The organism is Agrobacterium larrymoorei (assembly GCF_013322225.1).
Lineage (GTDB): Bacteria > Pseudomonadota > Alphaproteobacteria > Rhizobiales > Rhizobiaceae > Agrobacterium > Agrobacterium larrymoorei_A.
In genome coordinates this window covers 1-57,449 of sequence record NZ_JAAMFB010000019.1, presented here as the reverse complement: position 1 = coordinate 57,449, position 57,449 = coordinate 1, and the positions used below count along the sequence as shown (strand labels likewise).

54 protein-coding genes and 1 pseudogene (1 of these 55 running past the window's edge) are annotated in these 57,449 nt (G+C 57.4%); 39 read left to right on the top strand and 16 right to left on the bottom strand.

Annotated elements, in window-relative coordinates; translation table 11 throughout:
* Positions 1–214, top strand: the 3' end of a protein-coding gene (locus tag G6L28_RS11950; RefSeq protein WP_174064002.1) for an ABC transporter permease. It extends 668 nt beyond the left edge of the window; 214 of the gene's 882 nt are visible here — the last part of the coding sequence; the start codon falls outside the window, past its left edge; its stop codon occupies positions 212–214.
* Positions 211–1,005, top strand: coding sequence for an ABC transporter ATP-binding protein (locus G6L28_RS11945; protein WP_174064001.1), 795 nt, complete (start codon positions 211–213; stop codon positions 1,003–1,005). The genes G6L28_RS11950 and G6L28_RS11945 overlap by 4 nt, the downstream gene beginning before the upstream one ends.
* A 29-nt stretch (positions 1,006–1,034) precedes the next feature.
* On the opposite strand, the gene G6L28_RS11940 is transcribed toward G6L28_RS11945, so the two are convergent.
* Together G6L28_RS11940 and G6L28_RS11935 are read right to left on the bottom strand one after the other, a co-directional pair.
* A complete protein-coding gene (locus G6L28_RS11940; RefSeq protein WP_174064000.1) occupies positions 1,035–1,682 on the bottom strand; it encodes a LysE family transporter in 648 nt (215 codons plus the stop codon).
* Positions 1,683–1,772: 90 nt separating this feature from the next.
* Positions 1,773–2,627 carry an SDR family NAD(P)-dependent oxidoreductase gene (locus tag G6L28_RS11935; protein ID WP_174063999.1) on the bottom strand — a complete coding sequence of 285 codons (855 nt, stop codon included), beginning with the start codon at positions 2,625–2,627 and terminating at the stop codon, positions 1,773–1,775.
* Between the two features lie 241 nt (positions 2,628–2,868).
* On the opposite strand from G6L28_RS11935, the gene G6L28_RS11930 reads away from it, so the two are divergent.
* Positions 2,869–4,092: an argininosuccinate synthase gene (locus G6L28_RS11930; RefSeq protein ID WP_174063998.1), complete on the top strand. Its 1,224-nt coding sequence runs from the start codon at positions 2,869–2,871 to the stop codon at positions 4,090–4,092.
* Between the two features lie 45 nt (positions 4,093–4,137).
* Here the strand turns inward: G6L28_RS11930 and G6L28_RS11925 are convergent, their stop codons facing one another.
* Both G6L28_RS11925 and G6L28_RS11920 read right to left on the bottom strand, forming a co-directional pair.
* Positions 4,138–5,316 carry a multidrug effflux MFS transporter gene (locus G6L28_RS11925; RefSeq protein WP_174064238.1) on the bottom strand — a complete coding sequence of 393 codons (1,179 nt, stop codon included), beginning with the start codon at positions 5,314–5,316 and terminating at the stop codon, positions 4,138–4,140.
* Positions 5,317–5,333: 17 nt separating this feature from the next.
* Positions 5,334–5,804, bottom strand: coding sequence for a MarR family winged helix-turn-helix transcriptional regulator (locus G6L28_RS11920; RefSeq protein WP_174063997.1), 471 nt, complete (start codon positions 5,802–5,804; stop codon positions 5,334–5,336).
* A 187-nt stretch (positions 5,805–5,991) separates the two neighbouring features.
* Here G6L28_RS11920 and G6L28_RS11915 point away from each other — a divergent pair, with 187 nt between their 5' ends.
* The 4 genes from G6L28_RS11915 to ppa all read left to right on the top strand — a co-directional run bounded on the left by G6L28_RS11915 (position 5,992) and on the right by ppa (position 11,534).
* Positions 5,992–8,058, top strand: coding sequence for a M3 family metallopeptidase (locus G6L28_RS11915; protein WP_174063996.1), 2,067 nt, complete (start codon positions 5,992–5,994; stop codon positions 8,056–8,058).
* 165 nt (positions 8,059–8,223) lie between these two features.
* Positions 8,224–10,044, top strand: a complete 1,821-nt coding sequence (gene typA, locus G6L28_RS11910) for a translational GTPase TypA (RefSeq protein ID WP_174063995.1) — start codon at positions 8,224–8,226, stop codon at positions 10,042–10,044.
* Positions 10,045–10,244: 200 nt separating this feature from the next.
* Positions 10,245–10,751 carry a GNAT family N-acetyltransferase gene (locus G6L28_RS11905; protein WP_174063994.1) on the top strand — a complete coding sequence of 169 codons (507 nt, stop codon included), beginning with the start codon at positions 10,245–10,247 and terminating at the stop codon, positions 10,749–10,751.
* A gap of 249 nt (positions 10,752–11,000) precedes the next feature.
* The gene (ppa, locus tag G6L28_RS11900) at positions 11,001–11,534 is read left to right on the top strand and encodes an inorganic diphosphatase (RefSeq protein ID WP_174063993.1); all 534 of its coding nucleotides are present in this window, start codon (positions 11,001–11,003) and stop codon (positions 11,532–11,534) included.
* Between the two features lie 73 nt (positions 11,535–11,607).
* On the opposite strand, the gene G6L28_RS11895 is transcribed toward ppa, so the two are convergent.
* Positions 11,608–11,898, bottom strand: a complete 291-nt coding sequence (locus G6L28_RS11895; protein ID WP_234902545.1) for a YggT family protein — start codon at positions 11,896–11,898, stop codon at positions 11,608–11,610.
* 368 nt (positions 11,899–12,266) lie between these two features.
* On the opposite strand from G6L28_RS11895, the gene G6L28_RS11890 reads away from it, so the two are divergent.
* Positions 12,267–12,695 (top strand): FliM/FliN family flagellar motor switch protein, encoded by a 429-nt coding sequence (locus G6L28_RS11890; RefSeq protein WP_174063991.1) that lies wholly within the window; start codon positions 12,267–12,269, stop codon positions 12,693–12,695.
* Here G6L28_RS11890 and G6L28_RS11885 read toward each other — a convergent pair.
* The 6 genes from G6L28_RS11885 to hemC all read right to left on the bottom strand — a co-directional run bounded on the left by G6L28_RS11885 (position 12,684) and on the right by hemC (position 18,764).
* Positions 12,684–13,448: a glutamine amidotransferase gene (locus G6L28_RS11885; protein WP_174063990.1), complete on the bottom strand. Its 765-nt coding sequence runs from the start codon at positions 13,446–13,448 to the stop codon at positions 12,684–12,686. The two genes, G6L28_RS11890 and G6L28_RS11885, sit on opposite strands and share 12 nt — an antisense overlap.
* The gene (locus tag G6L28_RS11880; RefSeq protein ID WP_174063989.1) at positions 13,438–13,929 is read right to left on the bottom strand and encodes a TerB family tellurite resistance protein; all 492 of its coding nucleotides are present in this window, start codon (positions 13,927–13,929) and stop codon (positions 13,438–13,440) included. The genes G6L28_RS11885 and G6L28_RS11880 overlap by 11 nt, the downstream gene beginning before the upstream one ends.
* Positions 13,930–13,946: 17 nt before the next feature.
* A complete protein-coding gene (locus tag G6L28_RS11875; protein WP_174063988.1) occupies positions 13,947–15,557 on the bottom strand; it encodes a heme biosynthesis protein HemY in 1,611 nt (536 codons plus the stop codon).
* A 3-nt stretch (positions 15,558–15,560) separates the two neighbouring features.
* A complete protein-coding gene (locus tag G6L28_RS11870) occupies positions 15,561–17,018 on the bottom strand; it encodes a COG4223 family protein (protein WP_174063987.1) in 1,458 nt (485 codons plus the stop codon).
* 73 nt (positions 17,019–17,091) lie between these two features.
* Entirely contained in the window at positions 17,092–17,832 is a 741-nt protein-coding gene (locus tag G6L28_RS11865) for a uroporphyrinogen-III synthase (RefSeq protein ID WP_174063986.1), read from the bottom strand.
* A gap of 2 nt (positions 17,833–17,834) precedes the next feature.
* Positions 17,835–18,764: a hydroxymethylbilane synthase gene (gene hemC / locus G6L28_RS11860; RefSeq protein ID WP_174063985.1), complete on the bottom strand. Its 930-nt coding sequence runs from the start codon at positions 18,762–18,764 to the stop codon at positions 17,835–17,837.
* A 72-nt stretch (positions 18,765–18,836) separates the two neighbouring features.
* Here hemC and tsaD point away from each other — a divergent pair, with 72 nt between their 5' ends.
* From tsaD to G6L28_RS11835, 5 genes are read left to right on the top strand one after another with little or no spacing between them, the layout of a single operon-like run.
* Complete coding sequence (gene tsaD / locus G6L28_RS11855; protein ID WP_174063984.1) at positions 18,837–19,934, top strand: tRNA (adenosine(37)-N6)-threonylcarbamoyltransferase complex transferase subunit TsaD; 1,098 nt, start codon at positions 18,837–18,839, stop codon at positions 19,932–19,934.
* Positions 19,931–20,920 carry an NAD(P)H-dependent glycerol-3-phosphate dehydrogenase gene (locus G6L28_RS11850; RefSeq protein ID WP_174063983.1) on the top strand — a complete coding sequence of 330 codons (990 nt, stop codon included), beginning with the start codon at positions 19,931–19,933 and terminating at the stop codon, positions 20,918–20,920. Before tsaD ends, G6L28_RS11850 begins: the two co-directional genes overlap by 4 nt.
* A 25-nt stretch (positions 20,921–20,945) precedes the next feature.
* Positions 20,946–21,239, top strand: coding sequence for a YciI-like protein (locus tag G6L28_RS11845; protein WP_174063982.1), 294 nt, complete (start codon positions 20,946–20,948; stop codon positions 21,237–21,239).
* A gap of 5 nt (positions 21,240–21,244) precedes the next feature.
* A complete protein-coding gene (locus tag G6L28_RS11840) occupies positions 21,245–21,688 on the top strand; it encodes an EVE domain-containing protein (protein ID WP_174063981.1) in 444 nt (147 codons plus the stop codon).
* Positions 21,689–21,695: 7 nt separating this feature from the next.
* A complete protein-coding gene (locus tag G6L28_RS11835) occupies positions 21,696–22,340 on the top strand; it encodes a class I SAM-dependent methyltransferase (RefSeq protein ID WP_174063980.1) in 645 nt (214 codons plus the stop codon).
* Between the two features lie 5 nt (positions 22,341–22,345).
* On the opposite strand, the gene G6L28_RS11830 is transcribed toward G6L28_RS11835, so the two are convergent.
* On the bottom strand, positions 22,346–22,714 hold the full coding sequence (locus G6L28_RS11830) for a hypothetical protein (protein ID WP_174063979.1): 369 nt from the start codon (positions 22,712–22,714) through the stop codon (positions 22,346–22,348).
* Positions 22,715–23,008: 294 nt separating this feature from the next.
* Between G6L28_RS11830 and sdhC the strand changes: the two genes are divergently transcribed.
* From sdhC to G6L28_RS11750, 16 genes are all read left to right on the top strand, one after another.
* Positions 23,009–23,401 (top strand): succinate dehydrogenase, cytochrome b556 subunit, encoded by a 393-nt coding sequence (gene sdhC / locus G6L28_RS11825; protein WP_174063978.1) that lies wholly within the window; start codon positions 23,009–23,011, stop codon positions 23,399–23,401.
* A gap of 12 nt (positions 23,402–23,413) precedes the next feature.
* On the top strand, positions 23,414–23,794 hold the full coding sequence (sdhD, locus tag G6L28_RS11820) for a succinate dehydrogenase, hydrophobic membrane anchor protein (RefSeq protein WP_174063977.1): 381 nt from the start codon (positions 23,414–23,416) through the stop codon (positions 23,792–23,794).
* A 6-nt stretch (positions 23,795–23,800) separates the two neighbouring features.
* Positions 23,801–25,645 (top strand): succinate dehydrogenase flavoprotein subunit, encoded by a 1,845-nt coding sequence (sdhA, locus tag G6L28_RS11815; RefSeq protein ID WP_174063976.1) that lies wholly within the window; start codon positions 23,801–23,803, stop codon positions 25,643–25,645.
* Positions 25,646–25,662: 17 nt separating this feature from the next.
* Positions 25,663–26,442: a succinate dehydrogenase iron-sulfur subunit gene (locus G6L28_RS11810; protein WP_174063975.1), complete on the top strand. Its 780-nt coding sequence runs from the start codon at positions 25,663–25,665 to the stop codon at positions 26,440–26,442.
* Positions 26,443–26,649: 207 nt separating this feature from the next.
* Positions 26,650–27,183, top strand: coding sequence for a protease inhibitor Inh/omp19 family protein (locus tag G6L28_RS11805; RefSeq protein WP_174063974.1), 534 nt, complete (start codon positions 26,650–26,652; stop codon positions 27,181–27,183).
* A gap of 48 nt (positions 27,184–27,231) precedes the next feature.
* Positions 27,232–28,395, top strand: coding sequence for a cell division protein ZapE (gene zapE / locus G6L28_RS11800; RefSeq protein WP_174063973.1), 1,164 nt, complete (start codon positions 27,232–27,234; stop codon positions 28,393–28,395).
* Positions 28,396–28,574: 179 nt separating this feature from the next.
* The gene (mdh, locus tag G6L28_RS11795; protein ID WP_174063972.1) at positions 28,575–29,537 is read left to right on the top strand and encodes a malate dehydrogenase; all 963 of its coding nucleotides are present in this window, start codon (positions 28,575–28,577) and stop codon (positions 29,535–29,537) included.
* 33 nt (positions 29,538–29,570) lie between these two features.
* On the top strand, positions 29,571–30,764 hold the full coding sequence (gene sucC / locus G6L28_RS11790) for an ADP-forming succinate--CoA ligase subunit beta (protein ID WP_137393317.1): 1,194 nt from the start codon (positions 29,571–29,573) through the stop codon (positions 30,762–30,764).
* 17 nt (positions 30,765–30,781) lie between these two features.
* Positions 30,782–31,684, top strand: a complete 903-nt coding sequence (sucD, locus tag G6L28_RS11785) for a succinate--CoA ligase subunit alpha (RefSeq protein WP_174063971.1) — start codon at positions 30,782–30,784, stop codon at positions 31,682–31,684.
* 160 nt (positions 31,685–31,844) lie between these two features.
* Complete coding sequence (locus tag G6L28_RS11780) at positions 31,845–34,841, top strand: 2-oxoglutarate dehydrogenase E1 component (protein ID WP_174063970.1); 2,997 nt, start codon at positions 31,845–31,847, stop codon at positions 34,839–34,841.
* A gap of 55 nt (positions 34,842–34,896) precedes the next feature.
* Positions 34,897–36,129 (top strand): 2-oxoglutarate dehydrogenase complex dihydrolipoyllysine-residue succinyltransferase, encoded by a 1,233-nt coding sequence (gene odhB, locus G6L28_RS11775; protein WP_174063969.1) that lies wholly within the window; start codon positions 34,897–34,899, stop codon positions 36,127–36,129.
* A gap of 67 nt (positions 36,130–36,196) precedes the next feature.
* Positions 36,197–36,610, top strand: a complete 414-nt coding sequence (locus G6L28_RS11770; protein WP_174063968.1) for an MAPEG family protein — start codon at positions 36,197–36,199, stop codon at positions 36,608–36,610.
* Positions 36,611–36,624: 14 nt separating this feature from the next.
* Entirely contained in the window at positions 36,625–37,263 is a 639-nt protein-coding gene (locus tag G6L28_RS11765) for a LysE family translocator (protein ID WP_174063967.1), read from the top strand.
* 33 nt (positions 37,264–37,296) lie between these two features.
* On the top strand, positions 37,297–38,049 hold the full coding sequence (locus tag G6L28_RS11760) for an SDR family oxidoreductase (protein ID WP_174063966.1): 753 nt from the start codon (positions 37,297–37,299) through the stop codon (positions 38,047–38,049).
* A 23-nt stretch (positions 38,050–38,072) separates the two neighbouring features.
* On the top strand, positions 38,073–39,479 hold the full coding sequence (gene lpdA / locus G6L28_RS11755) for a dihydrolipoyl dehydrogenase (protein ID WP_174063965.1): 1,407 nt from the start codon (positions 38,073–38,075) through the stop codon (positions 39,477–39,479).
* A gap of 124 nt (positions 39,480–39,603) precedes the next feature.
* Complete coding sequence (locus G6L28_RS11750; RefSeq protein WP_174063964.1) at positions 39,604–40,098, top strand: cytochrome b; 495 nt, start codon at positions 39,604–39,606, stop codon at positions 40,096–40,098.
* A 49-nt stretch (positions 40,099–40,147) separates the two neighbouring features.
* Here the strand turns inward: G6L28_RS11750 and G6L28_RS11745 are convergent, their stop codons facing one another.
* From G6L28_RS11745 to G6L28_RS11735, 3 genes are all read right to left on the bottom strand, one after another.
* Entirely contained in the window at positions 40,148–42,145 is a 1,998-nt protein-coding gene (locus tag G6L28_RS11745; RefSeq protein ID WP_174063963.1) for a BCCT family transporter, read from the bottom strand.
* A gap of 191 nt (positions 42,146–42,336) precedes the next feature.
* Positions 42,337–43,431: a TraB/GumN family protein gene (locus tag G6L28_RS11740; RefSeq protein WP_174063962.1), complete on the bottom strand. Its 1,095-nt coding sequence runs from the start codon at positions 43,429–43,431 to the stop codon at positions 42,337–42,339.
* Positions 43,432–43,520: 89 nt separating this feature from the next.
* Positions 43,521–44,456, bottom strand: a complete 936-nt coding sequence (locus tag G6L28_RS11735; protein ID WP_174063961.1) for a tyrosine recombinase XerC — start codon at positions 44,454–44,456, stop codon at positions 43,521–43,523.
* Between the two features lie 134 nt (positions 44,457–44,590).
* On the opposite strand from G6L28_RS11735, the gene G6L28_RS11730 reads away from it, so the two are divergent.
* From G6L28_RS11730 to G6L28_RS11685, 10 genes are all read left to right on the top strand, one after another.
* The gene (locus tag G6L28_RS11730) at positions 44,591–46,837 is read left to right on the top strand and encodes a primosomal protein N' (RefSeq protein ID WP_174063960.1); all 2,247 of its coding nucleotides are present in this window, start codon (positions 44,591–44,593) and stop codon (positions 46,835–46,837) included.
* 68 nt (positions 46,838–46,905) lie between these two features.
* Positions 46,906–47,292: a DUF4345 domain-containing protein gene (locus G6L28_RS11725; RefSeq protein ID WP_174063959.1), complete on the top strand. Its 387-nt coding sequence runs from the start codon at positions 46,906–46,908 to the stop codon at positions 47,290–47,292.
* A 261-nt stretch (positions 47,293–47,553) separates the two neighbouring features.
* Positions 47,554–48,120 (top strand): F0F1 ATP synthase subunit delta, encoded by a 567-nt coding sequence (locus G6L28_RS11720; RefSeq protein ID WP_174064237.1) that lies wholly within the window; start codon positions 47,554–47,556, stop codon positions 48,118–48,120.
* A complete protein-coding gene (gene atpA, locus G6L28_RS11715; protein WP_174063958.1) occupies positions 48,120–49,649 on the top strand; it encodes a F0F1 ATP synthase subunit alpha in 1,530 nt (509 codons plus the stop codon). Before G6L28_RS11720 ends, atpA begins: the two co-directional genes overlap by 1 nt.
* Positions 49,650–49,677: 28 nt before the next feature.
* Positions 49,678–50,556: a F0F1 ATP synthase subunit gamma gene (locus tag G6L28_RS11710; RefSeq protein ID WP_174063957.1), complete on the top strand. Its 879-nt coding sequence runs from the start codon at positions 49,678–49,680 to the stop codon at positions 50,554–50,556.
* 24 nt (positions 50,557–50,580) lie between these two features.
* Positions 50,581–52,038 carry a F0F1 ATP synthase subunit beta gene (gene atpD, locus G6L28_RS11705; protein ID WP_174063956.1) on the top strand — a complete coding sequence of 486 codons (1,458 nt, stop codon included), beginning with the start codon at positions 50,581–50,583 and terminating at the stop codon, positions 52,036–52,038.
* 86 nt (positions 52,039–52,124) lie between these two features.
* On the top strand, positions 52,125–52,535 hold the full coding sequence (locus tag G6L28_RS11700; RefSeq protein WP_174063955.1) for a F0F1 ATP synthase subunit epsilon: 411 nt from the start codon (positions 52,125–52,127) through the stop codon (positions 52,533–52,535).
* Positions 52,536–52,895: 360 nt separating this feature from the next.
* Positions 52,896–53,747: a formate dehydrogenase accessory sulfurtransferase FdhD gene (fdhD, locus tag G6L28_RS11695; protein ID WP_174063954.1), complete on the top strand. Its 852-nt coding sequence runs from the start codon at positions 52,896–52,898 to the stop codon at positions 53,745–53,747.
* Between the two features lie 202 nt (positions 53,748–53,949).
* Complete coding sequence (locus tag G6L28_RS11690) at positions 53,950–55,335, top strand: sigma-54-dependent transcriptional regulator (protein WP_174063953.1); 1,386 nt, start codon at positions 53,950–53,952, stop codon at positions 55,333–55,335.
* Complete coding sequence (locus G6L28_RS11685) at positions 55,328–57,349, top strand: sensor histidine kinase (protein WP_174063952.1); 2,022 nt, start codon at positions 55,328–55,330, stop codon at positions 57,347–57,349. Before G6L28_RS11690 ends, G6L28_RS11685 begins: the two co-directional genes overlap by 8 nt.
* On the opposite strand, the pseudogene G6L28_RS11680 reads toward G6L28_RS11685, so the two are convergent.
* Positions 57,346–57,449 (bottom strand): annotated as a pseudogene (locus G6L28_RS11680) (IS481 family transposase); the annotation flags it as partial. The gene G6L28_RS11685 and the pseudogene G6L28_RS11680 overlap by 4 nt on opposite strands.

Here is a 57,449-nt window from a genome sequence, read left to right as displayed (position 1 = left end):
CATCATCGGTGAAACGCTGTTCGGTTCCCGCGGCATCCTGATTGCGCTGATCGGCTGCGTCTTCGGGTCGATCGCCTATCGTCTGGCGATCCAGCTTGCGCTATCCAGCGATTCGCTGGGCCTGAAGGCTTCCGACCTCAATTTCGTTACCGCCGTGCTGGTTGCCGTTGCGCTTATCCTGCCGCGCCTGCGCCGTGGGGGAGCCGCATCATGATTTCGCTTTCCGATATTCAGGTCATTTTCGGCAAAGGCACGCCGCTGCAAAAGCAGGCGTTGGCGAAGATCGATCTCACCATCGAGGATGGCTCTTTCGTCACCGTTATCGGTTCCAATGGCGCGGGCAAATCGACACTACTCGGCGTATTGGCAGGTGATGTTCTGCCCACCGCTGGTAAGGTTACGATTGGCGGCGCGGACGTCACGCGCAAGCCGACTGCCAGCCGGGCAGGACAGGTGGCCCGCGTGTTTCAGGATCCGCTGGCGGGTAGCTGTGGCGCGCTGACAATCGAGGAAAACCTCGCGCTGGCGGCAGCCCGTGGTAAAATCCGTGGTCTGATGCCAGCGCTTGGCGGCGGTCGCCGCGAGTTCTTCAGGGAGCGGATCGCGTCATTGGGTCTTGGTTTGGAAAACCGCTTGAAGGACCGTATGGACCTCCTCTCCGGTGGTCAGCGTCAGGCAGTCTCGCTCGTCATGTCGACGCTTGCTGGTTCGGACGTTCTGCTGCTCGATGAACATACCGCAGCGCTTGATCCGGGCATGGCCGAATTCGTCATGGAGCTGACCCGCAAGGTGGTGGAAGAACGCAAGCTCACCACACTGATGGTCACGCATTCCATGCGTCAGGCGCTCGATTACGGCGACCGCACCATCATGCTCCATGCCGGTGAAATCGTACTGGATGTGTCGGGTGAAAGCCGCAAGGGTCTTCAGGTTGAAGACCTGATCGAAATGTTCCGCAAGATACGCGGACAGAAGCTCGATGATGACGAGTTGCTGATTGGATAAGGAAAAGGCGCCGGTAAGGCGCCTTTTTGTTACTTCGCTTGCGTCAGGAAAATCTTGACCGCGAACAGCGAAAAGACACCAGCGATCGTATAATCCAGCCCGCGCAGGACCTTGCGATTTCTTTGCAGCCAGCCGGACAACGAGTCGGCGGCGACCACGATGCCGATGCCGATGGGCAGGGCGACGATGATCGACCAGAGGCCGAGGAAGATCAGCTTGCCGGTGACATGAGGGTCCGTGGCGCTGACGAATTGCGGCAGGAAAGTCATGAAGAAGATGATGATCTTGGGGTTGAGCAGGTTGACCCAGAGCCCATTGAGCAATGCCGACATCAACGAAGCTTCAGTCTTTTGCTCCTTTGGACGCTCCATGACGAAATTGGAGCCTTTGCGGATCGCCTGGATTGCGAGCCACACGAGATAGGCGGCTCCGCCTGTCTTCAGCACGAGGAAGGCTGTGGGAGAGGCAACGATCAATGCCGCTACACCGAATGCAACAAGCATCGTATGCACTGTAATCCCTAGATTGGTACCCACCAGCGTCATGAAGCCGGATGTGCGACCTTCCCTAAGGGAGCGGCTGATCCAGAGCGTCATATCAGGGCCGGGCGTAACGGCCAGCAGCAAGATGGCGACGGTGAAGGCAATGAGAGTTGGCAGGCTCGGTATGAAGTCCACGGCGGCACCATTATCAAGGGTTCAAGCGTCTACTCATAACGCCGTTTTGAGAGCCTGCCAATTCCTCTTCACTCAAGATTACCCCGCATGTCAGACCTTCAGAAACGACCGGAAATCATCGGCATAATCCTTGTGCCAGCGTGACAGCGGCGGGCGGTTCTGGACGATATCATTTGCCGCCCACAGGATGCGCTTTTCGTCCAACTGTCGGTCCACTTCGCCGTCCGGGCAAAGAATGTAGAAATCGCCCTTGCCGATGCCTTCGACCATGAAATCCACTGTCTGCTCCGGCGTCCATGCGCCCGATGGCTTTTCGGTGCGGCCATTGGCGGTCAGGCCGGTGAAGACGAAGCCGGGGATAAGCAGGTGAGCGGAAATATTGCCATTCTGCATGTTGCGCAGCTCGTGCTGAAGCGCTTCGGTGAATGCCTTCACGCCTGCCTTTGACACGTTGTAGGCAGGGTCGCCGGGCGGCGTGGTGATGCCCTGTTTCGAGCCGGTGTTGATGATGAGGCCGGGTTCGCCGTGCGCGATCATGCCCATGCCGAAGACGCGGCTGCCATTGACCACGCCCATGAGATTGACGCCGAGAACCTTTTCCCAGTTTGGCTGCGGGCCGAAGATCGCGCTGCCGGGCTGGACGCCTGCATTGTTCATCAGAACATGGACGCGACCGAAACGCTGAATGACTGTTCTTTCGAGCGCCTCCAGCTCATCGAGCTTGGAAACGTCAGTGGGGATTGAAACGACCTGCGCTTCGCCATCCTTGGCTTCTGCTGAGATTTCGACTTGGGCGGCTCGCAGCTTTTCACCGTCGAGGTCGACCAGCGCGACGCTCATGCCGAGCTTCGCGAATTTCCGTGCGGCGGCCAGACCGATGCCGGAGGCGGCACCGGTGATGACGGCGACATTGTCGGGGCTCAATGCGGGGTGAATAGTCGTCATTGGTTTCTCCTTTCCGCGACCGTTTCTCAAAACGGCAGCGACGTCCCATGGAACCATGCGCTTTCAGACGCGCTCGAAACTTTAGCGTTTTTCAGCTTCCAAGTCACATGACAACGAAAGCGTTCCCTACGTCGGCGCGTTTTCATTTCTCTTGCGTGAGCCGATAAACTCGCTAAAAGTGCCGAAATCTCAAGGAAAGGCGAGCGTTTTTGATCGCCGGCACGTAACATGGATTTCTCTGATGGCACTCCCGAAAGACGTTAAGAAAGTCGTTCTCGCCTATTCCGGCGGTCTCGATACCTCGATCATCCTGAAGTGGCTCCAGACCGAGCTGAACGCAGAAGTCGTGACCTTCACCGCCGATCTCGGTCAGGGTGAAGAGCTTGAGCCTGCGCGCAAGAAGGCGGAGATGCTCGGCATCAAGGAAATCTTCATCGAGGATGTGCGCGAGGAATTCGTTCGCGATTTCGTCTTCCCGATGTTCCGCGCCAATGCCGTTTACGAAGGCGTTTACCTGCTCGGCACATCCATTGCCCGCCCGCTGATTTCCAAGCACTTGATCGAAATCGCAAAGAAGACCGGCGCCGATGCGATTGCTCACGGTGCGACCGGCAAGGGCAACGATCAGGTTCGCTTCGAGCTTTCCGCTTACGCCCTGAACCCAGACATCAAGATCATCGCGCCGTGGCGTGACTGGACTTTCAAGAGCCGCACCGATCTGCTGAACTTCGCTGAACAGCACCAGATTCCGGTTGCCAAGGACAAGAAGGGCGAAGCACCGTTCTCCGTCGATGCCAACCTGCTGCACTCCTCCTCCGAAGGCAAGGTTCTGGAAGATCCTGCGCTGGAAGCCCCGGAATATGTGCACATGCGCACCATTTCCCCGGAGGCGGCTCCCGATAAGGCAACCGTCATCAAGGTCGGCTTCCGCAAGGGTGATGCCGTCTCCATCAACGGCGTCGAAATGTCGCCTGCCACGATCCTTGCCACGTTGAACGATTATGGTCGTGATAACGGCATCGGTCGTCTCGATCTGGTCGAAAACCGGTTCGTCGGCATGAAGAGCCGCGGCGTCTATGAGACCCCCGGGGGCACGATCCTGCTTGCAGCCCACCGTGCGATCGAGTCCATCACGCTCGACCGCGGTGCGGCGCACCTCAAGGATGAGATCATGCCGCGTTACGCCGAGCTGATCTATTATGGCTTCTGGTTCTCGCCGGAGCGTGAAATGCTGCAGGCTCTGATCGACAAGAGCCAGGAGTATGTCGAAGGCGAAGTGACGCTGAAGCTCTACAAGGGCAATGTGATGGTGACAGGCCGTGAAAGCGAAAAGTCGCTCTATTCCGACAAGTTGGTGACATTCGAAGACGATCAGGGCGCTTACGACCAGAAGGATGCGGCTGGCTTCATCAAGCTCAACGCTCTGCGTCTGCGCACGCTCGCCAAGCGCAATCTCGGCAAGTAAGCTTCTCTGAGATAAGATTTTAAAGCCCCGCTTGTCGGGGCTTTTTTACGTCTGCCTGCGCGAGAGCATGGCGAGAATGAAGTAGCTGAGCACAGCAGCAAGCTCCATTGCCGGAATGACGATGCCGAAACCCGTCAATGGCGAGCCAATGAGCGATGCGGCGACACCGCCTGCGAAACCCGCGCTCATCTGAATGAAGCCCATCATGGCCGATGCCGAGCCTGCAATATGCGGGAAGGGCGCCATGCCAATGGTGATGATGTATGGCGTGATCAGTGCCAGTCCGAAAGTTGCCACCGCGACAGGACCCATTATCGACAGGAATGTGGGCGCGACGACGTGGACCGAAAGGAAGATCAAAATGGCACCGGCGGCGCAGAGGAAAAGACCGAGCAGCGTAACATGGCGCTCTCCTATCCGTTTTACGATCAGTCGCAAGGCAATGGAGCCGAGGAAGTAGAAGCCGGATTGCATCAGCATTCCCACGCCGAAGGCGGTGGGTGTTAGGCCAACCTCATTGATAAGGATGAAGGGCAGCATCGTGGATTGCGCGAAAAGCGCCCCCACGGTGCCGGCAAGGACGAAGGCGGATAGCAGGAAGCGCAGCGAGGACAGAAGCTCGCGATAGGCGCTGAGCAACCGTGATGGCAGAAGACGTGTCGGATCCGCGATGGTGGTTTCGCGCAGCAGCAGGATCACGGCTGTGAGGCTTGCCAGCCCAAACCCCAACATCAGTACGAAGACGGATTGCCAGCCGAAGGCCAACAGCGAGAGCCCTCCAATCGTTGGCCCCGCTGCCGGACCAACCGCCAACATGATGCCGATGAGATTGAGGATGCCTGAGGCTTGAGGCCCGGTAAACTGATCGCGAACCACCGCGCGGGCAACAGTCACGCCAACGGAAGCGCCAATGCCCTGGATGAGACGTGCGGCCAGCAAAGTCTCTATGTTCGGCGCAAAGGTCGCCAGCCCGCCACCGATCAGATAGATCAGCAGGAAGAGAATAGTTGCCTTTCGACGTCCAAATCCGTCAGATATTGCGCCCGCCAGCAGTTGCGCCACGGCGAACCCGCCGAAATAAAGCGTCAGGCTCATTTTGACGGCAGCTTGGGTGGTGGCGAAGGCCCGCACCAGTTCCGGCATGGCAGGCGTGTAGATCGCCATCGAAATCGGTCCAAGCGCGGTCAGCATCGCGCCAAGCATTGCGGTGCGCCTAACGGACATTGTGGGGGCTGAATGGTTCATTCGGTTGTTTGCGAATTTCTTGTGCTGACGGCAGCCTGAAGATTTTTCTGCAACACCGTCAGCAGCACATGAAACCTGCCGATGTCTTCCCCGGTGAAGCCATGGGTTGCCTGACTGATCAATTGGTCGACTTCTGCACGGACTGCGATGAGAAGATCGGAAGAGGATTGCGTCAGATAGATGCATTTGGAACGGCGGTCGTCCGGATTGGGGCGACGTTCCACCAGACCGAGCGATTCCAGCTTGTCGAGATAGGTGCAGACAGTCATCGGCTCCAGGCCTATCCGGGTGGCGATATCGGCCTGCTTGCTACCGTCGATGGCGGCGACAGTGAGAAGAGCACGGGCCTCTCCCGGTGTCAGTCCCAGACCCGCATCGCTGATGCGGCGCTCGAATGCGCTATTGAGAAATCTGGCGCTGCTGTTGATCAGGAAGGCCAGCGATTCTTTTTCCGGCGGGATTGTCATGGGAAATGCCCGATTTGTAAGGCTGCCTTATTAAAAACTTCCACTCCGTCTGGCAAGCCGTCGTTCCTGTGTGATTAGCCCTCGGAGATCCATGGGCATCCAAAACCAAAAAGCCCTCTAGCGATATTGAAACGACAACGGTGCCATGCCCATATGGCCAAGTACGCATTTTCATGAGGGACGAGACATGACATCCACGATCGCGCAATATTCCGCCTTGACCAAGTGGGACGGAAAGAACGGGCTTCCCCGTTTCGAAGCGGTGCGCGACGAGGATTTTGCTGGCGCTTTCGACGCTGCCCTCGCCGTGCACGATGCGGAAATCGACGCGATTGCCAAGAGTACGGATGCGCCAACCTTTGCCAACACCATTGTCTCGCTTGAAATCGCTGGCGATGAGCTGTCTCGCGTTTCAGCGCTGTTCTGGAACAAGGCAGGCGCGCATACCAACCCAGCCATTCAGTCGCTGGAACGGGAAATCGCGCCGAAGATGTCGCGGCATTATTCGAAGATCGGAATGAATGAAGCTCTGTTCAAGCGCATTGATGCGCTTTGGCAGCAACGCGACGCGTTGGGCTTGACTGGTGAGGAAAAGCGCGTCTTGGAGCGGCACTGGAAAGGGTTTGTTCGCTCCGGTGCGAAACTGCCGAAGGATCAGCAGGAGCGTCTGGCAGCCATCAATGAAGAGCTTGCCGGTCTTGGTGCAAAATTCGGGCAAAATGTTCTGGCGGACGAGAAGAACTGGAAGCTCCTGCTTTCGGGTGACGGCGAGCTGGACGGGATTCCCGGCTTTCTGCGCGACGCGATGGCCGGTGCGGCAAAGGAGCATGGCGAAGACGGTAAGTTCGCCGTTACCCTGTCGCGCTCCATCATCGAGCCGTTCCTGACATTTTCCGAGCGGCGTGACCTGCGCGAACAGGCGTTCAGGGCATGGGTGGCACGTGGTGAGAATGGCGGTGAAACGGATAATCGCGAGACAGTGAAGCGGACGCTTGCGCTTCGCGAAGAGAAAGCCAGGCTTCTAGGATATCAAAGCTTTGCAGCTTACAAGCTGGACGACACCATGGCGAAGACGCCCGAGGCCGTGAACGCGCTTCTCGGGCAGGTATGGGAAAAGGCGGTTGCGCGGGCTGGCGAAGAGGAGGCTGAGCTTGCATCGCTTATTACTGAAGAGGGCAAAAATCACGAGGTCCTGCCATGGGACTGGCGTCACTACGCCGAAAAATTACGCACCAAGAAATTCAATTTCTCTGAAGCCGAACTGAAGCCCTATCTGCAACTGGAAAAGATTATCGAGGCTTGCTTTGATGTGGCGGAACGTCTGTTCGGCATCCGTGCCGTCGAATTGAAGGGCATCCCGGCCTACCATCCGGATGTACGAACTTTCGAAATCCGTGACGATAATGGTAATCTGAAGGCGATGTTCCTCGGCGATTATTTCGCCCGTCCTTCCAAGCGCTCCGGCGCATGGATGAGCTCCTTCCAGTCGCAGCACAAATTGCCGCTGAAGGGTGGAGCGGTCGGCGAGTTACCAATCATCTATAACGTCTGCAATTTCGCAAAGCCTGCCGAGGGTAAGCCAGCACTGCTGTCGCTCGATGATGCCCGGACGCTGTTCCATGAATTCGGCCATGCGCTGCACGGCATGCTCTCCAACGTCACCTACCCTTCCGTCTCGGGGACAGGCGTTTCGCGTGACTTTGTGGAACTGCCTTCGCAGCTTTACGAACACTGGCTGACGGTGCCGGAAATCCTTGAAAAATATGCACTTCATTATGAAACCAACGAGCCGATGCCAAAGGCCTTGCTGGATAAGGTGCTTGCCGCCCAGACCTTCAATGCCGGTTTCAATACGGTCGAGTTTACCTCATCCGCACTGGTAGACATGGCGTTCCATACGCGCAACGACGTCGCGGACCCGATGGCCGTGCAGGGTGAGGTACTGGCCTCGCTCAACATGCCGAAATCCATCGTCATGCGCCACGCGACGCCTCATTTCCAGCACGTATTTTCCGGTGACGGATATTCAGCGGGCTATTATTCCTACATGTGGTCGGAAGTGCTGGATGCGGATGCCTTCGATGCGTTTGAGGAAACCGGCAATCCGTTCGACCCGGAGACGGCAAGCAAGCTGATGGACAACATCTATTCGGTCGGCGGTTCGGTGGACCCAGAGGAAACCTACAGGGCGTTTCGCGGAAAGATGCCGAGCCCGGAGGCGATGTTGAAGAAGCGTGGCCTGGTCGCTGCCTGACCTCGAACAGGCTCAAAAACCTGTCACAGATCTCTGTTATGGCGTTTTCGCAAGGGGCTTATGTCGTAAGCCCCCTTTCGCATTTGCAAAAAAAAGGTTATGAGCCCGCCAAACTAAATTGGCGCATCCCATACGATTAGCGCCCCAACCTCAGAGATTTATCATATGGCACTTCGCAACATCGCGATCATCGCGCACGTTGACCATGGAAAAACGACGCTCGTTGACGAGCTTCTGAAGCAGTCCGGCTCCTTCCGCGACAACCAGCGTGTTGCCGAGCGCGTGATGGATTCGAACGACCTTGAAAAAGAACGCGGCATCACCATTCTCGCCAAGGCGACCTCGGTTGAGTGGAAGGGTGTCCGCATCAACATCGTAGACACCCCCGGCCACGCCGACTTCGGTGGCGAAGTAGAGCGCATTCTCTCCATGGTGGACGGCGCTATCGTTCTGGTCGACTCTTCTGAAGGCCCGATGCCGCAGACGAAGTTCGTTGTCTCCAAGGCGCTCAAGGTAGGCCTCAAGCCTATCGTTGCGATCAACAAGATCGACCGTCCGGACGGTCGCCACGAAGAAGTCATCAACGAAGTGTTTGACCTCTTCGCTAACCTAGATGCTACCGACGAGCAGCTCGACTTCCCGATCCTTTACGGTTCCGGTCGCGATGGCTGGATGAACGTCAACCCGGAAGGCCCGAAGGATGAAGGTCTTGCACCTTTGCTCGATCTGGTTCTGAAGCACGTTCCTGAGCCAAAGGTGGAAGAAGGTCCGTTCCGTCTGATCGGTACGATCCTCGAAGCCAACCCCTTCCTCGGCCGTATCATCACGGGCCGTATCGCATCTGGCTCGATCAAGCCGAACCAGGCCGTCAAGGTTCTCGGTCAGGACGGCAAGACCATCGAAACCGGTCGTATTTCCAAGATCCTCGCTTTCCGCGGTATCGAGCGTACTGCCATCGACGAAGCCCATGCGGGCGATATCGTCGCTATTGCCGGCCTGTCGAAGGGTACGGTTGCCGATACGTTCTGTGATCCGTCCGTCAACGAAGCGATGAAGGCGCAGCCGATCGATCCGCCGACCGTTACGATGTCCTTCATCGTCAACGACAGCCCGCTTGCAGGCACCGAAGGCGACAAGGTTACCTCGCGCGTTATCCGCGACCGTCTTTTCAAGGAAGCGGAAGGCAACGTTGCGCTGAAGATCGAAGAAGCCGAAGGCAAGGATTCGTTCTTCGTGTCGGGTCGTGGCGAATTGCAGCTCGCCGTTCTGATCGAAACCATGCGTCGCGAAGGCTTCGAACTTGCCGTATCGCGTCCACGCGTCGTCATGCAGAAGGATGAAAGCGGCCAGACCATCGAGCCTATCGAAGAAGTCGTCATCGACGTCGATGAAGAGCATTCCGGTGTCGTGGTTCAGAAAATGTCCGAGCGCAAGGCAGAAATGACCGAGCTTCGTCCTTCCGGTGGCAACCGCGTTCGCCTGAAGTTCCTCGCTCCGACCCGTGGCCTCATTGGCTACCAGTCCGAACTTCTGACCGACACGCGCGGCACGGCGATCATGAACCGCCTGTTCCATGACTATCAGCCTTACAAGGGTCCGATTGCAGGTCGCATCAACGGCGTTCTCCTGTCCAACGGTTCGGGTGAAGCTGTCGCTTACGCCATGTTCAACCTTGAAGACCGCGGCCCGATGATTATCGAGCCGGGCGAAAAGGTATATGCTGGCATGATCATCGGCATTCACACGCGCGATAACGACCTTGAAGTGAACGTGCTGAAGGGCAAGCAGCTGACCAACATCCGCGCTGCAGGCAAGGATGAAGCCGTCAAGCTCACACCGCCGATCCGCATGACGCTTGACCGCGCTCTGTCCTGGATTCAGGACGATGAGCTAATGGAAGTTACGCCGAAGTCGATCCGTCTTCGCAAGATGTTCCTCGACGCAAACGATCGCAAGCGTTTCGAAAAGGCAAAGCTTGCTGGCTGATTTGCTTCACGGTATTTGATTTTAAAAACCCGGCCATCGTGCCGGGTTTTTTATTGTGGGCTTGAATCATGGCTGCTTGTGCGAATGGTAAAGATTGCGTTAATCTGATCCTATCGTCCACATGAATGGGCTGTGGGTAAGCTTCCTGCCGTTAACCTTTACGGCTTTCGAGTTTGCTCCGCCGGGGCCAGAATCGCGTTATGAAAACGTTATCCATAGATATCCGCCGCGCCGAGCCGGAAGATGCGCCTGCTATTGCAGAAACGCACAGGCTTTCGTGGGAGCAGGCCTATGCCGGGCTTATTCCCCACAAGCCGCTTCGGCAGATGCTGGACCGGCGTGGTGAAAACTGGTGGCGGAAGGCGGCGCGAGGATCTGCGACAATGTTGGTGGTCGAGGTTGCCGGTGTGGTTGCCGGTTACACTACGCTTGGCCTTAACCGCGCACGTGGGCTTCCCTATGATGGTGAGGTGTATGAGCTTTATCTTCGCCCGGAATATCAGGGTATGGGCCTAGGCTCGGCGCTGTTCAGCGAGGCTCGCCGTCTGCTGAAGTCGCTCGGCTGCAATGGCGTCGTCGCCTGGTGCCTCGAAGATAGCGACGTTGCCAGCCGCTTCTTCCGCTCTCACGGTGGAAAAGATATCGCGGAAGGCATGGAAGATTTTGCCGACAAGCAGTTGCGCAAGGTCGGTTTCGCCTGGCGCTAAGACATAATCGGCTCTGAAGTCACTCACTATCTCGCTGACGGTCTATTCGAGAGTTGTTGCTCCCTTGGCCAAAGTCACGATTCTAAAACCGTATCGAAGCGTACTTTAAGGTACGCAATCTCGGGTAAGCCGAAAATCCTACCTGCAGCCCGCCAGCGACGATTGCTGGATAGACCGTAAGTCGTGTTGCAATACGGCAGCTTTCCCAGTATCCAGAACCGATTTCAACGCACCCAGTGAGGAAAGAGTATGCGTATCGATGCAATCTCCGTCGGCAAGAATCCGCCTGAAGACGTCAATGTGATCGTTGAAGTGCCGGTCGGCGGTCATCCGATCAAGTACGAGATGGATAAGGATGCAGGCTCTCTGATCGTGGATCGCTTCCTCTACACGCCGATGACCTATCCGGGTAACTACGGCTTCGTTCCGCACACCCTGTCGGACGATGGTGACCCTATCGACGTTCTGATCTGCAACACACGCCCGCTCGTACCCGGTTGCGTCATCAATGTTCGCCCAATTGGCGTGATGATCATGGAAGACGATGGCGGCAAGGATGAGAAGATTCTTGCGGTTCCGGTTCCGAAGCTGACGCGCCGCTACGACAAGGTCGTCAATTACACCGACCTGCCGGAAATCACGCTCAAGCAGATCGAGCACTTCTTTGAGCACTACAAGGATCTGGAGCCCGGCAAGTGGGTGAAGATGGGCGGCTGGCAGGATGTCGACGTTGCCAAGAGGCTGATCGTAGAAGCCATTGAGCGCTACAAGGCGCAGGGCTGAGCCAGCCTGAGATATGTAAATAAAACCCTCCGGTTCGTCATCGAACCGGAGGGTTTTTTGTTGGATGAATGTCTTACACCGTCATCGGGTAGATCGTGTTCCACATCAGCGAGCGGATGAAGAAGATGATCAACAGCAGGATGATGGGTGAAATGTCGATCCCGCCGAGATTGGGCAGAATGCGGCGGATAGGGCGTAGTGCTGGTTCCGTTACATTGTAAAGGAAGCTGCCTATGGCGTTTACGAACTGGTTCGATGAATTGATGACATTGAACGCGTAAAGCCATGAGAAGATGGCGCTGGCAATCAGCACCCATGTGTAGAGATTCAAGGCCAAATCGATGGTCTGAAACAGGGCAAGCATTAATGTCTCCATATCTTTGTTGGATGACATTTAGACATTACCACATCAACCGGCAAGTACCGCCGTTCCGGGCCTGTGGAACTATTGCATCGGTGGACCTGTCTGTCGTCCAATATTAGCGATGCTCTCGAAATCTGACGTGTGTCAGACGATGAAATGAAAGCCCGATTGTCGATGTTCAGGCAGACGCCTCGTTTCGACACGTCTTTTCATTTCTCATGGAGCAATTCGATGGCTGCCTGTGGATGTTAGGAAAGCCTTAACCCTAAGCTCACGCTTTAATAAAATTCTAACCACCAGCTTTAACCGGAATACTAAAATGGTTCCGAGGCCAACGAACTGGCTGATTCGAACGACGGTGGTTTTCCATGATGGATTCAAACGACGACGCTACGCCCGCGGCATGGCCAGCTTTCGGTGCCGGCTTCACCCAACCCTATAGCGTGGGCGTCGGACGAAGTCTGCAAACGCTCGAAGCGCAAGCTGTTCAGAACCAGCTGAGCGACTGGGGTACGCCAGCTTATGATGCCAATCGATTGGTGAGGGAATTGCCGCAGCCATCAGGCAAAAACCTGGATGAAATTCCGCTCACCATGGAGGTGGTGATTGGCAAGGCAGAGGTTCCGGTGTCCGCTCTGATGTCGCTGACATCCGATCAGGTCATCCTTCTCAACAAGCGTTTCGGCGATCCCGTCGAGGTTCGCGTCAATGGGCAGACCATCGGTCGCGGACAGATCGTTTCCGACCATCATGACAATATCATCGGTGTGCGTCTGATCGAGGTGTTACGAAGCTGATATTCCGGCTTTCCGCGCTTCCACGGCGCTCTTTTCGGGTTCCTCGAATATGAGGTCGAGGAAGTGTGTCAGCCAAAGCCTCAAGGCGGCATCGAACATCATTCGCCCTTCGAGATGTTCTGCTCCCACCTGCGCATTCGGCATGCCGAAACGTTCGGCACCACGCACGACCCAGCTTTGCATCATCGCTCTCGTCAGTTCCGCATGGAATTGCAGACCCCAGGCGTTGTGCCCATAGCGAAATGCCTGATTGGGATAGTCGTCCCCCGATGCGAGAAGATGCGCACCGCGTGGCAGTTCAAAGCCTTCCCGGTGGAAATGGTAGACCATACGCGGCCAGTGCTTCATCAGCAGACGGCCTTTTTCGGTAGGGTGGATAGGATACCAGCCGATTTCTACCTTGCCGTCCTTGTGGCCGTGAACTTTTCCGCCCAGATGTTTTGATAGCATCTGTGCACCGAGACATATGCCCAGAAACGGCTTGTCTTCTTTCAGCGGAACTTTCAGCCAGTCGATTTCCTGTTTGACGAAGGCATCCGGGTCGTTCGCGCTCATTGGCCCACCGAATATCACCGCGCCCTTATGGGCTGCCAGCGTTTCCGGCAGGGCATCTCCAAGTGCAGGGCGGCGGATGTCCAGCCGGTAGCCTTTTTCGACCAGCATCTGACCAACCCGTCCGGGTGTGGATCGCTCCTGATGCAGAACGACCAGTATGCTTTCCTGTCTGTCCTGTCTGGACGGATCAAACAGCATCTTTCTCGTCTTCACTTTCTCCGGCGGCATTCTTATGGTTTGCCGCCTGCTGACGTTGCAGCACACGGTCGCGGACGGAAACGCCAAGCAGGTCGGCCACACGCCAGATAACGTGGTCTTCCAGTTCGTTACGCTCACCATCGGCGTAGACGATGTCCCACAGGATACCGATCAGCTCTATCCGCTGCTCTTCGTCCAGATGGCGGCGGATATCGGTGGTGAAGCGGTAGTAATCCACTGCTTCCTTCCCAGCCTCCAATCCCGCCTCCATGAGTGCGTCCAGTTTGCCGGAACTCAGTTTGTAATGTTCCTGGAGAAGCTCACGAAGTCTCTGGCGTTCGACTTTCGAAACCGTTCCATCCGCCTCCATGACCTGAAAACAGAGCGCGGCAATGGTGACGCGTAGATCGTCTGGCTCAAAATCCCGCGAGGAGCCGCCGTGAGCGAGATTTTGAAAGAAAGATTGAATACGTTCGAGCATAGCTCTCCTTGAACGGTTTAGAATAGTTTCAATCGGGTCTTTTCGTCGGCTTCGGCACCTGGTTTCTTGACGCCTGGATCATCAGGCAAGCCGCCGAAGAACGGAACAGCTTCATCATTGGCCGCAGAAGTAGCTGCTTTCTCGTGCTTTGCCACGTCAAGCTTCGTTATGGCCGGAGGTGCATTTGCAGGCTCCGTTTTCGAAGCAGCAGTCGCGTCCGTTTTTGACGGCTGAATGGGAACAGGTACTTCGATGATCTTTTCGCGAATGAGTGGCTCAGCGACATCTGGCAGGGAAGCGAGAGCACTGTCGACGCTCACATCCTCGATTGGACCTTCCAGCTGTCCGAATGGCGCTTTCCATTCGAAAGCGTCGAGGCGACCGGAAACCGGTGAGACCGGCAGCCACTTTTCAGACGCCACGCCATCGGCAACCCATGCCGGGTCACGCGGCGCTCGCAATGCCTGCGCCATCCAGTGACGTACACGGCCCTGATCGCCGCTGTCGGCCTCTTCGATATCCGCCAGTAATAGAAAGATGCTTTCGCGTGGATCGATCCGCGCTGCTGCCTCGGCTTTTGCGCGAGCGCGGGTAAAATCCTGCGCTGCAAGTGCGGCCTGTGCGACAGCGACGAGTGATTCGATGTTGTTGGGCTTTAGGCTTTCCAACCGCTCGGCGCGTTTCAGCCGGTCGATAGCCGTATCGCCACTGCGAGCGCGCACGTAAAGCTCCGCGATCTGCGGGTGAGGCTCGGCTTTCCAGACTGGTTCGAGAACGGCGGCGGCTTTGCGCAGGTTGTCTTCGCGCAGATAGGACTTCGCAGCGACCAGTGCTGCGGGAACAAGCGCCTTGGACAGCTTAAGCGCCTGCTTGGCGTCTTCGCGCGCGCCTTTGGGGTCGCTCTCAAGCTTTTCCTCGGCCTTTGCCGTCAGGAGAATGGCCTTCAACCGTTCAGCTTCTCCCCGCTCGATGACACTGGCAGCTTTCTGCTGATCGAGCAGACGGATTGCGTCGTCCCATTCGCCGTTGCGGCACTTGGTTTCAAGGGTCGCCTGTGCTGCCCAAGGTAGATAGGGCGCGTTTTTTGCCGCGTCCTCGGCATATTGAAGTGCTGCTTCATGTGCGCCCTGACGGCGTGCCTCAATGTAAAGTCCGCGTAAGCCAAGCTCGCGTGTCTCAGGATCGTTTGCCATCGCCTCGAATTTGCGACGGGCCGCGTCATACTTTCCTTCGATGAGATCTGATTGGGCTTCGAGAAGATGGATGAGGGGCTCCTGATCTGCGCTGAGTAAGCCTTGGGTACGCGCCGTCATCTTGCGGGCGAGAATGGCATTGCCCGCGCCGGCAGCAATGAGACCGGTGGAAAGTGCCTGATAGCCACGGTCACGCTTGCGGGCGCGGAAGTAGCGGCGCGCCGCATGAGGCGAGTTCCACAGCGTGTTGAACATCCACCAGACGATCATCACGACTGCTATCAAGGCCGCAACCATGGAGGCCGCGACCATCAGGCTCATTTCAATCAGCTGTCCTTGCCACGTGATGGAAAGAACGCCGGGGCGATCCGCAAGCCAAGAAAAGCCGAAGCCGATGAGGAGGACGATGACGGCGAAGCTGATAATTCTGGTCATGTCTTACCCCTGCTGGCCGGTGCTGTTGATGGCGCGCGTCAACGTGCCATTGACAAGGTCTTCGACCTCGACACGTGCATCCAGCGACTTCTTGTAGTCGGCAGAGGCTGCCTTGGCAGGTTCCGGCAGTCCGTCCCATTCCAGTGCGGCTCCCTTCAGGTCGCCATTGCGCAGCTTGTCTTCCATGCGGGCGATTTTCGCCTCCGCGCCTTCGCCCTCGACATTGCCGACCGGGCGAACCTTGACGAGAGACATGGCACTTTCCGCCAGGCGGTCGACGATACCCTGATTGGGGTCGGATTGACGCAGCGAGTTCAGCATCGAATTGGCAACACCCGGGAAGTTTCGCACCAGTTCTGCACGGGAGGGAACACCGGTGTTGGCAAAAGGTCGAAGGGATTGGATGGCCGGATCGTCGGGCGTCACGCGCGATAGCGTATCCAACTCGGTCAAAAACGGACCGCCACGGTCGATAGCTGCTTTCAGACCTGCCGATGCAATGGCGCGGGCCACTTCGATATCGTCACGCGGCTCGTTGATCTTGGCTTCGGCATCGTTCAACCGACGCGTCAGCTCCGCAGTCTTTTCGTCCTGTGCGGATCGTTCGGCTTGCAGACTGGAAATCGCGCTCTCAAGCTGCGTGACTTTGCCGGTCAGATCGCCGCCGGAAGACGTGGAGCTTTCCAGCGCCGCGAGACGCTGTTCAAGTGCTGACGTATCACCGGAGGCTTGCGGCGTGTTTGATGCCTGTTGCTGAAGATTGGCAATCTGTGTTTTCAGCGCGCTCAGTTCTTCGAAAGAGCTGCCGTTTCCGGCAAAGGGCGGTAGGTAACCTGCATACTGCATGCTGCCTGCTGCGAGAAGTGCGATCAGGCCACCGACGATACCGACAGCGATCAGGCCCGAATTGCTTGCGCTTTTCGTTTCGGCGACCTTTGGTGTCGATGCTGTACTTGTGGACGGCTTTGCACCGAGAGGCGGCGTGGTTGACTGAGACTTTGCGGCGTCGGTCTTCGGAGTGTCGGTCTTGGGCGGTTGAGCTGTGAAGGGAGTGGCTTTCACCGTGTCCGGTTTCGCGGCATCGGGCTTCGCGAATTCAGATTTCTTCTCGCCTGACGTCGCCTCTGTTTTCGGCGGAAAGGACGATGAAGGCTGGTCGACTGCCGCTGGCTTTATGGTTTCTGCCTTCGTCTCATCCGCCTTGCCGACGTTGGGTTCAGGCTCTATCGGAGTCTGAACAGTCTGGTCCCAGACTGGCTTGGGGTTTTCCGGCTTGACGGCGTCCTTCGCAGGTTCTTGCGTATTGCCCGTCTTAATGTCCGATGAGGTTTTCGCAGCGGCATCATCCTTGGAGGTCGGCTGGCTTTCCCTGCTCATATCCTTCACGTCCTTCGCGTCCAGGTCTATCGTGACCGGTTCGGCTTTCGACTTGGAGTGGCGTGGCGGCTTTCCCGATACCATGACAACCTCATTCTGCCTTGCATTTTTCTAAACCTAGTCAGTGATGGCGGCAAAGGAAAGAGGTGAGAGGGAATTAGGTTCCCGCGATCCGGTCCAAGAGATCGAGCATGGCTGTTTCGCGCGGCATTTCGCTCGCGAAAGCAGCCTTGCGAAATGCTTCTGGCACAGCGGAAAGCACCTTCTCGCTGATGCCGATAAACCTGGTGTTATCCAAGTTCGCCGAGAGCGTCATGTCGGACATCAATGAAAAAAATGTCCGGGCGGTTTCTTTGGAATAGAGCAGTACAGCATCTGGTGCAGGAGAGAGACGCTCCGCGACTTCGGCTCTTTGCCATTCGACCGGTCGCATCTCGTAGACTTCGACAGTTTTGACCGCGATCCGCGCCTCGTGCAGTGTCTCCTCCAAACCGCCTTCACGCGGGTTTCCGGCGAGATAGACGAGAGGCCCTGATGGCAAATCACTTTTCTCGATGCTCCTGACAATCAGGTCCGCCAATGCCCGGCCATCGCCTTCACCCGTAAAGACATTTTGAAAGCCGATGCTCCTCGCCGCTTTCGCCGTTGCGCTCCCCACTGCAAAAAGCGGTACATTAAATATGGCTGAAATATTGAGGCCACTTATGGTCAAAGCGCGGATCGCCTCAGCGCTGGTCATCGCAATGAAGGCTGGATGCACTGACAATGCATTTGCTGCAGCTTCAGCCTTATGAAGCGGTTGCGTCAACGGCAACAGGATCGCCTTATGGCCACGTTCACGCAAAAGCGCCGCCGTCTTTTTTCCCGAACTTTCCGGACGGGTGACGACGACGCGCATGGTCAGGTCCAGCCTTCGAAGAAACCGGGTCCGGCATCGGCGCGGACCTTTTCACCAGCTTCGCGGCCAAGTGTTTCCGCTGTTGTTCGCTTTCCTTCCACCGTTACACCATGCTCCGTCTTGCCGTCCGGCGTCAGGATCAGGCCGTGGAAATGCAGGTTTTCTCCTTCACATATGGCATAACCGGCAATCGGTGTGCGGCACGAACCATCGAGTGCTGCAAGGAAAGCACGCTCGCAGGAAACGGCGTCGTAGGTCGGGCGATCATTGATGGCGTAAAGCAGTTCGTTGACACGGGTGTCGCCGATACGGCTCTCTATGCCAATCGCACCTTGAGCGGGGGCTGGCGGAAATTCCATCGGGTTCAGAAGCTCGGTCGGCACGTCCGCTTTGTTGAGCCGCTTCAATCCGGCGAATGCGAGCAGCGTTGCGTCTGCCTGTCCTTCTGCCAGCTTGCGAAGGCGGGTATCGACCAGACCCCGGAAAATGATGACATTGAGATCGGGGCGCAAGCGACGGATGAGCGACTGACGGCGCAGCGATGCGGAGCCGACTGTCGCGCCGTGCCGCAATTCGATGAGCTTCGGCGCGGTTCTGCCGATAAATGCATCACGCACGTCTTCACGCGGCAGAAAGGCGGTCAGTTGCAGGCCTTCCGGCAATCTCGTCGCCATGTCCTTGGACGAATGAACCGCGAAGTCCAGTGCACCGGAGAGGAGCTGCGCCTCCAGCTCTTCCGTGAACAGACCCTTGCCGCCGATTTCGGAGAGGGGGCGGTCCGTCATACGGTCACCCTTGGTGGAGAGAGGGACGATCTCAAACATTTCCGGCGGCAGGCCATGCGTGGCCATCAGCCGGTCGCGGGTTTCGAAAGCCTGCGCCAGCGCCAATGGGCTGCCGCGCGTGCCGATTCGGAAAGGTTTTGTTTGCATCCGTATCTATCCGTTGTTACCGGAGGTGTTCGTACCTAAGTTTCAAAAGCACCGCAATCAACGAACCCGTAGATGACCCCCTTTCTTCGTATTCTCGGCATAGAGACAAGTTGTGATGAAACTGCTGCATCCGTTGTGGTTCGGCACGGGGACGGGCGTGGCGAGATCGTTTCCGATGTCGTTTTGTCGCAGCTTGATGAGCACAGCGCCTATGGTGGCGTAGTGCCGGAAATCGCCGCACGCGCCCATGTCGAGGCACTCGATACGCTGATCGGTGAGGCACTGGCCGAGGCAGGCGTCACGCTGAAGGACATTGATGCGGTTGCCGCAACATCTGGTCCAGGGCTGATCGGCGGGCTGATCGTAGGGTTGATGACCGGAAAGGCGATTGCCAAGGCGGCGGGCAAGCCGCTCTATGCCATCAACCATCTTGAAGGCCACGCACTGACGGCGCGGCTGACCGACGGGCTTGCCTTCCCTTATCTGATGCTGCTGGTTTCCGGCGGGCATACGCAATTGATCCTCGTTCGTGGCGTCGGTCAATATGAGCGCTGGGGAACGACTATCGATGATGCGCTGGGTGAAGCATTCGACAAGACGGCGAAGCTGCTCGGTCTGCCCTATCCCGGTGGACCTGCTGTTGAAAAGGCGGCGGCCAATGGCAATCCAGACCGATTTCCGTTGCCGCGTCCGATGGTGGGCGAGGCAAGGCTCGACTTCTCCTTCTCGGGGCTCAAGACCGCAGTCCGGCAAGCGGCAACGACCATCGCGCCGCTTTCGGATCAGGATATTTCCGATATTTGCGCCTCCTTTCAAAAGGCTGTTTCGCGTACATTGAAGGATCGCATCGGACGTGGGCTTCAGCGCTTTCTTGACGAGTTTCCAGCTGTGGAGGGCGGGCCTGCGCTCGTTGTAGCAGGGGGTGTTGCCGCCAATCAGGAACTGCGACGCACGCTTCAGGAACTTTGCGACAAACACAGGTTCCGTTTCATTGCGCCACCCTTGAGCCTCTGCACCGACAATGCAGCCATGATCGCCTGGGCTGGTCTTGAGCGGATGGCGGAAGGGATGGAGGCGGACAGTCTCGATACGCAGCCCCGTTCGCGCTGGCCGCTCGATGCGCAGGCGCAAACGCTGATTGGCTTCGGCAAGCGCGGGGCAAAGGCATGAGCGCGCGTGAAAACGTCGTCGTCATTGGTGCAGGCGCATTCGGCACGGCGATTGCGGTTGTCGTAGCGCTGGAGAACCGTCACGATGTGACGCTGCTCGGTCGCGATCCCTCACTCATGGCGGATTTGCTGGCGGCTGGTGTTCATGATGCTGCCCTTCCAGGCATAGAATTGCCTGATATGCTCAGATACTCCGCCGAACCGGATGTTTTGCAAAACGCCGGTATCGTGCTCTTCGCGATGCCCTCGCAGGCCCAAGGCGATGCGGGGCGGCATTACGGTCCTTATCTGGCTAAGGATGCAGTCGTGGTAACCTGTGCAAAGGGTATCGACCGCTCTTCCGGTCGATTGCTGACAGAGATGCTGGAAAAAGAGCTGCCGCATCACGCCGTAGGCGTTCTATCCGGGCCAGGTTTTGCTGCCGATATCGCCAAGGGCCTACCGACAGCGATGGCGATTGCTGCCAGCGACGCGGCCATTGCCGAGCGGCTGGCGCTAACTATTTCCGGACAGACATTCAGGCTCTATGCTTCCACGGACCGTATCGGCGTACAGCTTGGCGGCGCGTTGAAGAATGTTCTTGCCATCGCTGCGGGCATCGTTGAAGGCGCTGGCCTCGGTGACTCGGCTCGTGCGGCCCTCATTTCACGTGGGCTTGCGGAAATGTCGCGACTTGTCGTCGCCATGGGTGGAAAAGCAGACACGGTACGCGGGCTCTCGGGCCTCGGCGATCTTGTTCTCACCGGTACCAGCCATCAGTCGCGCAACTTGCGTTTCGGCATTTCGCTGGGGCAGGGGGGAGGACCCTCCGCTTTTGATGGTGGGTTAGTGGAGGGTGCGTATGCCGCCTCGGTTGCCTCGCGTCTGGCCGCAGACCTTGGCATCGAAATGCCTGTCACCGACGCCGTGGCGGCCATCATCGATGGGCGTCTGGATATTCGCACTGCCATGCAACAATTGATGACACGGCCAATCACCACGGAATAAGGATTGGCCACAAGAGGAGACGAAAATGCTGTTTGCCTTCATCTGCAAGGATAAGCCCGGCCATCTGAACGTGCGCATGGATACGCGCCCCGCGCATCTGGAGCACCTCAACGCGCTCAACGCCGAAGGCACGCTGAAGATCGCCGGTCCGTTTCTCGCTGCAGACGGCAAGCCCAATGGCAGCCTGATCATTGTCGAGGCTGCCGATATCGACGCGGCGAAAGCTTTGGCGGATGCCGACCCTTACGCCAAGGCGGGCCTGTTCGAAAGCGTGGATGTGAAACCCTATAATTGGGTTTTCAATAATCCTGGAGCGTGAATAGCATGGCAAATTACTGGCTATTCAAATCCGAACCCGACACGTGGTCCTGGGAGCAGCAGAAAGCCAAGGGCGAGGCTGGCGAGGAATGGACAGGCGTGCGCAACTATCAGGCGCGCAACAATATGCGGGCTATGAAGCTGGGTGACAAGGGGTTCTTCTACCATTCCAACGAAGGGCTTGAGGTCGTCGGCATCGTGGAGGTCTGCGAGCTTTCAAAGCCGGATTCCTCCGCAGAGGGCGATGCACGCTGGGACTGCGTTCATATCAAGGCCGTCCAAGATGTGCCGAAGCCCGTTTCGCTCAAGACCGTGAAAGCCAATCCGAAGCTTGCCGAGATGTCGCTTGTCACTTCCATGCGTCTTTCCGTACAGCCGGTGACGGAGGCGGAATATCTGGAAGTCTGCCGCATGGCCGAGCTCGATAAGCCACCGCGCTCACCTGACTGAGCCGACATTGAAGACCGATCCCGAGCAATTTATCCTTGCCAATACCAGCCTCATGGCACCGCCACATGTGCCGGAGATCGAGCTGTACCTCGCGGGTGAAGCACATGATCTCTGGCTGAAGACGGAAGAGGAATTGGAAGAAATTGGCCTGCCACCGCCTTTCTGGGCGTTTGCCTGGGCAGGTGGCCAAGGATTGGCGCGCTATATTCTCGACCACCCCCATGAAGTTGCGGGCAGGCGCGTGTTGGATTTTGCCAGCGGTTCGGGGCTCGTTGCCATTGCTGCCGCAAAGGTGGGCGCTACAAACGTTTTGGCCGTCGATATCGATCCCTGGGCCAAAACGGCGATTGCGCTGAACGCTACGGTCAATCGAGTGGCGATGAGTAGTTGTGCTGATAATATCATCGGCAGAGCGATAGAGGCGGACGTCCTGCTGGCTGGCGATGTATTTTATGATCGCGATTTTGCCGATGCACTCATTCCATGGTTCTCGGCTTTGGCTGAAAAAGGCATAACGGTGCTGGTCGGCGATCCGGGTAGGGCTTACCTTCCGAAGGAGAGATTGTACGCCTGCGCGACCTACCATGTTCCCGTTACGCGGGCGCTGGAAGATAGCGAAATCAAGAAAACCACGGTCTGGCGTTTTGTCTGAAGCTCCTACGGTCGAATGACGCAAACGCCTGCCTCATAGGAGCATTCCGCTCCCATCGTCTCCCTGTTGACCGTGATGACGCGTGATCTGATTTCACCGGCACGCTTGATGGAGCCTGTATTGATGCTGCCACGATCTAAGGCGAAGTAGATCCCATTTCGTTTAAAGCGAACTGCCGAAATTCCACCCGCATATGTACCGATGCCCCTGTCATAAGAGGGTAATCCCTTCCCTCCTGCGATGGAATGATGGGTATCGGGATGATGCCGGTCACCACCGCGTTTGTCACGAAACTCGTCTGCGCGAGCGTCTATGCTGCCGGCGACAAGCATTGAAAGGGCGGCGCCCAGTATGATTCTTCCCACCGAAAACATGACATTCCTCCTCAATTTTTCCCAATGAAAGTGCTGATGATTTTTTTACGTAAAAGTAAGAAAATTTCCAGTATTTCACTTGGAAACGTTCGATATTTTATTTTCGATCCGTAAAAATGCGCAGTTTTTTCAAACCACAATCGATTAAATTCAAGCGGTTCGCCGATTGTGCTTGTCGTTATGCCATCGTGCGATTAAAGGTCGCGGTTGGTGCAATGCACATTCTTTCGTCAAGTGCGTTGTTTTGGGGGCGTCCGCAAAGGCCGGTGCGCCGGGAAACGCCGTGAGGTTCATATGGCGAATACGACAAACAATCGGCCGCTGTCGCCGCATCTTCAAATCTACAAGCCCATTCCGACGATGGTCGCGTCGATCGTGCATCGTATCACCGGTGCTGCGCTTTATTTCGGCACGCTGCTGGTTGCATGGTGGCTGATCGCGACAGCCTCGGGTGTCGACGCTTATGCGTGGGTGCAATGGGCAATGAGTTCGCTCATCGGCAAACTTATTCTGATCGGTTATACTTGGGCGCTGGTTCATCACATGCTCGGTGGCCTTCGCCATTTCATGTGGGATCTCGGCCACGGCTTCGACAAGCACTTTACCACAAAGGTGGCCAAGGCTTCGTTCGTCGTTTCCATCTGTCTGACCGCGCTGATCTGGGTCGTTGCCCTGATCGTGCGCTGAGGAGATATTATCATGGATATGCGTACACCTCTCGGTAAGGTTCGCGGTCTGGGATCCGCCAAGGACGGCACGGATCACTTCTGGCGTCAGCGCGTCACGGCGGTTGCCAACGTGCCGCTGCTGATCTTCTTCGTCGTGTTTCTCGTCATGTATGGCGGCGCTCCTTATGAGGAAGTCGCTTCCGCCCTTTCGAACCCGCTCGTTGCTGTTATCATGGGTCTGGTGGTCGTTTCCGGCCTCATCCACATGAAACTCGGCATGCAGGTCATCATCGAGGACTATGTGCATGCGGAAGTGCCGAAGCTGGTTCTTCTGATGCTCAACACGTTCTTCGCGGTCGTTGTAGGCGGTCTCTGTCTCTTCGCCGTCCTGAAAATCGCATTCGCAGGGTAATCCGTCATGGCATCGATCAGTTCACCTTCTCAGAACGGCAAGGCCTATACCTACGTCGATCACTCCTACGACGTCGTCGTCGTGGGCGCCGGTGGTGCGGGTCTCCGCGCGACGCTCGGCATGGCAGAGCAGGGCTTCAAGACAGCCTGTATCACCAAGGTTTTCCCAACCCGTTCGCACACCGTTGCAGCGCAGGGCGGCATTGCCGCTTCGCTCAACAACATGACGCCCGATAGCTGGCAGTGGCACCTTTACGACACCGTAAAGGGCTCCGACTGGCTGGGTGACGTGGACGCCATGCAGTATCTGGCCATGGAAGCGCCGAAGGCTGTCTATGAACTCGAGCACTATGGCGTTCCGTTCTCGCGTAACGCTGAGGGCAAGATTTATCAGCGCCCGTTCGGCGGCCACATGCAGAACTATGGTGAAGGTCCGCCCGTACAGCGCACCTGTGCCGCAGCCGACCGTACCGGCCACGCCATCCTGCACACGCTGTATGGTCAGTCGCTGCGCAACAACGCTGAATTCTTCATCGAATACTTCGCTCTCGACCTCATCATGTCTGATGATGGTAGCCGTTGCACCGGCGTCGTGGCCTGGAATCTGGATGACGGCACCATTCATCGCTTCTCCGCCAAGATGGTGGTTCTGGCGACGGGTGGCTACGGCCGCGCCTACTTCTCCGCCACCTCAGCGCACACCTGCACGGGCGATGGCGGTGGCATGGTTGCCCGCGCCGGACTTCCGCTTCAGGACATGGAATTCGTTCAGTTCCACCCGACCGGTATCTACGGCGCAGGCTGCCTGATTACCGAAGGCGCGCGCGGTGAGGGCGGTTACCTCGTCAACTCGGAAGGCGAACGCTTCATGGAGCGTTACGCTCCGTCGGCCAAGGATCTTGCATCCCGTGACGTCGTGTCTCGTTGCATGACCATGGAAATCCGCGAAGGCCGTGGCGTTGGCAAGAACAAGGACCACATCTTCCTGCATCTGGATCACCTCGATCCAGCCATCCTGCATGAGCGTCTGCCGGGTATCTCGGAAAGCGCCAAGATTTTCGCAGGCGTGGACGTCACGCGCGAGCCGATCCCGGTTCTGCCGACGGTTCACTATAACATGGGCGGCATCCCCACCAACTATTGGGGTGAAGTGCTGAACGCGGATAGTGAAAACCCGGAGCGTGTGATCCCTGGCCTGATGGCTGTGGGTGAGGCCGGTTGTGCCTCCGTTCATGGTGCTAACCGCTTGGGCTCGAATTCTCTCATCGACCTCGTGGTCTTCGGTCGTGCTGCCGCGATCCGTGCTGCCGAAGTCATCGACCGCAACAGCGCGGTTCCGGCACTCAACCTTGCTGCCTGCGACAGGATCATGGATCGCTTCGATCGCTTGCGTAACGCCAACGGCAGCACGCCGACAGCGGTACTGCGTGACAAGATGCAGCGCGCCATGCAGGAAGATGCTGCCGTGTTCCGCACGCAGGAATCGCTGGAAAGCGGTTGCCAGCGTCTGTCGGCCATCTGGAAGGAACTGCCGGACATCAAGGTCACGGACCGCTCCCTGGTCTGGAACTCCGATCTGGTCGAAACGCTCGAACTGGAAAACCTAATGGCCAACGCCATCACCACGGTTTACGGCGCGGAAGCCCGCAAGGAAAGCCGTGGTAGCCATGCGCGTGAGGACTTTACCGAAGGCGCATTTGCAGGTCGTGACGATGTCAACTGGCGCAAGCACACGCTCGCCTGGGTCAGCCCCGAAGGCGACGTGAAGCTCGACTACCGCCCTGTTCATACCGAACTCATCGCTGACGGCATCGATCCCAAGAAGATCGCGCCTAAAGCGCGCGTATACTGATTTGAGAGGAATTGGACATGGTTGAACTTGCTCTTCCCAAAAACTCTCAGATGACCGAAGGTAAGGTCTGGCCCAAGCCGGCGGCTGCGAAGAATGTTCGCGAGTACCGGATTTACCGCTGGAATCCGGATGACGGTCAGAACCCGCGTATCGATACTTATTATATCGACGTCGATGATTGCGGCCCGATGGTTCTCGATGCGCTTCTCTACATCAAGAACAATATCGACCCGACCTTGACGCTGCGCCGTTCCTGTCGTGAAGGCATCTGCGGTTCCTGCGCGATGAACATCGATGGCACCAACACGCTGGCCTGCACAAAAGGCATGGAAGAGATCAACGGTACAGTGAAGGTTTATCCTTTGCCGCACATGCCGGTGGTCAAGGATCTGGTCCCCGATCTATCGAACTTCTATGCACAGCACCGTTCCATCGAGCCATGGCTGAAGACGGTGTCTCCAACGCCTGCCAAGGAATGGAAACAGAGCCACGAAGACCGCCAGAAACTCGACGGCCTTTACGAGTGCATTCTCTGCGCCTGCTGCTCCACCTCCTGTCCCAGCTATTGGTGGAATGGCGACCGCTATCTTGGTCCAGCCGTTCTGCTGCAGGCCTATCGCTGGCTGATCGACAGCCGCGATGAAGCCACGGGCGAGCGTCTCGATAACCTCGAAGATCCTTTCCGTCTCTATCGCTGCCATACGATCATGAACTGCGCGCAGGCTTGTCCCAAGGGTCTGAACCCTGCCAAGGCAATTGCCGAAATCAAGAAGATGATGGTCGAGCGGCGCGTCTGATCACTGCCCAGAATTGTGGAAGAATGACAAACCGCGATCACCAGTCGCGGTTTGTTTGCGAAGGAAGATATGTCGAAATTTCCTTAAAATTAGAGTGAAATGGCAATTATCGTTGCTGCGGCTTGCTTTAGCTAAGGCTTTGGTAATAATTCAGCCGTTTTGTGTGGACATGGTCTATCAAAAGGCGAAGAGAGTCGGGAGCTAGAGATGCAATTCAGATATGTGGTGACAGGCCTTGCGGTCATCTTGGGCCTTGCCGGTTGCCAGCGCACCTCCTACGATTACGGCAGCAATCAGAATAGTGGCCCGGGTTACACGCCCCCTCTTCAGGCTCAGCCTGTTCCTTCCGTTCAGTCCGGCAATCTGCCGCCGCCCGGTGGTGCTTCTCAGTTTCCGACTGCTCCCGCCGGTAATGCTGCGGGCGGCACGAATGTGGCCTCGGCTGCTCCAACCACAGCTCTCGATGTCACCAAGGAATCGATGGTGGGTAACTGGCGTGTGTCCAACGGCGCGGCCAACTGCGATATGTTCCTGACGCTGACGAACCTCGGTAGTGGCTCGCGCGGCGGTACGCGCGGTTGTACGGGCGACCTGACCGCAATGGGCTCGTGGGAAGTCTCTGGCAAGATGGTTCAGTTCAAGAACCGCTCGGGCGATACGATCGGTCGCGTCTACAAGACTTCCGACGCTCGCTATGACGGTACGACCAATAACGGTCAGCCACTTAGCCTGAGCCGCTAATATTATCGACGCAGGTGCTCGTTGGTGCCTGCGTGCGGAGCTTTCTCCATGCAGCCAGTGCCCGCCTATAATCATAGTGTTGTTGAACAGCTCAACGCATTGACAGCATCTGGCGAACTGAAGGCCGACGCCGCCCAACTCGATGTGGCGGCGCATCTCGATAGAATTCTGGCTGACCTGAAGCTGCGCAAGCCGGCCAAAAAGAAAAGCGCGCTCGGCTGGATGTTCGCCCGCAAGGCGGCCTCAACACCTTCCGTCAAAGGGCTTTATGTCCATGGCAGCGTTGGTCGCGGCAAGACCATGCTGATGGACATGTTTTTTCAGATGGCGCCGGTCGAGAAGAAGCGTCGCTGCCATTTTCACGAATTCATGGCCGATGTTCATAATCGGGTCCATGCGCACCGACAGAAGCTGAAAGCTGGAGAAACAAAGCAGGCAGACCCCATTCCGCCGGTTGCTGAGCAGATTTTGGCAGAGGCGGAGTTGCTGTGCTTCGATGAATTCACCGTAACGGATATTGCCGACGCGATGATTCTGGCGCGGCTTTTCACCGAACTTTTCGCTAACGGCTGCACGCTGGTGACGACATCCAACGTGGTGCCGGACAATCTCTACAAGGATGGCCTCAATCGCGGCCTGTTCCTGCCCTTTGTCGATCTACTCAAGAAGCACGTCGAGGTCGTTTCTCTCGATAGTCCTATCGATTACCGGATGGAGAAGGTGAAGAGCCTTCCGGTCTATGTCACTCCTCTGGGCAGTGCTGCCGATCAGGCGATGGATATGGCCTGGCATCATCTGACTGCAGGGCAGACTGCCTCGCCTATCGAGATTGAGATGAAGGGTCGCTCCATTTTCGTGCCGATGGCTGCGGGTCGTGTCGCTCGTTTCACCTTCAGGGACCTCTGCGAAAAGCCGCTCGGTGCCGCAGATTTTCTGGCGATTGCCAATCGTTTCGACACTATTTTCATCGACCATATTCCTTTTCTCAGCGCAGATCGTCGCAATGAGACGAAGCGCTTCATTATTCTGATCGACGCACTTTATGACCATACGGTCAGACTTTTCGCCTCCGCCGCTGCCATGCCGGAAGACCTCTTGGGAATGCGCAAGGGTACAGAGGGTTTTGAGTTTGACAGAACGGCATCTCGCCTTTTCGAGATGCGCAGCGCCGATTATCTTGAGCTACACAACGGCAAACGGCAAGCCGCTTGACGTTTTGATGACACAATATATTACGTTTACGTAAGAATTTTATCATCTAAACGATTGAAAAACCTACTCTCAAAATAATCTGTTGCCATTTTAGGTCAATAAGTCTAAGCCGAGTGCGACAATTTGGGCCGCGCACGCTCGCGGTGAAATTGATGTTGAAGCTCGAGAGGAAGCATTCGATGGCTCGCAAGAAAATCGCACTTATTGGTTCTGGCATGATCGGCGGCACGCTGGCGCATCTCGCCAGCCTGAAGGAATTGGGCGACATCGTCCTCTTCGATATTGCCGATGGCATTCCGCAGGGTAAGGGCCTCGATATCGCCCAGTCCGGTCCTGTCGAAGGCTTCAACGCCAAGCTGACCGGTGCGTCCGACTACGCCGCCATCGAAGGCGCGGATGTCTGCATCGTCACCGCAGGCGTTGCCCGCAAACCCGGCATGAGCCGCGATGACCTTCTCGGCATCAACCTCAAGGTCATGGAACAGGTCGGCGCTGGCATCAAGAAGTATGCCCCGAATGCGTTCGTCATCTGCATCACCAACCCGCTCGACGCGATGGTCTGGGCGCTACAGAAGTTCTCCGGCCTGCCGAAGAACAAGGTCGTCGGCATGGCTGGCGTTCTGGACAGCGCGCGCTTCCGTCTGTTCCTGTCTGAAGAATTCAACGTTTCGGTTCAGGACGTGACGGCGTTCGTTCTCGGCGGCCACGGCGATACCATGGTTCCGCTCGCTCGCTACTCCACCATCGGCGGCATTCCCTTGACCGACCTCGTCAAGATGGGCTGGCTCACTGCCGAGCGTCTTGAAGAAATCGTTCAGCGCACCCGCGACGGCGGCGCTGAAATCGTCGGCCTGCTCAAGACCGGCTCTGCCTATTACGCGCCTGCTGCTTCGGCTATCGAAATGGCTGAATCCTACCTCAAGGACAAGAAGCGCGTTCTGCCTGCTGCTGCTCACCTTTCCGGCCAGTATGGCGTCAACGACATGTATGTCGGCGTACCGACGATCATCGGTGCTGGTGGCGTCGAGCGCGTCATCGAAATCGAACTCAACAAGGACGAGGAAGCAGCCTTCCAGAAGTCTGTCGGTGCAGTCGCCGGTCTTTGCGAAGCCTGCGTCAACATCGCGCCTTCGCTGAAGTAATTTGCCGTTTCGGCTGTAAACAGGGATTAATCCATGAATATTCATGAGTATCAGGCCAAGGCTCTTCTGAAGGGCTTTGGTGCGCCGGTGGCCGAAGGGGTTGCTATCCTCAAGGTTGAAGAAGCCGAAGCTGCTGCCAAGCAGCTTCCTGGCCCGCTCTACGTCGTCAAGAGCCAGATCCATGCTGGTGGTCGCGGCAAGGGCAAGTTCAAGGAACTTGGTCCCGACGCAAAGGGCGGCGTTCGCCTTGCCAAGTCCATCGAGGAAGTTGTGGCTCACGCCAAGGACATGCTCGGCAACACGCTGGTAACGGCGCAGACCGGCGACGCTGGCAAGCAGGTTAACCGTCTCTACATCGAAGACGGCGCAGACATCGCTCGCGAACTTTACTGCTCGCTGCTGGTCGATCGCTCCGTCGGTCAGGTCGCATTCGTGGTTTCCACCGAAGGCGGCATGGACATCGAAGCTGTCGCGCACGACACGCCTGAGAAGATCCACACCATCGCGATCAACCCGGAAGCCGGTGTCACGGCTGACGACGTTGCCAAGATTTCCAGCGCGCTCGCTCTGGAAGGTGCTGCTGCCGAAGACGCCAAGGCGCTCTTCCCGGCGCTCTACAAGGCCTTCGTTGAGAAGGACATGGCTCTCCTCGAAGTCAACCCGCTGATCGTCATGGAAAACGGCCATCTGCGCGTTCTCGATGCCAAGATGTCCTTCGACGGCAACGCGCTGTTCCGCCATGACGACGTCAAGGCTCTGCGCGACGAGACCGAAGAAGACGCCAAGGAAATCGAAGCTTCCAAGTGGGACCTCGCCTACGTTGCTCTCGATGGCAACATCGGCTGCATGGTCAACGGCGCTGGTCTTGCCATGGCAACGATGGACATCATCAAGCTGTACGGCAAAGAGCCTGCAAACTTCTGCGACGTCGGCGGTGGCGCTGGCAAGGAGAAGGTTGCGGCAGCATTCAAGATCATCACGGCTGACCCGAAGGTCGAGGGCATCCTCGTCAACATCTTCGGCGGCATCATGAAGTGCGACGTCATCGCTGAAGGCGTTATCGCCGCAGTGAAGGAAGTCGGCTTGCAGGTTCCTCTCGTCGTGCGCCTCGAAGGCACCAACGTCGAGCTTGGCAAGAAGCTTCTCAACGAATCTGGCCTTGCGATTACAGCTGCTGACGACCTGGACGATGCAGCCAAGAAGATCGTCGCGGCGATCAACGGCTAATTGAAGGACCGGAAATAATGTCAATTCTCGTCAATAAAGACACGAAGATCCTCGTTCAGGGTCTGACCGGCAAGACCGGTACCTTCCACACCGAGCAGGCGCTTGCTTACTACGGCACGCAGATGGTCGGCGGTATTCACCCTTCCAAGGGCGGCACCAACTGGACCGGCTCCAAGGGCGAAACCCTGCCGATCTTCGCAACCGTTGCAGAAGCCAAGGACAAGACCGGTGCAGACGCATCCGTGATCTACGTTCCGCCGGCAGGTGCCGCAGATGCGATCATCGAAGCCATCGATGCGGAAATTCCGTTCATCACCTGCATCACCGAAGGTATTCCGGTTGCTGACATGGTGCGCGTCAAGGCTCGCCTCGACCGTTCGAATTCCCGTCTGCTTGGCCCTAACTGCCCAGGCATCATGACGCCGGAAGAGTGCAAGATCGGCATCATGCCGGGCTCCATCTTCCGCAAGGGTTCCGTCGGTATCGTTTCGCGCTCCGGCACGCTGACCTACGAAGCCGTGTTCCAGACATCCAACGAAGGCCTCGGCCAGACGACGGCTGTCGGCATCGGCGGCGACCCGGTCAAGGGCACCGAGTTCATCGACGTGCTGGAAATGTTCCTCGCAGACGAAGCAACGACCTCGATCATCATGATCGGTGAAATTGGTGGTTCGGCTGAAGAAGATGCAGCCCAGTTCCTGATCGACGAAGCAAAGAAGGGCCGCAAGAAGCCGATGGCTGGCTTCATTGCCGGTCGTACCGCTCCGAAGGGCCGCACCATGGGCCACGCCGGTGCTGTCGTTTCCGGCGGCAAGGGCGATGCAGAATCCAAGATTTCTGCCATGGAAGCAGCAGGCATCAAGGTTTCGCCTTCCCCGGCACGCCTTGGCAAGACGCTGGTCGAAGTCCTCAAGGGCTGAGACTGAAACCAATCTGGCAGCGGGCAGGGACCGATAACGGTAGCCTGCCCGAAGCCGCATGAAGAATAATCGATGCTTTTCGCATCGCAGACTAAGCGGCAGGCCGTGAATGGCCATCAACGGGATTGAGGAGGCGGACGATCAAGTCCGCGATAAAACAATGGCAAGGCAAGAAGCCAACGAGCAGTTTCAGGTCACGTCGTTTCTCGACGGCGCGAATGCAGCCTATATCGAGCAGCTCTACGCCCGGTACGAAGAGGACCCATCCTCCGTATCGCCAGAGTGGCAGAGCTTCTTCAAGGCGCTTTCCGATAATCCCGACGATGTGAAGGCGGCCGCAAAAGGCGCTTCCTGGAAGCGCGACAACTGGCCGATCCCGGCCAATGGCGACCTGATTTCCGCACTGGATGGCAACTGGGCGACGGTCGAAAAGGCCATCGAAAAAAAGGTTCAGGCCAAGGCCGAAGCCAAGGGCGCCGAGACCGGCAAGGCCGTCAGCGAAGCCGAAGTGCTTCAGGCGACTCGTGACAGCGTTCGCGCCATCATGATGATTCGCGCCTATCGCATGCGCGGCCACCTGCATGCCAAGCTCGATCCGCTTGGCATTGCGAGCCCTGTCGAGGATTACAACGAATTGTCTCCGAAGTCCTACGGCTTCGAAGAGAGCGATTACGACCGCAAGATTTTCATCGATAACGTGCTCGGTCTGGAATATGCCAGCGTGCGCGAAATGATCGACATTCTGGAGCGCACCTACTGCTCCACCATCGGCGTCGAATTCATGCATATGTCCAGCCCCGAAGAAAAGGGCTGGATTCAGGAGCGCATCGAAGGCCCGGATAAGGGCGTTGCCTTCACTGCCGAAGGCAAAAAGGCAATCCTGTCCAAGCTCGTCGAGGCCGAAGGCTACGAGCAGTTCCTCGACGTCCGTTTCAAGGGCACCAAGCGTTTCGGTCTGGATGGCGGTGAATCGCTGATCCCGGCGCTGGAACAGATCATCAAGCGCGGCGGCCAGGACGGTCTCGAAGAAGTCGTTCTCGGCATGGCTCACCGCGGTCGCCTCAACGTGCTGACGAACGTCATGGGCAAGCCGCACCGTGCCGTGTTCCACGAGTTCAAGGGCGGTTCCTTCAAGCCTGACGATGTCGAAGGTTCCGGCGACGTGAAGTACCATCTCGGCGCCTCTTCCGACCGTGAGTTCGATGGTAACAAGGTTCACCTGTCGCTGACGGCAAACCCGTCGCACCTTGAAATCGTCAACCCTGTCGTCATGGGCAAGGCCCGTGCGAAGCAGGACCAGCTGGCGAAAATCTGGGAAGGCGATACCATTCCGCTTTCCGAGCGCGCCAAGGTTCTGCCGTTGCTGCTGCACGGTGATGCGGCCTTTGCGGGTCAGGGCGTCGTGGCTGAAATTCTCGGCCTTTCCGGTCTGCGCGGTCACCGCGTTGCCGGTACGATGCACGTCATCATCAACAACCAGATCGGCTTTACGACGAACCCGGGCTTCTCGCGCTCTTCGCCGTACCCATCCGACGTTGCCAAGATGATCGAAGCGCCGATCTTCCACGTCAATGGTGATGATCCGGAAGCTGTGGTCTACGCGGCGAAGATCGCCACCGAATACCGCATGAAGTTCCACAAGCCTGTCGTCATCGACATGTTCTGCTATCGCCGCTTCGGCCACAACGAAGGCGACGAGCCAGCGTTCACGCAGCCGAAGATGTACAAGGTCATCCGCGCTCACAAGACGGTTGCCCGCATTTATGCCGACCGCCTGATCGCAGAAGGCCTGATCAACGAAGGCGAGTTCGAGAAGCTGAAAGCCGATTGGCGTGCCAATCTGGAGCAGGAATTCGAAGCAGGCCAGAGCTACAAGCCGAACAAGGCCGACTGGCTGGACGGTCAATGGTCGGGTCTTCGCGCAGCGGACAACGCCGATGAGCAGCGTCGTGGCAAGACCGGCGCTCCGATGAAGCAGCTCAAGGAAATCGGCAAGAAGCTGTCGACCATTCCTGAAGGCTTCAAGGCCCATAAAACCATCCAGCGTTTCATGGAAAACCGTGCGCAGATGGTCGAAACCGGCGAGGGTCTTGACTGGGCGATGGCCGAAGCCTTTGCTTTCGGTACGCTGGTTGTCGATGGTCACAAGATTCGTCTGTCGGGTCAGGATTGTGAACGCGGTACCTTCTCGCAGCGCCACTCGGTTCTCTACGATCAGGAAACGGAAGAGCGTTACATTCCGCTGGCAAACCTCGCTCCGACACAGGCACGCTACGAAGTGATCAACTCGATGCTGTCCGAAGAGGCCGTTCTCGGCTTCGAATACGGCTACTCCCTGGCCCGTCCGAACGCGCTGACGCTTTGGGAAGCCCAGTTCGGTGACTTCGCCAATGGCGCGCAGGTCGTGTTCGACCAGTTCATCTCGTCTGGTGAACGCAAGTGGCTGCGTATGTCTGGTCTCGTCTGCCTTCTGCCGCATGGCTATGAAGGTCAGGGACCGGAACATTCGTCCGCCCGTCTGGAGCGCTGGTTGCAGATGTGCGCCGAAGACAACATGCAGGTCGCCAACGTCACGACCCCTGCCAACTACTTCCACATCCTACGCCGTCAGGTGAAGCGTGACTTCCGCAAGCCGCTGATCCTGATGACGCCGAAGTCCTTGCTGCGCCACAAGCGGGCAACCTCTTCGCTGACAGAACTGGGTGGCGAATCCTCGTTCCACCGTCTGCTGTGGGACGATGCGGAGGTCATCAAGGACGGTCCGATCAAGCTGCAGAAGGATTCGAAAATCCGCCGCGTCGTACTCTGCACCGGCAAGGTCTATTACGACCTGCTGGAAGAGCGCGAAAAGCGCGGGATCGACGATGTATACCTGCTGCGTATCGAACAGCTTTATCCGTTCCCGGCCAAGGCGCTCATCAACGAGCTGTCCCGCTTCCGCAATGCGGAGATGGTCTGGTGCCAGGAAGAGCCCAAGAACATGGGTGCGTGGTCCTTCATCGACCCGTATCTGGAATGGGTTCTGGCGCATATCGACGCCAAGTACCAGAAGGTCCGTTACACGGGCCGTCCGGCTGCCGCTTCTCCGGCGACCGGCCTGATGTCCAAGCATCTGGCGCAGCTTGCTGCGTTCCTCGAAGACGCATTGGGAGAGTAAAAACTCTCCCCCTTCGACCCTCGCAACAAAGACACCTGAATAACGGAACGATAAAATGGCCACTGAAATCCGCGTACCAACACTGGGTGAGTCCGTCAGCGAAGCGACTATCGGCACCTGGTTTAAGAAAGTCGGCGACACCGTCAAGGCTGACGAACCGCTGGTAGAACTGGAAACCGACAAGGTTACCGTTGAAGTTCCGGCTCCTGCTTCCGGCGTTCTGACCGAGATCGTTGCCCAGAATGGTGAGACCGTCGGTCTCGATGCGCTGCTCGGCCAGATCGCAGAAGGTGCAGCAGGCGCTGCAACCTCTGCACCGGCTGCAGCACCTGCCGCTCCGGCTCTTGCCGCAGCACCGGCTGCTGCCGCACCTGCACCTGCTGCAAGCGGTTCCGTTCCGGCGGCTCCTGCTGCTGCCAAGCTGCTCTCCGAAAACAACCTCTCCGCCGATCAGGTCGATGGTTCGGGCAAGCGTGGTCAGGTTCTGAAGGGTGATGTTCTGGCGGCTGTTGCCAAGGGCGTTTCTGCTCCTGCCGCTGCACCTGCTGCCGTTTCCGCACCGCGTCCGGTTTCTGCCGAAGGCGATGCCGTTCGCGAAGAGCGCGTGAAGATGACGCGCCTGCGTCAGACGATTGCCCGTCGCCTCAAGGACGCGCAGAACACTGCGGCGATGCTGACCACTTACAACGAAGTGGACATGAAGGCGGTCATGGACCTGCGTAACCGCTACAAGGACGTTTTCGAAAAGAAGCATGGCGTCAAGCTCGGCTTCATGGGCTTCTTCACCAAGGCTGTGACGCACGCTCTGAAGGAACTGCCTGCCGTTAACGCCGAAATCGATGGCAACGACATCATCTACAAGAACTATTGTCACGTCGGCATGGCTGTCGGTACGGACAAGGGTCTCGTCGTTCCGGTTATCCGTGATGCCGACCAGCTGTCCATCGCTGGCGTCGAAAAGGAACTCGGTCGTCTAGCCAAGTCCGCACGCGATGGTTCGCTCGGCATGGCCGACATGCAGGGCGGCACCTTCACCATTACCAATGGTGGCGTCTACGGCTCGCTGATGTCTTCGCCGATCCTCAACGCACCGCAGTCCGGTATCCTCGGCATGCACAAGATTCAGGAGCGCCCGGTCGTCGTCGGCGGCCAGATCGTTATCCGTCCGATGATGTATCTCGCGCTCTCCTACGATCACCGCATCGTTGACGGCAAGGAAGCGGTTACCTTCCTCGTTCGCGTCAAGGAAAGCCTGGAAGATCCGGAGCGTCTGGTTCTCGATCTATAATCGACTTGCTTTTCTGTTCAGCGGGGCTTCAACTGAAATCCCGCTGAATTTGCATTAGGAGAGCACCGTGCCACCTACCTTCCTTGCTGCGTCCCCCTTTTTGCCGCTCATCGGTCTGAGTGTGTTGCTGCTGATGGTGCATGTCATTCTCCAAGGTGTTTCGGCGACCCGGGAACTTGGTTCGCAGTGGAATGCCGGGCCGAGAGATGATGGACGGAAGCCGGAGGGTAAGCTCGCATGCCGCGCGGCGCGCGCCTCTTCGAATTTTCGTGAAACCTATCCGGCCTTCATCGCGCTTGCTTTCGGCGTGATCATGGCAGGCGATCCCTCAGGGGTTGCGCTCATAGGCGCATGGATCTGGCTGATCTGCCGTGTGATTTATATTCCGCTTTATCTGGCGGGCATTCCCTACATTCGCTCTCTGGTCTGGCTGGGCGCGATGGCGGGACTATTGTTGATGTTTATTGTCTTGATGATCTAGGGGCGGATATTCTCATGCATCAATATGCGATCGAACTGGCATCCCTTATGGCGATCTTTTTCTTCGCTATCGTCTCTCCCGGCGCTGACCTTGCCATGGTCATGCGTCAGGCGATGGTGCATGGGCGCCGCGAGGCCATCATTACCAGTTTCGGCATCGGCACATCACTGATGTTCCACGTAACCTATACGATCCTTGGTCTGGGCCTCATCATTTCGCAGTCGATCTATCTGTTCAATATCGTGAAGTGGCTTGGCGTCGCCTATCTCATCTATATCGGAATCAAGGCGCTCCGTTCGAGCAAGATGGAACTGCCAGACGTTTCGGCAGATGCGGTCATCACGAAACGTCAGTCTGCCATCAAGGCGTTCACGCTTGGATTTGCCGCAAATGCGCTAAACCCCAAGCCGGTTTTCTTCTTCCTGTCGATCTTCTCGACTGTGGTTCATGCCCATACGCCGGTCATGATCAAGTTCGGCTACGGTATCATCATGGCGAGCTGCCTTATCGCATGGTTCGTCGGCGTCAGCCTCTTCATGACCACACCGCGCATGCGCACGGCTTTCGCCCGCGCCAGCCAGTGGATCGACCGCACCAGTGGCGTGGTTTTCATTGCGCTCGGAATCAAACTCGCAACGGAAAAAGCAGCCTGATATGCGGTTGGTTCTGTCGAAGAGACTTGGCGCATGACAGAGGGACCGGTACTCCTCGTAACGGGTGGTAGCCGTGGAATCGGCGCTGCGGTCTCGCGGCTCGCGGCTAAGCGCGGGTGGCGCGTTCTTATCAACTACGCTGTAAATGAAGGCGCTGCGCAGGCTATTGCCGACGAGATTTCCCATAGCGGCGGTATTGCCCGCATCGTGCAAGGCGATACTGGCACCGAAGACGGTATCGGCTCGATTTTCGCCACCGTCGACAATATGTTCGGACGAATTGAAGGACTGGTCAATAATGCAGGCGTTGTCGATCAGACGGCTCGGGTCGATGAATTTTCGCGTGAGCGGTTGGACCGGATGTTTGCGATCAACGTGATCGGCAAGATCCGGTGCGCTTCCGAAGCGGTCAAGCGCATGTCCACCAGACATGGCGGGCAGGGCGGGTCCATCGTCAATATCTCGTCGGTCGCGTCGGTCCTCGGCAGTGCTGGTCAATATGTAGATTACGCCGCTTCCAAAGGGGCGGTCGACACTTTTACCATTGGCCTCTCCCGTGAAGTTGCCACCGAAGGCGTTCGCGTCAACGCTGTCCGGCCCGGTATCATCGATACCGATATTCACGCCTCGGGCGGCTTGCCGAATCGTGCCAGGGATTTAGCGCCGCAGGTGCCGATGCAACGCCCCGGTACAGCAGAAGAAATCGCTGACGCGGTTCTTTATCTCCTTTCGCCTGAAGCATCCTATGTCACGGGCGCAATATTGAATGTGAGCGGCGGCAGGTAGCCGCCAACAATGAAGGAAATCAAATGGCTTATGATGTAGTTGTTATCGGAACCGGCCCCGGTGGTTATGTTTGCGCAGTCAAGGCAGCGCAGCTCGGCCTCAAGGTCGCTGTTATCGAAAAACGCGCCACGTATGGCGGTACGTGCCTCAACGTCGGCTGCATTCCTTCCAAGGCTTTGCTGCACGCTTCTGAAGTGTTTGCGCATGTTTCGCATGGCGTTGACAGTCTCGGCATCGAAGTGTCTGCACCGAAGCTCAACCTCGAAAAGATGATGGGCCATAAGGACGGCGTAGTGAAGGCTAACGTCGATGGCGTTGGCTTCCTGTTCAAGAAGAACAAGATCGATGCTTTCCAGGGCACCGGCAAGGTCGTATCTGCCGGCAAGGTCTCCGTCACCAACGACAAGGGCGAAGTTCAGGAAATTGAAGCGAAGAACATCGTTATTGCTACGGGCTCTGATGTCGCGGGCATTCCAGGCGTCCAGGTCGAGATCGATGAGCAGGTCATCGTTTCCTCCACCGGCGCGATTGCGCTGTCCAAGGTTCCGGAAAAGCTGATCGTTGTCGGCGGTGGTGTGATCGGTCTTGAGCTAGGCTCCGTCTGGCAGCGCCTTGGCGCAAAGGTCACTGTCGTTGAATATCTCGACACCATCCTCGGTGGCATGGACGGTGAAGTATCAAAGCAGGCCCAGCGCCTGTTCGCCAAGCAGGGCATTGATTTCAAGCTCGGCGCGAAGGTGACCGCGGTTGAAAAGGGTGCCACCGGCGCAAAGGTCGTGTTTGAGCCGATTAAGGGCGGTGCTGCTGAAACGCTGGAAGCCGATGTCGTTCTGATCTCCACAGGCCGCAAGCCGTACACCGAAGGTCTCGGCCTTGCCGAAGCGGGCGTTGCGCTGGACAGCCGTGGTCGCGTCGAAATCGACGGTCACTTCAAGACCAATGTTGCTGGCATCTACGCCATCGGCGACGTGGTGAAGGGTCCGATGCTGGCGCACAAGGCAGAAGATGAGGGCGTCGCACTGGCGGAAATTCTCGCTGGCCAGCACGGCCACGTGAATTACGATGTCATTCCGGGTGTGGTCTACTCCCAGCCGGAAATCGCATCCGTCGGAAAGACGGAAGAGGAGCTGAAAGCGGCAGGCGTCGCCTACAAGGTTGGCAAGTTCCCGTTCACGGCAAACGGTCGCGCACGTGCGATGCAGGTGACGGACGGTTTCGTGAAGATCCTTGCCGACAAGGAAACCGACCGCGTACTTGGCGGCCATATCGTCGGCTTCGGCGCTGGCGAGATGATCCACGAAATCGCCGTTCTGATGGAATTCAGCGGTTCTTCCGAAGATCTCGGTCGTACCTGCCACGCGCACCCGACGATGTCGGAAGCCGTGAAGGAAGCAGCGCTCGCAACCTTCTTCAAGCCGATCCACATGTAATCGGACGTACCGGCTAGAGCAGAGCCGAACATTATATTTTGGTAAGCCAGAAAGCCGCATCTTGTTCTTCTTGATGCGGCTTTTATTATGAAGTCTTGAACCGCTCTAATATGAGGATCGTCTTATGGGTTCAGCTTCGATCACTGGCTACAGCATTCCACAAAAGGCGCTCCATTGGACCATGGCGCTCCTCATTCTGTTCAATCTCGTCTTTTCAGATGGCATGGAGCACTGGAACCGGCTCATTCGCCGAGGCCAACCGGTGACGCCGGAGGATGTCTCTTCCGCCAATATCCACGCCTATGTGGGTATCGCAATTCTGGTGCTCTGTCTTATCCGGCTCTGTCTTCGTCTCGTCCAAGGCGTACCCGCGGCACCTCCCGGAGAGCCGCCGCTGGCCAAACTCGTCGCCAAGGTCACCCATTGGGCCTTCTACGCAATCTTCATCCTCATGCCTTTCACAGGCATCGGAAAATATTACTTCGAAAACGAAACCGCTGGAGAGCTGCACGGTGGACCGCTCAAACTGCTTCTCTGGACGTTGATCCTGTTGCATATCGTCGGCGTACTCGTTCACCAGTTCTACTGGCGGACGGGGCTTTTGCGCCGTATGGCTTGATGGGATCAGGACAAAGCACCTCCGAAGACGTGCTTTGTCCTGTAATCGATCAGGCGCGAATGGCGTGAAGATACTGGAAGTGCCGGTCGTATTGTGACAGCACGTCCTGAATGAGTTCTTCCTTCGAGAAGCCCATTACGTCGTAGTCCTGCCCGCCGTCTGACAGGAACACCTCGGCGCGATAATAGTAATCGGCACGTCTACGGTTGCTCTGGCTTTCGAAGAAGCTGTAGCCCGGCGTCTCGTACCGGCGCATGCGGATACCGTAGACGAACTCCTCTGTTTCACCGGGGGCTACCGTCAGCTTCAGCCGCGTCGGCTCTTCGGTGAGTTCGGATACCAACGAGCGCTTTTCCAGTTCCACCGCTACCGCACGAAGGGCTTCGGTCGCCGTTTCCTGCATGAAGCGATCGCCTTCAGCCTTGGTTGGGTGGTTAAGAATGCCCTGCAACTGTCTCTGCCAGTTTGCGGATTGGCGAGGACGCAGGCTCTGGACAAGCGCGTTCTGACGAACGCCTTCACGTTGCAGGCCCTTCCAAAGTCCCCAGCACATCAACAGCATTACGAATGTGAAGGGAAGCGCTCCGGCGATTGACGCGGTCTGAAGCGCATCCAGCCCACCGGCGTAAAGCAGGATCGCACCGATGACACCCGAGATGATTGCCCAGAAGACACGGCGTGCCACAGGACCGTCCTCACGGCCGCCGGATGTCAGCGTATCGATGACGAGGGCAGACGAATCCGCGCCAGTGACGAAGAAGAAAACGATCAGCGCCATGGCGAACCACGACACGTAGAGGCCGAAAGGAAACTGTTCCAGAAGCACGAAGAGTGCCAGCGTCACATCCTTTGCCACGGCATCGGATACTGCGGTCGTTGCGCCTGTAAGGTGCAGCGAAAGCGCGGTATCGCCGAAGACTGTCATCCATGCGAAGCTGAAACCGGCAGGCACGAGAAGGACACCGGCGATGAATTCGCGTATGGTGCGGCCACGGGAAATGCGAGCGATGAACATGCCCACAAATGGCGACCATGCGATCCACCAACCCCAGTAGAACAGTGTCCAGTCGCCCAGCCACTCGCTCGGTCCTTTGTCCGGCGAATAGGCATACATGTAGAACGTCCGAAAGACGAAATGATCGAGATAAGCACCGAGGTTCTGCACGAAAGCCCGCATCAAGAAGGTCGTCGGCCCCATGACGAAGACGAACAGCATGAGCGCCACGGCCATGAGCATGTTGAGATTCGACAGGAACTTGATGCCCTTGTCGAGACCGGTCGCCACGGAAACGGTCGCCATGGCCGTGATGATGACGATCAACGGCAATTGCACCCAGAAGGAAATCGGCCAGCCCAAAACATGGTTGAACCCGGCATTGACCTGAAGCACGCCAAGACCAAGCGATGTCGCGACACCGAAGATCGTACCGATCACGGCAAACGTATCCACCGCATTGCCGATAGGGCCGTAAATACGATCACCAATCAGCGGATATAGGGCCGAGCGCATGGTCAGTGGCAGGCCGTGACGGAACGAGAAATAGGCGAGCGAAAGGCCGATCACGGCATAGACCGCCCAGGCATGGAGACCCCAGTGGAAATAACTGATTTCCATGGCGGTTCTGGCAGCTGCTATGGTGGCGGGGTCCCCCTCGGGCGGCGCGGTGAAATGTTTCACGGGCTCAGCAACACCGAAGAAGACGAGACCGATGCCCATGCCCGCGGCAAAGAGCATGGAGAACCAGGCACCATAGCTGAAATCGGGTTCGGAATGGTTGGGACCGAGTTTGATGCGACCAAAGCTCGAAAAGCCAAGGTAGAGCATGAAGATAAGGAAGACCGCGACGGAGATGAGATAGATCCACCCAAGTTCGGTAACGATCCATGATTGAACCGCGCTGAAAACCGCCGCAGAGCCTTGGGGTGAAACAACACCGGCGATGACGAAGAGCAGCGTGAGCGATATGGACCAAAGGAAAACAGGTCTGTTGACGCCTTCGGTCAAACCTACCGGTTTGGCCTCGGCTGGTGGCTGTTCTTCCGTCATGTCATTCCCCTCTCAACTATCCTATATGGATGATCGGTCTCTCCGGATTCCGGTTCGTTCGACGTATCGGACGGCGCGGAGAAGTCCGACGCGAGTAAGGAATGTATTGCGCGCCAAATAGTTGCTTTGGAAATTCACTTTTTATATTTAGAAATCTCCAATTTTACAATCGGTTAGGAGCAAAAAGCCTATCATTGCACGGCGGTCAGGGTGAAGCCTTTTTGACGCAGAAGCTCGATCACGCCTTCTTCTCCGGGCAGATGAAGGGCGCCCACCGCCATGAACACGCTTCCCGTTTCCAGGTGGGGCGTGGCGCGATCTGCCATAACGTGATTGCGGTCCGTGATGATCCTTTTTTCGAAGGCGGCGTAGCCGTCGCGAGCTTCTGCGTTCTGTTCCGGCGAGATACTCTTCATCATCGGCGTGATCATGCCGATTTCGCCTTTCAGATAGAGGTCTATCATCGTCGCCATAATGTCCTCCATACGATCTCCAAGCTGAAGCATCTCGATCAGAGACTGGACATGAAAGGACATGGGTAGCTCGGAAATAGCGCTCATCTGCTCGACCAGAGTTTCGAGGCCGACCAGCTTCTTGCCCTTGCTCAGTGCATCATTGGCCAGCTTCATGTCGAGAAAACTTGCGCCGTTAGCTTTTCGCGCAAATTCGCACGCCGGAAGCGCCACGAAACTGGAGAGTATCCACGGTTTCATTTTCAAAACGGCGTTGAGCGGAATGCCGCGGTCCTTCAGGCCCTGTTCAAGCTTCGCGACCTCGTCCATTGGCAGCATGTCGGTGATCGACTTGCCATCGAGAAACATGGTGAGATCGGGCCTTGCAAGTAATGCTGCTGCTGCCTTTTTTTCGCTGGTGATTTCGTCGGATTCGACGATGACCGTTTTGGCAGCGGCAAAGGCCTGTGCAGCGCCGTTGGGCATGTCGAGGACACGCGGATCGGAGATATGCATGGTGCCCAGGAGCCATGAGGGCTCTATACCGTCTTTCTCGACCTTCCAGAAAGTACCTGTTCCGTTCGGTATTTTCTTTGCTTCCGCGACGATTGCTGCGAAAGCCGCCGGATCGGCCTTCTGCATCCCTGTCAGAATGTCCGAGCCGCCGCATGTAACATGATCTTCGGAAGCATTTGCTTCCGTCATGGTGAACAGCGTCAATAGCAGGACGACCAGAGCCGCCAAGTGTACGGACGCAAGCAGCCACAAAAGAGCATTGCCCAAACGGCCCATCAAAAGCGATGTCAGGCCCTGCGGCCGCGAAAGAACGGTCATCGAATCACCTCGGTTTCCTTCTTATCGCTTATAGGGATAGGTATTTGCACGGACGGTTAATGGTTATGGTTTCCGATTGATTAACGTATTTAAGCTCTTGGATGAGCGTTATCGTAAATCTCCAGAAGCCTTGCCATATCGACGCCGGTATAGACCTGCGTGGTGGAAAGACTGGCATGGCCCAGCAGTTCCTGAATGGTGCGCAAATCTCCTCCGCCCGCCAAAAGATGGGTTGCGAAGGAATGACGTAACGCATGTGGCGTGGCGTTTTCCGGCAGGCCGAGAGCGCCGCGCAGCTTTTGCATTTCCCGCTGAATGATGGCGGGCTGCAACGTTCCGCCCTTCGCGCCGAGGAAAAGTGGTTCATTTTCGGGCAGGTGATAGGGGCAAAGTTTACGATAATTTTCCACCGCCTCCAGTACCACGGGCAATAATGGCACGAGGCGGGTCTTGTTACCCTTGCCGGTCACGCGAAGGCTGCGGGTGCCCGGGGCAAGGTCGGCGGGTGTGAGGCCAAGTGCTTCTGAAATACGAAGGCCGCAGCCATAAAGCAGTGCCAGCACCGCGGCGTTGCGGGCCGCGATCCATGGGTCTTCCGCCAGTTGCGCATTTGCTGTGGTGATCTTGAGCGCCTGCCGGTCCGTCAGCGGTTTCGGCAGCGATTTCGGCTGCTTGGGAGACCGCATGGCAGTCGCGCCTGCGGCATTGACCATGCTTTTTTTCTCAAGATAGCGCAGAAAGGAGCGCAGCCCTGCGAGATGCCGCCCAAGCGAGCGTGCGCCAGCACCTTCTTTTCTGCGTGAGGCAAGAAATGCCCGCAAATCGGTGGGCCGCAGCTTGTCGATATCCTTGATGCGCACCGGATGGCCGATATAGCCGGTCATGAACATCAGAAACTGGCGCGTATCACGCTCATAGGCTTCGACCGTCTTATCCGAAAGACGACGCTCGCCGTCCAGTGCTGCAAGCCATGTCTGGCGCTCGCCTAGAAGTTCGGGATCGGCAAAGGTCAGAATTTCGTCCAAGGCGTGTTCCTATCTCAGTCTCGCACATGGTAAATCTTTGCGGTCAGCATTTGGTTAAAATACGAGTGACAGGGTCCCCCGGTCTCCGCTAAAGGTTCCCTTTTCGTTTCCAAAAGGGCAATGTCGCCTCCATCATGGCAAAAGATTCGACCGATCTGTTTGGAGCGCTGTTCGATCAGCCGCAGTCCGACCGCACCAAGCTTGGCTCTGTCGAGCCTTCCACGGCAGTGCCTGTGCTCGTGCCTATGCCAGCCCCCGGCCCTTACAGCTATTCCGTTCCTGACCACATGGTGGTTGAGCCGGGATCGATCGTGCAGGTGCCGCTCGGGCCCCGTCAGGTGATCGGGGTCGTATGGGACGAAAGCGATGGTGGCTCTGTCGATCCGAGGAAGCTGAGACCGATTACCAAGACCTTCGATTGCCCACCCCTGCGGGAGGAGATGCGCCGCTTTATCGATTGGGTTTCCACCTACACGCTTTCGCCGCCCGGCTTGGTGGCGCGCATGGCGCTACGTGCGCCTGCCGCTTTCGATCCGGAGCCGATGATCGAGGGTCTGCGGTTGACCGAGGGACGACCCGAACGGCTGACGCCTGCGCGCAAACAGGTGATCGATCTTGCAGCAGAAGGCCATGCCTGGACGAAAAGCGGGCTTGCCCATGCCGCCGGGGTTTCCACCAGCGTCATCGACGGATTGACCAAGCAGGGTGTTTTTGAAACCGTCTTCCTTCCTGCGCCGCCAGTGGTGGCGGAGCCGGACCCGAACTATAGCGAATCCCGGCTGGAAGGTCCGCAGAAACAGGCTGCATCTGAAATACTGGAGGACGTCCGGAAAGGTAGCTTTGCGGTTTCACTGATCGATGGCGTCACCGGCTCCGGCAAAACCGAGGTGTATTTTGAGGCGGTGGCTGAAACGCTGCGTCAGGGAAAACAGGTCCTCATACTCCTGCCGGAAATCGCGCTGACCGCCGCGTTTCTGGATCGTTTTCATGATCGTTTCGGCTCCAAGCCTGCCGAATGGCATTCCGATCTTTCACCCCGCATGCGCGAAAAAGTCTGGCGGCAGACCGTGACCGGAGAAGTACGCGTCGTCGCCGGTGCTCGCTCGGCGCTGTTTCTCCCCTTCGACAATCTCGGTCTGATCATCGTGGATGAAGAGCATGACCCAGCCTATAAGCAGGAAGACCGCGTCTATTATAATGCACGCGATATGGCGGTTGTACGCGCCCGGATCGGTGACTTTCCCATTGTGCTGGTGTCTGCCACGCCATCGGTAGAAAGTCAGGTGAACGGAAATTCCGGTCGCTATAATACCATTCATCTCCATACGCGCTTCGGCGATGCCGCGATGCCGGATCTGCACTTGGTCGACATGCGCCGCCATCCGCCCGAACGCGGAGGCTTTCTGTCGCCTGTTCTTCTGCGCGGCATTGCCAAGACGATAGAGAAGGGCGAGCAGGCGCTGCTGTTCCTCAATCGTCGCGGCTATGCACCGCTGACGCTGTGCCGTGTTTGCGGCCATCGCTTCCAGTGTCCGCAATGTTCAAGCTGGCTGGTGGAACATCGGTTTCGAAACCAGCTCCAGTGCCATCAATGTGGTCATAACCAGCCGACGCCGGATCACTGCCCGGAATGCGGCACCTTCGATCATCTCGCCGCTTGTGGTCCGGGGGTGGAGCGCATTGCCGAGGAAGTGGAAAAGCATTTCCCCGAAGCGCGCACTATCGTTCTCTCTTCCGATCTCATGGGTGTAAAGCGCTTGCGTCTGGAGCTTGAGGCCATCGTGAAGGGCGAGGCGGATATCGTCATAGGCACGCAGCTCGTCGCCAAGGGTCATAACTTCCCGCTCATGACGCTGGTGGGTATTGTCGATGCCGATCTGGGGCTCGCGAATGGCGATCCACGCGCTGCCGAGCGAACGTTCCAGCTACTTTCGCAGGTGACGGGTCGCGCCGGGCGAACCGGTCTCAAAAGCCATGGCCTGCTCCAGACTTACCAGCCGCAGCATCCGGTGATGCAGGCCATCGTTTCGGGCGATGCCAGCGCATTTTACGAGCGGGAAATCATCGAGCGGGAAAAGGCGATGCTCCCGCCATTCGGTCGGCTCGCCTCGCTGATCATCTCGGCAGATAGCCGGGCTGAGGCCGAGGCCCATGCCCGTGCCCTGCGCGCCGCAGCACCACAAGCAGCCGGTATCATGCTGCTTGGCCCGGCGGAAGCGCCGCTTGCGCTCATTCGCGGGCGTTACCGTTTCCGGCTGCTGGTTCACGGCAAACGCAATTCGGATATGCAAGCCTTCCTGCGGGCGGTGATGGCGAATGGTCCGAAGGAGCGCGGCTCCATTCATGTGCAGATGGATATAGATCCGCAAAGTTTTCTCTAGTCGGCGCTTTGCGCATTTACGTCACCATGGCATAAGCGGCGCGGGGAACCACTGATTTGGGGGCTATCATGGAATTCTATTTTCCAACCGAGTTTGGCGAGCAACTGGCATTCAGCGCTGCGGTGCTGGCTTCGGTCATCGGTCTTGTCGTGATGTTTGCACCTGCGGTCACATTTCGTCTGTTCGGCCTGCAACTCGCTGCTGAACGCCGTGATGGTCTGGTCTTGATACGCTCGTCGCTCGCTGCTCTTTATCTTGGGTTCGGCGTTACGGCACTGCTCCTTGCGCAGCCGATGGTCTACCTTGCCTTTGGTGCGTCCTTCGGACTGGCGGTCTTTGGCGCAATTCTTTCCATCCTTTCGGATGGAGGCGCAACAATGCGAAATTGCCTACTTCTGGTTGTTCATATGATTCTGGCTGCTTTGCCACTCGCCTATGTGTTCGGGATGGTTTGAGAGGCGCAATCAGGCTTTTTGCCCGTGCATTTGCATCATGACCGCGCATTTCAGAAAATTAAACCGTTTTAGCCCTTGTTCAAAAGAACGTTTCCGCTATTACGCGTGTTGCGAGTCCCGGCATCCTATGCTAGACGGGCGGCGAAATCGAGATAAGGCAGGGGGGAATTCCGGCCTTTTTCGGGGAAATTGAAACGAATTCAAGAATTTGGCGAAGCTGAGCGATCAGCTCCGGTTTCTTGGATGAATAGCAGGGAAAAATTGCCCGTGGCAGATGCCTCCCATGGAACATCCGGTGTAGCGGAAAGGTATGCGTCCTCGCTTTTCGAGCTTGCTTTGGAAGCAGGTTCTGTGGACGCGGTCGGTGCCGATCTCGACAAGTTTCAGGCTTTGCTCGATGAGAGCGATGACTTGAAGCGTCTGGTTGCGAGCCCTGTATTTTCTGCTGAAGACCAGTTCAAGGCCGTTTCGGCCATCGTCGTGAAGGCTGGCATCACCAGCCTCGCAGCCAATTTCCTCAAGGTTGTGGCCAATAACCGCCGGCTCTTTGCCGTGCCTGGCATGATTGCCGCCTACCGCACCATTGCCGCCGCTCACCGCGGCGAAGTCGTTGCCGAAGTTACTTCGGCTCATGCGCTCGACGAAGCGCAGGAAACTGAACTGAAAGCGGCGCTGAAGAGTGTGACCGGCAAGGAAGTGACGATCGCTTTGACGATCGATCCCTCCATCCTCGGCGGTCTCATCGTAAAGGTCGGTTCACGCCAGATCGATACGTCCCTTCGCACCAAACTTTCCACCCTTAAGCTTGCACTGAAAGAGGTTGGCTGATGGATATCCGCGCCGCGGAAATTTCCGCAATTCTTAAAGACCAGATCAAAAATTTCGGCAACGAGGCAGAAGTCTCGGAAGTCGGCCAGGTGCTTTCCGTCGGTGACGGTATCGCCCGCGTTTACGGCCTCGACAATGTTCAGGCTGGTGAAATGGTCGAGTTCCCAGGCGGCATCCGCGGCATGGCCCTGAACCTTGAAAACGACAACGTCGGTGTTGTTATTTTCGGTTCTGACCGTGACATCAAGGAAGGCGACACCGTCAAGCGCACAGGCGCGATCGTGGACGTTCCTGTCGGTCCTGAGCTGCTTGGCCGCGTGGTCGACGCTCTCGGCAACCCGATTGACGGCAAGGGCCCGATCAACGCAACGCGCCGTTCGCGCGTCGACGTCAAGGCTCCGGGCATCATTCCGCGCAAGTCGGTTCATGAGCCCATGTCGACTGGCCTCAAGGCTATCGATGCTCTGATCCCGGTTGGCCGTGGCCAGCGCGAGCTCGTCATCGGCGACCGCCAGACCGGCAAGACCGCCATCATTCTCGACACGATCCTCAACCAGAAGGCCATTCACGACAATGGCCCAGACAGCGAAAAGCTGTACTGCGTTTACGTGGCCATAGGCCAGAAGCGCTCGACGGTTGCCCAGTTCGTGAAGGTCCTCGAAGAGCGTGGCGCTCTCCAGTACTCGATCATCATCGCCGCAACGGCTTCCGATCCTGCTCCGATGCAGTACCTTGCACCGTTTGCCGGTTGCGCCATGGGCGAGTACTTCCGTGACAACGGCCAGCACGCGCTGATCGGTTACGACGACCTTTCCAAGCAGGCTGTTGCCTACCGTCAGATGTCGCTTCTTCTGCGTCGTCCTCCGGGCCGCGAAGCCTATCCTGGCGACGTTTTCTACCTGCATTCCCGTCTGCTCGAGCGCGCCGCCAAGATGGGTGACGACGCCGGTGCGGGTTCGCTGACGGCTCTGCCGGTCATCGAAACGCAGGGTAACGACGTTTCCGCGTTCATTCCGACCAACGTGATCTCGATCACCGACGGCCAGATCTTCCTCGAAACCGACCTGTTCTATCAGGGTATCCGCCCGGCTGTTAACGTCGGTCTGTCGGTTTCCCGCGTTGGTTCTGCCGCGCAGATCAAGGCCATGAAGCAGGTTGCCGGTTCGATCAAGGGTGAGCTTGCCCAGTATCGTGAAATGGCAGCGTTTGCCCAGTTCGGTTCCGACCTTGATGCCTCCACACAGCGCCTGCTGAACCGTGGTGCACGTCTGACCGAATTGCTCAAGCAGCCACAGTTCTCGCCGCTCAAGACGGAAGAACAGGTTGCGGTGATCTTCGCTGGCGTCAACGGTTACCTCGATAAGGTTGCTGTTGCCGATGTCGGCAGGTTCGAGCAGGGTCTGCTGTCCTACCTTCGTTCCGAAGGCAAGGGCATTCTCGACACCATCCGCACGGAAAAGGCTGTTAGCGACGACACCAAGGGCAAGCTGAAAACTGCTCTTGAAAACTTCGCCAAGTCTTTCTCCTGATTAGACTCGTGACTGGGACGGATAACGGATGCCTTCACTAAAGGATCTGAAAAACCGCATTGCCTCCGTAAAGGCGACGCAGAAGATTACCAAGGCGATGAAAATGGTCGCCGCGGCGAAGCTTCGGCGCGCCCAGGAGGCTGCGGAGGCCGCCCGGCCTTACTCGCAGCGCATGGGCGCCGTTCTTGCCAATATCGCTCAGGCGGTAGAGGCGGACGTTGCTCCGGTTCTGATGACCGGTACGGGCAAGGACGACGTGCATCTGCTCGTCGTCTGCACCGCAGAGCGTGGTCTTTGCGGCGGTTTCAACAGCCAGATTTCCCGTTTTGCCCGTGAGCGTGCCCGCAAGCTGATCGCGGAAGGCAAGACGGTCAAGATCATGACCGTTGGCAAGAAGGGCTACGACAGCCTGCGTCGCGAATTTGCGTCCAACATCATCGAGCGCATCGAATTGCGCGACGTGAAGCGCGTTGGTTTCGAAAATGCCGACAACATCGCCAAGAAGATCATTGCGCGCTTCAACGCCGGTGAATTCGACGTTTGCACACTGATCTATTCCGAGTTCAAGTCGGTGATCAGCCAGGTGCCGACAGGTCTGCAACTCATTCCTGCTGCGGCACCTGCGGTCGAGGTCGAGCAGTCTGCAACGACGGCCATTTACGAATACGAGCCGGATGCGGCTTCCATTCTGGAAGACCTTATTCCGCGCAACATTTCCGTCCAGGTTTTCCGGGCCCTGCTCGAAAATGTCGCTGGCGAAATGGGTGCCAAGATGAGCGCGATGGACAATGCCACGCGCAACGCCGGTGAAATGATCCACAAGCTGACGCTGTCCTATAACCGTCAGCGTCAGGCTCAGATCACCAAGGAACTGATTGAAATCATTTCGGGCGCGGAAGCGCTCTGAGGTTAAGGAAAGAGGGTAAGGATAATGGCTAAGGCAGCTACCCCCAAGAAAACCGCAGCGATCACTGGCGCGACCGGCAAGGTTACGCAGGTTATCGGCGCTGTTGTCGACGTGGCATTCGAAGGCGCCCTGCCTGCGATCCTGAACGCCGTCGAAACTGACAATAACGGCAACCGTCTGGTTCTCGAAGTTGCGCAGCATCTCGGTGAAAACGTCGTTCGCACGATCGCCATGGACTCGACCGAAGGTCTGGTTCGCGGTCAGGCCGTCACCGACACCGGCGCTCCGATCACCGTTCCGGTTGGTCCCGAGACGCTCGGCCGTATCATGAACGTCATCGGCGAGCCTGTTGACGAAGCTGGCCCGCTGGTCACTTCCGGCAAGCGTGCCATCCACCAGGAAGCACCTTCCTACGTCGACCAGTCGACCGAAGGTCAGATCCTCGTCACCGGCATCAAGGTCGTCGACCTTCTCGCACCTTACGCAAAGGGCGGTAAGATCGGCCTGTTCGGCGGTGCTGGCGTTGGCAAGACCGTTCTGATCATGGAACTGATCAACAACGTCGCCAAGGCGCATGGTGGTTACTCGGTCTTCGCTGGCGTGGGTGAACGTACCCGCGAAGGTAACGACCTTTACCACGAAATGATCGAGTCCGGCGTTAACAAGCACGGCGGCGGGGAAGGCTCCAAGGCTGCACTCGTTTACGGCCAGATGAACGAACCACCAGGTGCGCGCGCTCGCGTTGCTCTGACGGGTCTGACGATTGCCGAAGACTTCCGTGACAAGGGCCAGGACGTTCTGTTCTTCGTGGACAACATTTTCCGCTTCACGCAGGCTGGTTCCGAAGTGTCGGCTCTCTTGGGTCGTATTCCTTCTGCTGTGGGTTATCAGCCAACGCTGGCAACCGACATGGGCCAGATGCAGGAACGCATCACCACGACGACCAAGGGTTCGATTACCTCGGTTCAGGCGATTTACGTCCCTGCCGACGACTTGACCGACCCGGCACCGGCAACATCGTTCGCCCACCTGGACGCAACGACGGTTCTGTCGCGTTCGATCGCTGAAAAGGGTATCTACCCGGCTGTTGACCCGCTCGACTCCACCTCGCGCATGCTCGACCCGATGATCGTTGGCGAAGAGCACTACGAAGTTGCCCGTAAGGTTCAGTCGACCCTGCAGCGCTACAAGGCTCTTCAGGACATCATCGCCATCCTCGGCATGGACGAACTGTCGGAAGAAGACCGTCTGGCGGTTGCACGCGCTCGTAAGATCGAACGCTTCCTGTCCCAGCCGTTCTTCGTGGCCGAAGTCTTCACCGGGTCGCCGGGCAAGCTCGTTGCTCTCGAAGACACGATCAAGGGCTTCAAGGGTCTCGTCAACGGCGAGTACGACCACCTGCCGGAAGCTGCATTCTACATGGTTGGCTCCATGGAAGAAGCAATCGAAAAGGCAAAGAAGCTGGCTGGCGAAGCCGCTTAATGTGATAAAACGGGTGCGCGGTAATGGCCGCGCCCCTTTGCTCCTCGCGTAATCCAAATTCGCGTAAACAGAAGAAGTGAATAGCCATGGCCGACACTTTCAAATTTGAACTTGTTTCTCCCGAGCGTCTGCTGGTCTCCGAAACGGTCAGCGAAGTCGTCATTCCGGCGACCCTTGGCGAAATGACGGTTCTGGCAAACCACGCACCGGTCATGACCACGATCAAGCCGGGCGTCGTTACCGTGAAGTTCGCCTCTGGTGAGACGCACAAATACGTCGTGTTCGGCGGCTTTGCAGATATCCTGCCGACTGGCTGCACGCTCTTGGCTGAATCTGCCGTTTCGGCGGATGATCTGAGCCCGGACGATCTTCAGAAGCGCATCGACAATGCACGTTCCGAGATCGAGGAAGGCAACCACCACCACGATCATCTCACCAAGCTTGAAAAGCACCTGTACGAACTGACGAACCTGCACGAGGTTCTCGTCGCTGCTTGAAAGCACCGGGCGGGTTCGCAAGGATGACTGTCCACATAATGAATGACAAAGGCGGCCGGAAAGGGCCGCTTTTTGTTTTTGCGCTTGGCGAATTTTGTCGTCCTGAACGGGGGAATATGAATTTTCTACCGCCATTCGGATAGTTGTAGACGCTGAAGCTTTGCGAAGAACGCGAACCGTGTTCTTTGCGCGCGCCCTCGTCGCTATATATGTCCTGACGCCGAGCGGCCCTTGCTATGCTTCAAGTAAAATTGTCTGACGCATCCCGCGCAAAATGTGAGGCGATGCTGCTACAACGACTTGCCTCCTGAGAAGGTGAAACCGACGAAGCCGCTGCCACGCGCCGAGAAAGGGAAAAAAATGTCTGCCAGAACGGCTTTCAAGTCGATAGAGCGAGTTTCGCGCCGCAACGGCATCCTCAAGAGTGACCTTCGCTCGGTGCCGGAAGAAGTGCCTGTTGCCTTCTCCTATGGTGGTTCGACGCATGCGGTGATGATGGCTACACCTGCGGATCTCGAGGATTTCGCCTATGGTTTCAGTTTGACGGAAGGCATCATCCTGGGTGCTTCGCAAATTGATGGTGTTGAGGTCCTTCATACAGAGCAGGGCTTCGATGTCCAGGTGACGTTGGTGGATGAGCAGGCGGATGCCCTTCGCTCCCGCAGGCGGCATATGGCTGGGCCGGTGGGCTGTGGCCTCTGCGGTATCGAATCGATAGAGCAGGCGGTTCGGCCTGTTCCCGATGTGTCTGGCGTAACCATGAAGATCAACGCCAAGGTGATCGTTGAAGCGATGGCGGCCCTCAATGATGCGCAGCCGCTGCATCGGGAGACGCGCGCAGTGCACGGTGCTGGTTTCCATGTGCCTGGCGAAGGGCTGGTCGCCGTACGCGAGGATGTCGGTCGCCACAACGCGCTGGACAAGCTGGCGGGCGCAGTGCTGCGCTCAGGCCGCAAAGGATGTGAAGGCATTGTCGTCGTCACAAGCCGCGTGTCGGTGGAAATGGTACAGAAAGCTGCGATCATGGGCAGTCCAATACTTGCAGCCGTCTCCGCGCCGACTGCGCTCGCCATCCACACCGCAGAGCAGGCTGGCATGACTATCGTCGCGCTGGTTCGTGGTGAAGACCTCGAAATTTTTACACATTCTCATCGTGTGACGATGGACGGCAACGGCGGCGATGTTGGGGATGAAATCACCTTTACGGCTTAAGCTCTGTCGTCTGTGGCTGGCGCAAGAGCCTTCGGCTTTTCCAGGCAAGGAGGGCCGGTTTTCTTGGCTTTTGACGGTGGCTTTGCTAATCGTCAATCGATAGAGCCGCAACCGGTTGGCTTGCGGCTCGCTTTTTTGAAGGTTCACCGCGAACAACGCTGAACAGTCCGGCTGTCAGACCTGACAGAATCGGGAGAATATGATGCAGCATGACGTCATTGCGAAAACATCAGGTCGAGCGCCGGAGACGGATTTTGGACCATGGCTGGCCAAGGCATCCATCCTCGTCATCGATGATGAGCCGGGCATGCGCAATTTTTTGATGCGCACGCTGGAAACACGCTGCGCCCACGTCGATGAGGCTGCGGATACGGCGGAAGCGACGCGCAAGCTGGACGAACGGCACTTTGATATCGTGATACTCGACAACATCATGCCGAAGAAAACTGGGCTGGAGTGGTTGGCGGAGCAGCGCGCCGTGGGTTTTTACGCCGAAGCAATATTGATGACGGCATATGCCGATCTCGACACCGCCATTCAGGCGATCCGCGCCGGTGCGGCCGATTTCGTGCTGAAGCCTTTTCGCTCCAACCAGATATTGAACGCTATCTCCCGTTCGCTCGACAGGGTCAATCTGCAACGGGAAAACTTTGCGCTGAAATATGAGTTGAGAAGCGCATCGGACCACATCTATCTGCGCGACCGACTGGTGGGCAGTTCTGCCACCATTCAGCAGACACGGGATATGATTACCCGCGTCGCACCGCTGCCGACTTCTGTTTTGCTGACCGGTGAATCCGGCACGGGAAAGGAAGTGCTGGCACGGTCCATCCACGAATTATCGGATCGTGCGGCCAAACCTTTCGTGCCGGTCAACTGTGCAGCGATCCCGGCGGATATGCTGGAAACTGAGCTGTTCGGCCACGTAAAAGGGGCGTTTACCGGGGCCGAAAGCCGCCGCGAGGGACTTTTCCTGCATGCGCAGGGCGGCACGCTGTTTCTGGATGAAATCGGTGAAATGCCGCTTGCCCTGCAAAGCAAGCTTCTACGGGTAATCGAAGATCGGAAGGTGCGTCCTGTCGGTGCGGAGCGCGAAGTGCCGATCGACATCCGTTTCGTTTTTGCGACCAATGCCGATCTGACGCAGGATGTGGCGAAGGGGCGCTTCCGCGCTGACCTGTTTTACCGCATCAATGTGATGCAGATTTATCTTGCTCCATTGCGGGATCGCGAGCGCGACGTGGTGGAGCTATCCGACCTTTTCATGCAGAAGCTTTCACGGCAACTCGGCATGCCGCCCGTTGCCATGGATGATGCCGTGCGCTCCATGCTCCTTGGCTATCACTGGCCGGGCAATGTTCGCGAGTTGCGCAATCTTATCGAGCGCAGCCTCATTCTGGGGCGCTTTCCGCTGGATCTGCGCGGAGTCGGAACGGCTCAGGCCGTTCCCGGCACGTTGGAAGAAGTGGAAAAGCGCCATATTCTGGCGGTGCTGAATGAAGCGGCTGGTAATCGCGATGAAGCGGCGCGCAGGCTTGGCATTTCACGCAAGACCATCGACCGCAAGATGTCCAGCTGGCATGGCTGAGCACCCGGGCATCCCAGCTTCCGTCAATCCATTGCGTTCGGTCCGCGTCCGGCTGCTGGCGATTGCGCTTCTACCAACACTGGTGATCCTGCCTTTGCTGCTCGGCGTCACGATGGTGCGCTGGAGCGACAAGTTCGATGCTCTTCTTATCACCAAGGTCAACAGCGATCTGACCGTCGCCCATCAGTACATGGCGACGATCCTGGAAAACACCGGCGAGCGGTTGGATGCGATCACCGGTTCGGCGCAATTGCAAAACATCCTTGCTTCATCCCGGCCGGCTGAGCTGGCCGCTCTTCTGGAGGAAAACCGGACAAAGCTCGGCCTCGATTTCCTCTTCGTGCTACAGGCGGATGGCGTGGTCGATGCAAGTGCAGGAACCAGTCTGAAAGCTGCTCGCACGGATTGGCCGGTGCGAAAGTCTGCTCTCGCAGGATTGTCATCTTATGGAATGGACGCTTTTTCTGAAGACGAATTGCTGGCGCTTTCGCCCGCTCTGGCGGAGCGCGCAAGGATTGAGCTGGTTGCGACAGCCAATGCCAGCGCCGAGGAAAACAGGCAGGAGACGAGGGGCATGGTCATCCATGCTGCCAGTCCTCTTCATATGCCTGACGGTACGACCGTGGCCCTGGTCGGCGGTAGGCTTTTGAACCAGAATCTTGAATTCATCGATACGGTCAACGATCTGGTTTATCGCCAAGCAAGCTTGCCGGATGGAAGTCAGGGAACGGCCACACTGTTTCTGGACGATGTACGCATCAGCACCAATGTCCGCCTGTTCGAGAACCGCCGTGCGCTTGGCACGCGTGTCTCAGAGGCTGTGCGCGCTGCGGTGTTGGATCATGGCGATGTCTGGCTGGACAGCGCCTTCGTCGTCAACGACTGGTATATCTCGGCCTATGAGCCGCTGGTGGATAGCTACGGCAAGCGGATCGGGATGCTTTATGTCGGCTTTCTGGAAGCACCATTCGCGCAGGCGAAATATGAGACGCTGGGCTCGGTGATCGCCGCTTTCATCGGCATTACCATCCTTAGTATTCCGGTGTTTCTTCGCTGGGCGCGCAGCATCTTTAAGCCGCTGGAGCGGATGACGCAAACCATTGCCAAGGTGGACGAAGGGGACCTTGGTGCCCGTACCGGTCTGCTGCCCTCGGGCGACGAGATCGGGCAGGTGGCGGTGCATCTGGATGAGTTGCTGGAGCGGTTGCAGCAGCGTGAAGGGGAGCTACGGGCCTGGAACGAGGAGCTGAACGTGCGCGTAGAAGAGCGTACCCAGCAACTGCAACTCGCCAATCTGCGGCTGGAGGCAACCACCAAGCAGCTTGTCATGTCGGAAAAGCTGGCAACCATCGGCGAGATCACTGCGGGCGTCGCGCACGAAATCAACAATCCGATTGCGGTCATTCAAGGTAATCTGGAGGTCGCACGTTCTGCTCTCGGGGAGAAGGCGGATGTTGCGAAACGCGAGTTCAACCTCATAGACGAGCAGGTGGATCGCATCAGCCGCATCGTCGGCAAGTTGCTGCAATTCGCGCGGCCCGAAGAGTTTGCGGGCTATGTAGAGCGGCAAAGCCCCGCTACGGTGATTTCCGACTGCATGCCGCTGGTCAAGCATGTCTTGAGCCGTGCCGGCATTGATGTCGTCCGCAGGGACGCGGCCGATGGCCTGATCGCCATGAACCGGACTGAATTGCAGCAGGTTCTGGTCAACCTCATCGTCAATGCCGCTCATGCCATGCCGGACGGGGGAGTGCTGACGCTTTCTTCTATGGATGAGGAGCGCCACGGCTCAAGAGGGGTGACTATCGCGGTTGCCGATACGGGCGTCGGTATGAGCGAGGACGTGGTTGCCCGCATCTTCGATCCGTTCTTCACCACCAAAAGGCAGGAGGGCACTGGGCTCGGACTTTCCGTCAGCCAGATGTTGATCGCCCGTCAGGGCGGAGAGCTTGCGGTTGAAAGCCGTGAGGGTGAGGGAACCGCTTTCACGATCTGGTTGCCGCAGGCGGTTTAGATGTTTAGTCCCGGGAATTGATGGGTCGGGTCGGTGGTGAATCGATCCGGTTCATTTGTCAAGCTCCGACAAATGAATTCGTATGGAGTGAGGCCTTTGA

Coding starts and splice junctions, on each gene's coding strand:
- G6L28_RS11945 (WP_174064001.1), top strand. CDS start 211: ATGATTTCGCTTTCCGATATTCAGGTCATTTTCGGCAAAGGCACGCCG.
- G6L28_RS11935 (WP_174063999.1), bottom strand. CDS start 2,627: ATGACGACTATTCACCCCGCATTGAGCCCCGACAATGTCGCCGTCATC.
- G6L28_RS11930 (WP_174063998.1), top strand. CDS start 2,869: ATGGCACTCCCGAAAGACGTTAAGAAAGTCGTTCTCGCCTATTCCGGC.
- G6L28_RS11925 (WP_174064238.1), bottom strand. CDS start 5,316: ATGTCCGTTAGGCGCACCGCAATGCTTGGCGCGATGCTGACCGCGCTT.
- G6L28_RS11920 (WP_174063997.1), bottom strand. CDS start 5,804: ATGACAATCCCGCCGGAAAAAGAATCGCTGGCCTTCCTGATCAACAGC.
- G6L28_RS11915 (WP_174063996.1), top strand. CDS start 5,992: ATGACATCCACGATCGCGCAATATTCCGCCTTGACCAAGTGGGACGGA.
- typA (WP_174063995.1), top strand. CDS start 8,224: ATGGCACTTCGCAACATCGCGATCATCGCGCACGTTGACCATGGAAAA.
- G6L28_RS11905 (WP_174063994.1), top strand. CDS start 10,245: ATGAAAACGTTATCCATAGATATCCGCCGCGCCGAGCCGGAAGATGCG.
- ppa (WP_174063993.1), top strand. CDS start 11,001: ATGCGTATCGATGCAATCTCCGTCGGCAAGAATCCGCCTGAAGACGTC.
- G6L28_RS11895 (WP_234902545.1), bottom strand. CDS start 11,898: ATGCTTGCCCTGTTTCAGACCATCGATTTGGCCTTGAATCTCTACACA.
- G6L28_RS11890 (WP_174063991.1), top strand. CDS start 12,267: ATGATGGATTCAAACGACGACGCTACGCCCGCGGCATGGCCAGCTTTC.
- G6L28_RS11885 (WP_174063990.1), bottom strand. CDS start 13,448: ATGCTGTTTGATCCGTCCAGACAGGACAGACAGGAAAGCATACTGGTC.
- G6L28_RS11880 (WP_174063989.1), bottom strand. CDS start 13,929: ATGCTCGAACGTATTCAATCTTTCTTTCAAAATCTCGCTCACGGCGGC.
- G6L28_RS11875 (WP_174063988.1), bottom strand. CDS start 15,557: ATGACCAGAATTATCAGCTTCGCCGTCATCGTCCTCCTCATCGGCTTC.
- G6L28_RS11870 (WP_174063987.1), bottom strand. CDS start 17,018: ATGGTATCGGGAAAGCCGCCACGCCACTCCAAGTCGAAAGCCGAACCG.
- G6L28_RS11865 (WP_174063986.1), bottom strand. CDS start 17,832: ATGCGCGTCGTCGTCACCCGTCCGGAAAGTTCGGGAAAAAAGACGGCG.
- hemC (WP_174063985.1), bottom strand. CDS start 18,764: ATGCAAACAAAACCTTTCCGAATCGGCACGCGCGGCAGCCCATTGGCG.
- tsaD (WP_174063984.1), top strand. CDS start 18,837: ATGACCCCCTTTCTTCGTATTCTCGGCATAGAGACAAGTTGTGATGAA.
- G6L28_RS11850 (WP_174063983.1), top strand. CDS start 19,931: ATGAGCGCGCGTGAAAACGTCGTCGTCATTGGTGCAGGCGCATTCGGC.
- G6L28_RS11845 (WP_174063982.1), top strand. CDS start 20,946: ATGCTGTTTGCCTTCATCTGCAAGGATAAGCCCGGCCATCTGAACGTG.
- G6L28_RS11840 (WP_174063981.1), top strand. CDS start 21,245: ATGGCAAATTACTGGCTATTCAAATCCGAACCCGACACGTGGTCCTGG.
- G6L28_RS11830 (WP_174063979.1), bottom strand. CDS start 22,714: ATGTTTTCGGTGGGAAGAATCATACTGGGCGCCGCCCTTTCAATGCTT.
- sdhC (WP_174063978.1), top strand. CDS start 23,009: ATGGCGAATACGACAAACAATCGGCCGCTGTCGCCGCATCTTCAAATC.
- sdhD (WP_174063977.1), top strand. CDS start 23,414: ATGGATATGCGTACACCTCTCGGTAAGGTTCGCGGTCTGGGATCCGCC.
- sdhA (WP_174063976.1), top strand. CDS start 23,801: ATGGCATCGATCAGTTCACCTTCTCAGAACGGCAAGGCCTATACCTAC.
- G6L28_RS11810 (WP_174063975.1), top strand. CDS start 25,663: ATGGTTGAACTTGCTCTTCCCAAAAACTCTCAGATGACCGAAGGTAAG.
- G6L28_RS11805 (WP_174063974.1), top strand. CDS start 26,650: ATGCAATTCAGATATGTGGTGACAGGCCTTGCGGTCATCTTGGGCCTT.
- zapE (WP_174063973.1), top strand. CDS start 27,232: ATGCAGCCAGTGCCCGCCTATAATCATAGTGTTGTTGAACAGCTCAAC.
- mdh (WP_174063972.1), top strand. CDS start 28,575: ATGGCTCGCAAGAAAATCGCACTTATTGGTTCTGGCATGATCGGCGGC.
- sucC (WP_137393317.1), top strand. CDS start 29,571: ATGAATATTCATGAGTATCAGGCCAAGGCTCTTCTGAAGGGCTTTGGT.
- sucD (WP_174063971.1), top strand. CDS start 30,782: ATGTCAATTCTCGTCAATAAAGACACGAAGATCCTCGTTCAGGGTCTG.
- G6L28_RS11780 (WP_174063970.1), top strand. CDS start 31,845: ATGGCAAGGCAAGAAGCCAACGAGCAGTTTCAGGTCACGTCGTTTCTC.
- odhB (WP_174063969.1), top strand. CDS start 34,897: ATGGCCACTGAAATCCGCGTACCAACACTGGGTGAGTCCGTCAGCGAA.
- G6L28_RS11765 (WP_174063967.1), top strand. CDS start 36,625: ATGCATCAATATGCGATCGAACTGGCATCCCTTATGGCGATCTTTTTC.
- G6L28_RS11760 (WP_174063966.1), top strand. CDS start 37,297: ATGACAGAGGGACCGGTACTCCTCGTAACGGGTGGTAGCCGTGGAATC.
- lpdA (WP_174063965.1), top strand. CDS start 38,073: ATGGCTTATGATGTAGTTGTTATCGGAACCGGCCCCGGTGGTTATGTT.
- G6L28_RS11750 (WP_174063964.1), top strand. CDS start 39,604: ATGGGTTCAGCTTCGATCACTGGCTACAGCATTCCACAAAAGGCGCTC.
- G6L28_RS11745 (WP_174063963.1), bottom strand. CDS start 42,145: ATGACGGAAGAACAGCCACCAGCCGAGGCCAAACCGGTAGGTTTGACC.
- G6L28_RS11740 (WP_174063962.1), bottom strand. CDS start 43,431: ATGACCGTTCTTTCGCGGCCGCAGGGCCTGACATCGCTTTTGATGGGC.
- G6L28_RS11730 (WP_174063960.1), top strand. CDS start 44,591: ATGGCAAAAGATTCGACCGATCTGTTTGGAGCGCTGTTCGATCAGCCG.
- G6L28_RS11725 (WP_174063959.1), top strand. CDS start 46,906: ATGGAATTCTATTTTCCAACCGAGTTTGGCGAGCAACTGGCATTCAGC.
- atpA (WP_174063958.1), top strand. CDS start 48,120: ATGGATATCCGCGCCGCGGAAATTTCCGCAATTCTTAAAGACCAGATC.
- G6L28_RS11710 (WP_174063957.1), top strand. CDS start 49,678: ATGCCTTCACTAAAGGATCTGAAAAACCGCATTGCCTCCGTAAAGGCG.
- atpD (WP_174063956.1), top strand. CDS start 50,581: ATGGCTAAGGCAGCTACCCCCAAGAAAACCGCAGCGATCACTGGCGCG.
- G6L28_RS11700 (WP_174063955.1), top strand. CDS start 52,125: ATGGCCGACACTTTCAAATTTGAACTTGTTTCTCCCGAGCGTCTGCTG.
- fdhD (WP_174063954.1), top strand. CDS start 52,896: ATGTCTGCCAGAACGGCTTTCAAGTCGATAGAGCGAGTTTCGCGCCGC.
- G6L28_RS11690 (WP_174063953.1), top strand. CDS start 53,950: ATGCAGCATGACGTCATTGCGAAAACATCAGGTCGAGCGCCGGAGACG.
- G6L28_RS11685 (WP_174063952.1), top strand. CDS start 55,328: ATGGCTGAGCACCCGGGCATCCCAGCTTCCGTCAATCCATTGCGTTCG.